Source organism: Bradyrhizobium sp. Gha, from assembly GCF_900113735.1.
GTDB lineage: Bacteria > Pseudomonadota > Alphaproteobacteria > Rhizobiales > Xanthobacteraceae > Bradyrhizobium.
Genome location: NZ_FOQM01000006.1, coordinates 1 through 53861 on the forward strand (window position 1 = coordinate 1; position 53861 = coordinate 53861).

60 protein-coding genes, 1 pseudogene and 1 riboswitch (1 of these 62 running past the window's edge) are annotated in these 53861 nt (G+C 64.7%); of the genes and pseudogenes, 25 read left to right on the plus strand and 36 right to left on the minus strand.

All coding sequences use genetic code 11. The annotated features are described in order from the left end of the window. Both BM222_RS10575 and sseA read left to right on the plus strand, forming a co-directional pair. The coding region (locus BM222_RS10575; RefSeq protein WP_502690884.1) for a transposase at window positions 1-303 on the plus strand (303 nt) is incomplete at its 5' end. Window positions 304-422: 119 nt separating this feature from the next. Further along, complete coding sequence (gene sseA / locus BM222_RS10580) at window positions 423-1277, plus strand: 3-mercaptopyruvate sulfurtransferase (protein WP_092228218.1); 855 nt, start codon at window positions 423-425, stop codon at window positions 1275-1277. A 2-nt stretch (window positions 1278-1279) separates the two neighbouring features. Here the strand turns inward: sseA and BM222_RS10585 are convergent, their stop codons facing one another. Next, entirely contained in the window at window positions 1280-2068 is a 789-nt protein-coding gene (locus BM222_RS10585) for a hypothetical protein (RefSeq protein WP_092228219.1), read from the minus strand. Window positions 2069-2437: 369 nt separating this feature from the next. Here BM222_RS10585 and BM222_RS10590 point away from each other — a divergent pair, with 369 nt between their 5' ends. Then, a complete protein-coding gene (locus BM222_RS10590; protein ID WP_177243159.1) occupies window positions 2438-3613 on the plus strand; it encodes a L,D-transpeptidase family protein in 1176 nt (391 codons plus the stop codon). 156 nt (window positions 3614-3769) lie between these two features. Further along, window positions 3770-4738 carry an NAD-dependent epimerase/dehydratase family protein gene (locus BM222_RS10595; RefSeq protein WP_092228221.1) on the plus strand — a complete coding sequence of 323 codons (969 nt, stop codon included), beginning with the start codon at window positions 3770-3772 and terminating at the stop codon, window positions 4736-4738. 47 nt (window positions 4739-4785) lie between these two features. Here BM222_RS10595 and BM222_RS10600 read toward each other — a convergent pair whose 3' ends face one another. Continuing rightward, window positions 4786-5748: a D-2-hydroxyacid dehydrogenase family protein gene (locus BM222_RS10600; protein ID WP_092228418.1), complete on the minus strand. Its 963-nt coding sequence runs from the start codon at window positions 5746-5748 to the stop codon at window positions 4786-4788. Window positions 5749-5879: 131 nt separating this feature from the next. After that, a complete protein-coding gene (locus tag BM222_RS10605; protein ID WP_092228222.1) occupies window positions 5880-6095 on the minus strand; it encodes a hypothetical protein in 216 nt (71 codons plus the stop codon). A 233-nt stretch (window positions 6096-6328) separates the two neighbouring features. Here BM222_RS10605 and ettA point away from each other — a divergent pair, with 233 nt between their 5' ends. Together ettA and BM222_RS10615 are read left to right on the plus strand one after the other, a co-directional pair. Further along, entirely contained in the window at window positions 6329-7978 is a 1650-nt protein-coding gene (gene ettA / locus BM222_RS10610; RefSeq protein WP_092228223.1) for an energy-dependent translational throttle protein EttA, read from the plus strand. A gap of 4 nt (window positions 7979-7982) precedes the next feature. After that, a complete protein-coding gene (locus BM222_RS10615) occupies window positions 7983-9209 on the plus strand; it encodes a lytic murein transglycosylase (protein ID WP_092228224.1) in 1227 nt (408 codons plus the stop codon). A gap of 95 nt (window positions 9210-9304) precedes the next feature. Here the strand turns inward: BM222_RS10615 and BM222_RS10620 are convergent, their stop codons facing one another. Both BM222_RS10620 and BM222_RS10625 read right to left on the minus strand, forming a co-directional pair. Further along, window positions 9305-9589, minus strand: a complete 285-nt coding sequence (locus tag BM222_RS10620) for a hypothetical protein (RefSeq protein WP_092228225.1) — start codon at window positions 9587-9589, stop codon at window positions 9305-9307. Window positions 9590-9823: 234 nt separating this feature from the next. Beyond that, window positions 9824-10147, minus strand: coding sequence for a hypothetical protein (locus BM222_RS10625; protein ID WP_502690885.1), 324 nt, complete (start codon window positions 10145-10147; stop codon window positions 9824-9826). Between the two features lie 140 nt (window positions 10148-10287). Here BM222_RS10625 and BM222_RS10630 point away from each other — a divergent pair, with 140 nt between their 5' ends. The 3 genes from BM222_RS10630 (at window position 10288) to bfr (ending at window position 11651) form a co-directional block, all read left to right on the plus strand. Then, window positions 10288-10590 (plus strand): hypothetical protein, encoded by a 303-nt coding sequence (locus BM222_RS10630; RefSeq protein WP_092228419.1) that lies wholly within the window; start codon window positions 10288-10290, stop codon window positions 10588-10590. Between the two features lie 165 nt (window positions 10591-10755). After that, complete coding sequence (locus BM222_RS10635) at window positions 10756-11028, plus strand: (2Fe-2S)-binding protein (RefSeq protein WP_092228227.1); 273 nt, start codon at window positions 10756-10758, stop codon at window positions 11026-11028. A gap of 134 nt (window positions 11029-11162) precedes the next feature. Then, window positions 11163-11651 (plus strand): bacterioferritin, encoded by a 489-nt coding sequence (bfr, locus tag BM222_RS10640; protein ID WP_011089420.1) that lies wholly within the window; start codon window positions 11163-11165, stop codon window positions 11649-11651. 75 nt (window positions 11652-11726) lie between these two features. Here the strand turns inward: bfr and BM222_RS10645 are convergent, their stop codons facing one another. After that, complete coding sequence (locus BM222_RS10645; RefSeq protein WP_092228228.1) at window positions 11727-12329, minus strand: MSMEG_1061 family FMN-dependent PPOX-type flavoprotein; 603 nt, start codon at window positions 12327-12329, stop codon at window positions 11727-11729. Window positions 12330-12457: 128 nt separating this feature from the next. Beyond that, window positions 12458-13519: an alpha/beta fold hydrolase gene (locus tag BM222_RS10650; RefSeq protein WP_092228229.1), complete on the minus strand. Its 1062-nt coding sequence runs from the start codon at window positions 13517-13519 to the stop codon at window positions 12458-12460. Between the two features lie 134 nt (window positions 13520-13653). Here BM222_RS10650 and BM222_RS10655 point away from each other — a divergent pair, with 134 nt between their 5' ends. After that, window positions 13654-13920: a DUF2277 domain-containing protein gene (locus tag BM222_RS10655; protein ID WP_092228230.1), complete on the plus strand. Its 267-nt coding sequence runs from the start codon at window positions 13654-13656 to the stop codon at window positions 13918-13920. 84 nt (window positions 13921-14004) lie between these two features. Continuing rightward, the gene (locus BM222_RS10660; protein ID WP_092228420.1) at window positions 14005-14220 is read left to right on the plus strand and encodes a hypothetical protein; all 216 of its coding nucleotides are present in this window, start codon (window positions 14005-14007) and stop codon (window positions 14218-14220) included. A gap of 8 nt (window positions 14221-14228) precedes the next feature. Here BM222_RS10660 and BM222_RS10665 read toward each other — a convergent pair whose 3' ends face one another. From BM222_RS10665 to BM222_RS10675, 3 genes are all read right to left on the minus strand, one after another. Further along, the gene (locus BM222_RS10665) at window positions 14229-14738 is read right to left on the minus strand and encodes a collagen-like domain-containing protein (RefSeq protein ID WP_092228231.1); all 510 of its coding nucleotides are present in this window, start codon (window positions 14736-14738) and stop codon (window positions 14229-14231) included. A gap of 119 nt (window positions 14739-14857) precedes the next feature. Then, window positions 14858-15106: a helix-turn-helix domain-containing protein gene (locus tag BM222_RS10670; protein ID WP_092228232.1), complete on the minus strand. Its 249-nt coding sequence runs from the start codon at window positions 15104-15106 to the stop codon at window positions 14858-14860. A 197-nt stretch (window positions 15107-15303) separates the two neighbouring features. After that, window positions 15304-16071 (minus strand): SDR family NAD(P)-dependent oxidoreductase, encoded by a 768-nt coding sequence (locus tag BM222_RS10675; RefSeq protein ID WP_092228233.1) that lies wholly within the window; start codon window positions 16069-16071, stop codon window positions 15304-15306. 111 nt (window positions 16072-16182) lie between these two features. On the opposite strand from BM222_RS10675, the gene BM222_RS10680 reads away from it, so the two are divergent. Further along, window positions 16183-16668, plus strand: a complete 486-nt coding sequence (locus tag BM222_RS10680; protein ID WP_092228234.1) for a molecular chaperone DnaJ — start codon at window positions 16183-16185, stop codon at window positions 16666-16668. Window positions 16669-16796: 128 nt separating this feature from the next. On the opposite strand, the gene BM222_RS40975 is transcribed toward BM222_RS10680, so the two are convergent. After that, complete coding sequence (locus BM222_RS40975) at window positions 16797-17057, minus strand: hypothetical protein (RefSeq protein ID WP_177243138.1); 261 nt, start codon at window positions 17055-17057, stop codon at window positions 16797-16799. A gap of 534 nt (window positions 17058-17591) precedes the next feature. On the opposite strand from BM222_RS40975, the gene BM222_RS10690 reads away from it, so the two are divergent. Next, window positions 17592-18026: a hypothetical protein gene (locus BM222_RS10690; protein WP_092228235.1), complete on the plus strand. Its 435-nt coding sequence runs from the start codon at window positions 17592-17594 to the stop codon at window positions 18024-18026. Window positions 18027-18189: 163 nt separating this feature from the next. Here the strand turns inward: BM222_RS10690 and BM222_RS10695 are convergent, their stop codons facing one another. Together BM222_RS10695 and BM222_RS10700 are read right to left on the minus strand one after the other, a co-directional pair. Continuing rightward, window positions 18190-18882, minus strand: a complete 693-nt coding sequence (locus BM222_RS10695) for a glutathione S-transferase family protein (RefSeq protein ID WP_092228236.1) — start codon at window positions 18880-18882, stop codon at window positions 18190-18192. 115 nt (window positions 18883-18997) lie between these two features. Beyond that, on the minus strand, window positions 18998-19390 hold the full coding sequence (locus tag BM222_RS10700; RefSeq protein ID WP_092228421.1) for a hypothetical protein: 393 nt from the start codon (window positions 19388-19390) through the stop codon (window positions 18998-19000). Between the two features lie 211 nt (window positions 19391-19601). Here BM222_RS10700 and BM222_RS10705 point away from each other — a divergent pair, with 211 nt between their 5' ends. Beyond that, the gene (locus BM222_RS10705) at window positions 19602-20330 is read left to right on the plus strand and encodes an SDR family oxidoreductase (RefSeq protein WP_092228237.1); all 729 of its coding nucleotides are present in this window, start codon (window positions 19602-19604) and stop codon (window positions 20328-20330) included. A gap of 155 nt (window positions 20331-20485) precedes the next feature. Here BM222_RS10705 and BM222_RS10710 read toward each other — a convergent pair whose 3' ends face one another. After that, window positions 20486-21004, minus strand: coding sequence for a mismatch-specific DNA-glycosylase (locus BM222_RS10710; RefSeq protein WP_177243139.1), 519 nt, complete (start codon window positions 21002-21004; stop codon window positions 20486-20488). Window positions 21005-21567: 563 nt separating this feature from the next. Here BM222_RS10710 and BM222_RS10715 point away from each other — a divergent pair. Further along, window positions 21568-21867, plus strand: coding sequence for a hypothetical protein (locus BM222_RS10715; protein WP_092228239.1), 300 nt, complete (start codon window positions 21568-21570; stop codon window positions 21865-21867). Window positions 21868-22235: 368 nt separating this feature from the next. On the opposite strand, the gene thiC is transcribed toward BM222_RS10715, so the two are convergent. The 6 genes from thiC to BM222_RS10745 all read right to left on the minus strand — a co-directional run bounded on the left by thiC (window position 22236) and on the right by BM222_RS10745 (window position 27831). Beyond that, a complete protein-coding gene (thiC, locus tag BM222_RS10720) occupies window positions 22236-24134 on the minus strand; it encodes a phosphomethylpyrimidine synthase ThiC (protein WP_092228240.1) in 1899 nt (632 codons plus the stop codon). A 179-nt stretch (window positions 24135-24313) separates the two neighbouring features. Next, the gene (locus BM222_RS10725; RefSeq protein WP_092228241.1) at window positions 24314-24958 is read right to left on the minus strand and encodes a thiamine phosphate synthase; all 645 of its coding nucleotides are present in this window, start codon (window positions 24956-24958) and stop codon (window positions 24314-24316) included. Continuing rightward, window positions 24945-25727 (minus strand): thiazole synthase, encoded by a 783-nt coding sequence (locus tag BM222_RS10730; protein ID WP_092228242.1) that lies wholly within the window; start codon window positions 25725-25727, stop codon window positions 24945-24947. Before BM222_RS10730 ends, BM222_RS10725 begins: the two co-directional genes overlap by 14 nt. Window positions 25728-25881: 154 nt before the next feature. Then, window positions 25882-26079: a sulfur carrier protein ThiS gene (gene thiS, locus BM222_RS10735; RefSeq protein WP_092228243.1), complete on the minus strand. Its 198-nt coding sequence runs from the start codon at window positions 26077-26079 to the stop codon at window positions 25882-25884. Continuing rightward, a complete protein-coding gene (locus tag BM222_RS10740) occupies window positions 26070-27095 on the minus strand; it encodes an FAD-dependent oxidoreductase (RefSeq protein ID WP_092228244.1) in 1026 nt (341 codons plus the stop codon). Before BM222_RS10740 ends, thiS begins: the two co-directional genes overlap by 10 nt. Beyond that, window positions 27083-27227: riboswitch (TPP riboswitch) on the minus strand. Its footprint overlaps the gene before it by 13 nt. A gap of 58 nt (window positions 27228-27285) precedes the next feature. Next, window positions 27286-27831: a lytic transglycosylase domain-containing protein gene (locus tag BM222_RS10745; RefSeq protein ID WP_092228245.1), complete on the minus strand. Its 546-nt coding sequence runs from the start codon at window positions 27829-27831 to the stop codon at window positions 27286-27288. Between the two features lie 224 nt (window positions 27832-28055). Here BM222_RS10745 and BM222_RS10750 point away from each other — a divergent pair, with 224 nt between their 5' ends. Then, window positions 28056-28256, plus strand: coding sequence for a hypothetical protein (locus BM222_RS10750; RefSeq protein WP_092228246.1), 201 nt, complete (start codon window positions 28056-28058; stop codon window positions 28254-28256). A gap of 61 nt (window positions 28257-28317) precedes the next feature. On the opposite strand, the gene BM222_RS43280 is transcribed toward BM222_RS10750, so the two are convergent. Beyond that, entirely contained in the window at window positions 28318-28458 is a 141-nt protein-coding gene (locus BM222_RS43280) for a histidine kinase dimerization/phospho-acceptor domain-containing protein (RefSeq protein WP_177243136.1), read from the minus strand. A 323-nt stretch (window positions 28459-28781) separates the two neighbouring features. Then, window positions 28782-28961: pseudogene (locus BM222_RS42000) on the minus strand (winged helix-turn-helix domain-containing protein); the annotation flags it as partial. 303 nt (window positions 28962-29264) lie between these two features. Between BM222_RS42000 and BM222_RS10760 the strand changes: the two are divergent. Then, window positions 29265-29792 (plus strand): PRC-barrel domain-containing protein, encoded by a 528-nt coding sequence (locus BM222_RS10760; protein WP_092228247.1) that lies wholly within the window; start codon window positions 29265-29267, stop codon window positions 29790-29792. Between the two features lie 190 nt (window positions 29793-29982). On the opposite strand, the gene BM222_RS10765 is transcribed toward BM222_RS10760, so the two are convergent. The 10 genes from BM222_RS10765 to BM222_RS10810 all read right to left on the minus strand — a co-directional run bounded on the left by BM222_RS10765 (window position 29983) and on the right by BM222_RS10810 (window position 41682). Next, a complete protein-coding gene (locus BM222_RS10765) occupies window positions 29983-31191 on the minus strand; it encodes an ABC transporter substrate-binding protein (protein WP_092228248.1) in 1209 nt (402 codons plus the stop codon). A gap of 181 nt (window positions 31192-31372) precedes the next feature. Continuing rightward, window positions 31373-32005, minus strand: coding sequence for a cupin domain-containing protein (locus tag BM222_RS10770; RefSeq protein WP_244547086.1), 633 nt, complete (start codon window positions 32003-32005; stop codon window positions 31373-31375). Between the two features lie 707 nt (window positions 32006-32712). Further along, a complete protein-coding gene (locus tag BM222_RS10775; RefSeq protein ID WP_177243140.1) occupies window positions 32713-33543 on the minus strand; it encodes an ABC transporter permease in 831 nt (276 codons plus the stop codon). Then, window positions 33540-34802 (minus strand): ABC transporter permease, encoded by a 1263-nt coding sequence (locus tag BM222_RS10780; RefSeq protein WP_092228250.1) that lies wholly within the window; start codon window positions 34800-34802, stop codon window positions 33540-33542. The genes BM222_RS10775 and BM222_RS10780 overlap by 4 nt, the downstream gene beginning before the upstream one ends. Window positions 34803-34872: 70 nt before the next feature. Continuing rightward, window positions 34873-35931: an ABC transporter substrate-binding protein gene (locus BM222_RS10785; RefSeq protein WP_092228251.1), complete on the minus strand. Its 1059-nt coding sequence runs from the start codon at window positions 35929-35931 to the stop codon at window positions 34873-34875. 48 nt (window positions 35932-35979) lie between these two features. Then, window positions 35980-37089 (minus strand): ABC transporter ATP-binding protein, encoded by a 1110-nt coding sequence (locus BM222_RS10790; RefSeq protein WP_092228252.1) that lies wholly within the window; start codon window positions 37087-37089, stop codon window positions 35980-35982. Window positions 37090-37216: 127 nt separating this feature from the next. Then, window positions 37217-38785 (minus strand): DUF4403 family protein, encoded by a 1569-nt coding sequence (locus BM222_RS10795; RefSeq protein WP_092228253.1) that lies wholly within the window; start codon window positions 38783-38785, stop codon window positions 37217-37219. 111 nt (window positions 38786-38896) lie between these two features. Then, complete coding sequence (locus BM222_RS10800) at window positions 38897-39748, minus strand: SMP-30/gluconolactonase/LRE family protein (RefSeq protein WP_092228254.1); 852 nt, start codon at window positions 39746-39748, stop codon at window positions 38897-38899. 45 nt (window positions 39749-39793) lie between these two features. Continuing rightward, on the minus strand, window positions 39794-40432 hold the full coding sequence (locus BM222_RS10805) for a Vgb family protein (RefSeq protein WP_092228255.1): 639 nt from the start codon (window positions 40430-40432) through the stop codon (window positions 39794-39796). 29 nt (window positions 40433-40461) lie between these two features. Then, window positions 40462-41682 (minus strand): helix-turn-helix domain-containing protein, encoded by a 1221-nt coding sequence (locus BM222_RS10810; RefSeq protein WP_092228256.1) that lies wholly within the window; start codon window positions 41680-41682, stop codon window positions 40462-40464. 99 nt (window positions 41683-41781) lie between these two features. On the opposite strand from BM222_RS10810, the gene BM222_RS10815 reads away from it, so the two are divergent. Both BM222_RS10815 and BM222_RS10820 read left to right on the plus strand, forming a co-directional pair. Continuing rightward, window positions 41782-42567, plus strand: coding sequence for a DUF899 domain-containing protein (locus tag BM222_RS10815; protein ID WP_092228257.1), 786 nt, complete (start codon window positions 41782-41784; stop codon window positions 42565-42567). Continuing rightward, window positions 42564-42821, plus strand: a complete 258-nt coding sequence (locus tag BM222_RS10820; protein WP_092228258.1) for a hypothetical protein — start codon at window positions 42564-42566, stop codon at window positions 42819-42821. The genes BM222_RS10815 and BM222_RS10820 overlap by 4 nt, the downstream gene beginning before the upstream one ends. A gap of 80 nt (window positions 42822-42901) precedes the next feature. Here the strand turns inward: BM222_RS10820 and BM222_RS10825 are convergent, their stop codons facing one another. Then, window positions 42902-43579 (minus strand): L,D-transpeptidase, encoded by a 678-nt coding sequence (locus tag BM222_RS10825; RefSeq protein WP_092228259.1) that lies wholly within the window; start codon window positions 43577-43579, stop codon window positions 42902-42904. A gap of 274 nt (window positions 43580-43853) precedes the next feature. Here BM222_RS10825 and BM222_RS10830 point away from each other — a divergent pair, with 274 nt between their 5' ends. From BM222_RS10830 to BM222_RS10840, 3 genes are all read left to right on the plus strand, one after another. Further along, window positions 43854-44906, plus strand: a complete 1053-nt coding sequence (locus tag BM222_RS10830; protein ID WP_092228260.1) for a glycosyltransferase family 4 protein — start codon at window positions 43854-43856, stop codon at window positions 44904-44906. A gap of 33 nt (window positions 44907-44939) precedes the next feature. Further along, window positions 44940-45629, plus strand: coding sequence for a class I SAM-dependent methyltransferase (locus BM222_RS10835; RefSeq protein WP_092228261.1), 690 nt, complete (start codon window positions 44940-44942; stop codon window positions 45627-45629). A gap of 154 nt (window positions 45630-45783) precedes the next feature. Beyond that, complete coding sequence (locus BM222_RS10840; RefSeq protein ID WP_092228262.1) at window positions 45784-46443, plus strand: hypothetical protein; 660 nt, start codon at window positions 45784-45786, stop codon at window positions 46441-46443. A gap of 344 nt (window positions 46444-46787) precedes the next feature. Here the strand turns inward: BM222_RS10840 and BM222_RS10845 are convergent, their stop codons facing one another. Continuing rightward, complete coding sequence (locus tag BM222_RS10845; RefSeq protein WP_092228263.1) at window positions 46788-48452, minus strand: aminotransferase class III-fold pyridoxal phosphate-dependent enzyme; 1665 nt, start codon at window positions 48450-48452, stop codon at window positions 46788-46790. A 35-nt stretch (window positions 48453-48487) separates the two neighbouring features. Here BM222_RS10845 and asd point away from each other — a divergent pair, with 35 nt between their 5' ends. Further along, a complete protein-coding gene (gene asd, locus BM222_RS10850) occupies window positions 48488-49351 on the plus strand; it encodes an archaetidylserine decarboxylase (RefSeq protein ID WP_092228264.1) in 864 nt (287 codons plus the stop codon). 66 nt (window positions 49352-49417) lie between these two features. After that, window positions 49418-49990, plus strand: a complete 573-nt coding sequence (locus BM222_RS10855) for an NUDIX hydrolase (RefSeq protein WP_092228265.1) — start codon at window positions 49418-49420, stop codon at window positions 49988-49990. Between the two features lie 139 nt (window positions 49991-50129). Here BM222_RS10855 and BM222_RS10860 read toward each other — a convergent pair whose 3' ends face one another. Together BM222_RS10860 and BM222_RS10865 are read right to left on the minus strand one after the other, a co-directional pair. Beyond that, window positions 50130-51575: a FecR family protein gene (locus BM222_RS10860; protein WP_177243160.1), complete on the minus strand. Its 1446-nt coding sequence runs from the start codon at window positions 51573-51575 to the stop codon at window positions 50130-50132. A gap of 257 nt (window positions 51576-51832) precedes the next feature. Then, window positions 51833-52621 carry a DUF2147 domain-containing protein gene (locus tag BM222_RS10865; protein ID WP_092228266.1) on the minus strand — a complete coding sequence of 263 codons (789 nt, stop codon included), beginning with the start codon at window positions 52619-52621 and terminating at the stop codon, window positions 51833-51835. A 307-nt stretch (window positions 52622-52928) separates the two neighbouring features. On the opposite strand from BM222_RS10865, the gene BM222_RS10870 reads away from it, so the two are divergent. Beyond that, a protein-coding gene (locus BM222_RS10870) for an extensin-like domain-containing protein (protein ID WP_092228267.1) crosses the window boundary here: on the plus strand, window positions 52929-53861 show its 5' portion. Its footprint extends 261 nt past the window's final position; only the first 933 of its 1194 coding nucleotides appear in the window; it begins with the start codon at window positions 52929-52931; its stop codon lies beyond the right edge, outside the window.

Below are 53861 nucleotides of genomic sequence, written 5' to 3' on the forward strand. Positions count from 1 at the left end.
ATTGCCGGGCTCTATCGCCGGCGATGGGCCATCGAGTTGTTCTTTCGCTGGGTCAAGCAGACCCTCAAGATCACCCGCTTCGTGGGCACCTCCGAGAATGCCGTGCGAATCCAGATCTCCGTCGCCCTGATCGCCTTTCTGCTGCTGCGCCTGGCCCAGGCCGCCCAAAAAGCCGTTCAGAGCCCGCTCGTCTTCGCCAGGCTCGTCCGCACCAATCTCATGCACCGCAGATCGATCCAAAATCTGGACGCGCCCGAGCCAGTCCTTCAAGATCACAGACAGATGAGCCTCAGTCTATGCTAAGCGCTCAACCGGACAGCCGTGGGCTTGTCCCGGCCATCCACGTCTTCGCCGCAACAAAGAACGTGGATGGCCGGGACAAGCCCGGCCGTGACGACTGAGACAATTGCCGGAGCACGCCAATGACCGCCATGGATCCTCTCGTCTCCACCGAATGGCTCGCCGCCCACATCAACGATTCCAACGTCAGGGTGCTCGACGCCAGCTTCAAGCTGCCGGGCGTGCTGCCGCTGCCGAAGGATGACTATCTGGCCGCGCATCTGCCGGGTGCTGTGTTCTTCGACGTCGATGCGGTGTCGGATCATTCCAACCCGCTGCCGCACATGTATCCGAACGCCGAGCAGTTCGGTCGCGATGTCGGCAATCTCGGCATCTCCAATGCCGACACCGTCGTCATCTACGATGCCGGCGGCTGGGTTGCCGCGCCGCGCGCGTGGTGGATGTTCCTGACCTTCGGCCACGGCAATGTGCGCATCCTCAACGGCGGCCTGAAGAAGTGGCGCGCCGAGGGGCGCGCCGTGGAGAGCGGCGAAGTCAAGCCGAAGCCGGCGTCGTTCAAGGCGAGCTACGATCCGAAGCGCGTGCGCAGCATGGAGCAGCTGATCGCGAACGTCGAAAGCAGCAAGGAGCAGGTGATCGACGCACGCGCCGCCGATCGCTTCGAAGGCCGCGCGCCCGAGCCGCGTGCCGGCATCCGCTCTGGCCACATTCCCGGCGCGCGCAACGTTCCCTATGGCCAGCTGTTCGACGCGGCGACCGGCACGATGAAGCCGCTCGACGATCTCCGCGCCGCCTTCACCGGCGCCGGCGTCAAGCTGGACAAGCCGATCGTGACAAGCTGCGGCTCCGGGGTTTCGGCCGGCGTGCTGACGCTCGCGCTCTATCGCCTGGGAGTAACCGACACCGCGCTCTATGACGGCTCATGGTCGGAATGGGGCCAGGAAAAAGGCCCGCCGATCGCGACCGGGCCTGCGTAACGTCAGCGCGTTCGGGCGGCCGTGGTGGCCAGCGTCTGCTGTTGCTGGCCGAACGGATCGAGCGCCTGCTGGAGTTGCTGAGGCGGCGGGCGCCGCACGATTCGATGACGCTTCTTCGGCTTGTGCGCCCGCGGCTTGCTCGATTGCGTCGCGCCGTCGGCCTTGGACTTCGCCGGCGACTTCTTGGCGGAAGTGGGCGCAAGCTCGTTCAGCGCGGCCAGCCGGGCGGCCGCGATGTCGCTCACGCGCGAGGCCAGCGCCGGTGTCGCGGTTCGCGGCACGTCGGTGGCAGACATCGTCGGGGCCGGTGCAATGGCGGCGATGGAAGCCGTCGTGTCGGCCGGAGTGAGTGTGTCGGTGGGCGAGGGTGCGGCTGCCTCGCTCTTCGCCGGCTCGGGGGCTGGTGCTTCGGTGGGGACCGGAGCCGCCTCGATATCGGGAGCGACAGCGGTGACCTGAGGCTCAGGCTGCGCTGCGAGCGTCACAGCCGCCATCTGCTCGGGTCCGGTCTCGACCGCCGGCAGGGCGATGGTCGGGACCTGATCCGGCACCACGGACGTCGCCTCAATGGCGACCGGAGCGGCGGGCTCGACGCGCAGGGTCGCGAGCACCGGCTCGGCCGGCTCGGGGCCTTGCGCGAACACCTGCTCCTGCGGGCCGTTCCGCCAGGACGGATTGCTGACATATTGCTCATGGGTCGCCCGCAGCAGCGAGGTGGCCCCTAAGCCGAAGACCAGGATGGAGGTAGACAGCAGGATCGCGGCAAGCAGGAAGCGAAAGCCGGGAAGCATGGATAGGTTACGAATTTCCGCCCCGGCGGTGTGTGGCCAGGGCCCATGAGCCATCCGAACGCGGTGACGGTACTGAGTGCCGCGTTCGCCAGGCGGTAATTCGAACTCAAAGCGGTGGCGAATCGGGCTGATTCGACCATATCGCAACACCTCAGTGCCGTTCCCTAAAAAACGCGGCCGATAACTCCGGCAATCAACGCCGTGATGCGATTTCCACCCCGTGATGCAACGGGGCAACTGTGTGCGATCGCATCACAAATCGCTACATGCGGCACAAATCGGCCTGTTATGTCTTGAATGTGCCGCTATCTTCGGTCATCTGGCGCGTCAGTGGTCCGGACGGGGCCCGGGGTCTATACAAGAGCGATGATGATCAAACATTTTCTGACGATATGCGCTGCCGCAACAGTCGCTGCGGCGGGAACCTCGCTTGCACACGCCCAGAGCTATCCGGTTCAGCAGGCGCCGGGCTACGGCGCCCCGGCCGAATATCGGCCTGGCGACCGCACCCCGAATTTCGACTCGCTGGATGACGACGAGGATGCGGCGCCGCGGGCTTCGTTGCCGCCGCCCGGTCCGGCTGAGGATCCGCGCTACGCCCGCCCGGCTGGCGTTCCCCCCGTCTACTCCGCCGCTCCGCCGCAGGGCCCGGTGATGTCGCCGGATGATCCGCGTTACGGCCGTCCGGCTGGCGCTCCGCCTGTTTATTCTGCCGCCCCGCCGCAAGGGCCGGTGATGTCGCCCGACGATCCCCGCTACGGTCGCCCCGCCGCTCCGCCCGCGGTGATCTATGCCGACCGCCCGGGCCAGGCGCCCGCCAACGACGGCATGCGTCCGCCGGAAGCCGTTGGTGGCCCGGCCGCGACCGGCGCCGTCCCGCAGCAATCCGGCGCGGATGGCCGGCCCATGTCGGTCGCCTCGCTGCCGCCCGAGGAGCAGCCGGACGCGGCCCCGGCGCAGCTCGCGCCGAACCTGCGCCGCCAGGAAGTTGCGTTCCAGACCAAGGAGCCGGCAGGCACCATCGTCGTCGATACGCCGAACACCTACCTCTATTACGTCCTCGGCAACGGCCGGGCGATCCGCTACGGCGTCCGCGTCGGCCGCGACGGCTTCACCTGGACCGGTGTGCAGAAGATCACCCGCAAGGCCGAGTGGCCGGATTGGCATCCGCCGGCGGAAATGATCGAGCGTCAGCCCTATCTGCCGCGCTTCATGGCCGGCGGTGAAGGTAACCCGCTGGGCGCCCGTGCCATGTATCTCGGCTCGACCGTGTACCGGATCCACGGCACCAACCAGCCTTCGACGATCGGCAAGTTCGTCTCCTCGGGCTGTATCGGCATGCTGAATGAGGACGTCTCGGACCTGTTTGATCGCGTCAAGGTCGGCACCCGCGTGGTGGTAATGCCGGGCAATCCGCCGCAGGCAACCGCATCGGCCGCGCCTGTGCCCGGTGCACCGGCTCCGATGGCCGCCCAGGCGGGCCCGGTCCCCGGCACGCAGCCGACCGTCGTGCCGCCGCTGCCCGCGCCGGTCACGGTACGCTAGCTAGACCTGCTCGCAAAGCTCGATCAACTGCGGCGCGTGTGCTTCGGCCACGCGCCGCAATCATTTGACGCATGCGCATTCGCGCCTCCGCTCGCTTGAATCCATGCCCGGCTCGACTACGTCCCGGCTGATTGCAACGAATGCGAGGAGCACAGGATGCGAATCTTTGTTGCGGGCGCCACGGGTGCCCTGGGCCGCCAACTCGTCCCCCTCCTTGTCGCGGCCGGCCACTCGGTCGTCGCTTCGACGCGAAACGCGGCAAAAGTAGCCGGTCTCAGGGAATTAGGCGCCGAACCCGTCATTGCCGACGGCCTCGACGCGTCGGACATCCGCGCTGCCGTGATCTCGACGGGACCCGATGTGGTCATCCATCAGATGACTGACCTCGCCGCCGCCACGGATCTGCGGCATTTCGACCGCGCATTCGCGAGAACGAATGAGCTGCGCACGCGCGGAACCGACAATCTACTCGCCGCCGCGCGCGAGGCCGGCGCCAACCGTTTCATTGCACAGAGCTTCTGCGGATGGACCTTCAGCCGCGACGGCGGAGCGATCAAGACTGAAGCGGATGCACTTGATCCGAACCCGCCGGAGGAACTGCGTCGTACGCTCGAGGCGATCCGGTATCTGGAGCGGACGGTCACGACGTCGTCGGTGCCCGAAGGGATCGTGCTGCGCTACGGATTCTTCTATGGCCCCGAAACCGGCACGTTGTCGCCGGCCATGAGAGATCAGCTTCGCCAGCGGCGCGTGCCGGTCATCGGGGGCGGCGGCGGCCATTGGTCGTTCATTCACACCGAAGACGCGGCATCTGCGACCCTGGCTGCGGTCGAACGCGGACGTTCCGGCAACATCTACAACATCGTCGACGACCATCCGGCGCAGGTCAGGGATTGGCTGCCGGCACTCGCCGAATTCCTCGGCGCCAAACCGCCACTTCACGTTCCGGCCTGGCTCGGACGGCTGCTCGCGGGCGAACACATGGTTGCGATGATGACCGAGGTGCGCGGGGCCTCCAACGCCAAGGCCAAACGCGAGCTCGGTTGGCTGCCGGCGCATTCCTCCTGGCGTGACGGCTTCGCCGATGCCGCGAGGCATGCCGTGGGCCGGCGCACGGCGGCTTGAGCTCCTACATCATACCGCGATGACTGATCATTCTGATCTGATCGCGTTCAGACGAGCCTGCGCGGCAGCTCGCGGCCCCCGGTGAAGGCGTCGATCGCCTCGACCATCTGGCCGTAATGGATGCGCAAGCCGTCCTCGGTCGCGTAGCCGAGATGCGGTGTCAGCACCAGATTGTCGAGCCTGCGGAAGGGATGATCGACCGGCAGCGGCTCGACCGAGAACACGTCGATGCCCGCGCCTGCGATCTTGCGCTGCTGCAAGGCCTCGAGCAGCGCCTGCTCGTCCACGATCGGCCCGCGAGCGGTGTTGACGAGGAAGGCGGTCGGCTTCATTCGCGCAAGATCTGCGCGGCTGACAAGGCCGCGTGAGCGATCGCTCAGCACGACATGAATGGTGACGATATCGGCCTTGGCGAACAGCTCCTCCTTGGTGGCGTAGCCGACGCCCGCCGCGGCGCACTTCTCCGGCGTCAGGTTCGGGCTCCAGGCGATCACGTTCATGCCGAACGCCTTGGCGATCCCGGCCATCTTGGTGCCGAGCTTGCCGAGGCCGACGACGCCGAGGGTGAGGCCCTCGATCTCCACGCCAGCGAACGTCTGCCAAGGCTCGCCCGCATGCATGCGCGCATTCTCGCGGCCGATGCCGCGGGTCAGCTCCAGGATCAGGCCCATGGTCAGCGGTGCGGTCGGGTCGCGCGAATATTGCGTGCCGGCCACGGCTACGCCGCCTCCCTTGGCGGCCTCCATGTCGATCGCGGCGTTGCGCATGCCTGACGTCAGCAGCAGCTTCAGCTTGGGCAGCTTGTCGAACAGGCTCCTGGGGAACGCCGTACGCTCGCGCATCGCGCAGATGATGTCGAAATCGGCGAGCGCGCTGGCCGCGGCCTGCTCGGAGACAAAGGGATGGCTGAACACCGCGGTGTCGATCCGATCGGACAGTTTCGACCAGTCGGCGACGTCGAGGGCGAGGTTGAAATAGTCGTCGAGGATTGCACAGCGCAGCCGCGTCATCAGCGTCCATCCATGGCGAGAGGAGACGGCACCGGGCAGGGGCGCCACCGTCGGAGCCGGGGTATGGTTGCGCGCAATCAGCCTCGCGCGCAAGCAGTCTGGGTCTTCAAAAGTCCGATAGGAAGCGCGGCTTAGCGATCGCGTGGCTTCAGCCGGATCGGCGCATCCATGCCGTGCTTGGCGCGCCAGGCGGGGCCGGGGCCGCGCATGTAGTGCAGTTCGGGCCGGTAGGGGTTGAAGGCCGTTGCGAAGAAACCCTTCCAGAAGCCCTTGACCTCGGACACGAGCGCGGAGGCGCGACCGGTTCCTGCCGGAACGGGAAGATGATGGGTCTCGATCAGAGCCATGGTGGGCCTCGCTGTGCTCCCCGTTCGTTCTGAGCGGGTGGCGCTGTTGCCGCGCGAAACCGAGCTTTGGCCTGATTTATTAAAAGATAGTTTCAATTGTCCGGATCTGGTCCGGATGGTGTGCGCCCAGTATTCATCCGTGGTGAACGGAGGGAAAACATTGCCCTTTGGAGGCAGGATCGTTACATCGCTGGCTAAGCAAATCTCCTCAAATTGAAGGTTTCACGGGACCGATGGCGCGCCAGTTCGTCTACTTCATGGAAGGCCTGACCAAGAGCTACCCGACCCGCAAGGTCCTCGACAACATTCGCCTGAGCTTTTACCCGGACGCCAAGATCGGCGTTCTCGGCGTCAACGGCTCCGGTAAGTCGACCCTTCTCAAGATCATGGCGGGTCTCGACAAGGAATATACCGGCGAGGCCTGGGTCGCCGAGGGTGCCCGTGTCGGCTATCTCGAACAGGAGCCGCAGCTGGACCCTACGCTTTCCGTACGTGAGAACGTCATGCAGGGCGTCGCCAAGCAGAAGGCGATCCTCGACCGCTATAACGAGCTCGCCGTCAACTATTCGGACGAGACTGCCGACGAGATGACCAAGCTCCAGGACGAGATCGAGGCCCAAGGCCTCTGGGATCTCGACAGCAAGGTCGATCAGGCCATGGACGCGCTGCGTTGCCCGCCTGATGATGCCGACGTGACCAAGCTCTCCGGCGGTGAGCGCCGCCGCGTCGCGCTGTGCCGTCTTTTGCTCGACCAGCCCGAACTTCTTCTGCTGGACGAACCGACCAACCATCTCGACGCCGAGTCGGTGTCATGGCTGGAAGGCCATTTGCGCAACTATCCCGGCGCCATCCTGATCGTCACCCATGATCGCTACTTCCTCGACAACGTCACCGGCTGGATCCTCGAGCTCGATCGCGGCAAGGGCATTCCTTACGAGGGCAATTACTCGTCCTGGCTGATCCAGAAGCAGAAGCGGCTCGAGCAGGAAGGCCGCGAAGACGCCGCGCATCAGAAGACGATTGCGCGCGAGCAGGAGTGGGTCGCTTCCTCGCCGAAGGCCCGTCAGGCCAAGTCGAAGGCGCGCTACCAGCGCTATGAGGAGCTGCTCAAGCAGGCGAGCGAGAAGCAGACCCAGACCGCGCAGATCATCATCCCGGTCGCCGAACGCCTCGGCGCCAATGTGGTCGATTTCGAAGGGCTCAGCAAAGGCTATGGCGATCGCCTCCTGATCGATGATCTCACCTTCAAGCTGCCGCCCGGCGGCATCGTCGGCGTGATCGGCGCGAACGGCGCCGGCAAGACCACGCTGTTCAAGATGATCACGGGGCAGGAGAAGCCGGACAAGGGGACGATCACGGTCGGCGAGACGGTGCATCTCGGATACGTCGATCAGTCGCGCGATGCGCTCGACGGCAAGAAGACTGTGTGGGAGGAAATCTCCGGCGGCAACGAGCTGATCCTGCTCGGCAAGAAGGAAGTGAACTCACGCGGCTATTGCTCGTCATTCAACTTCAAGGGCGCCGACCAGCAGAAGAAGGTCGGCGCGCTCTCCGGCGGTGAGCGCAACCGCGTGCATCTCGCCAAGATGTTGAAATCAGGCGCCAACGTGCTGCTGCTCGACGAGCCGACCAACGACCTCGACGTCGACACGCTGCGCGCGCTCGAAGAGGCGCTGGAGGATTTCGCCGGCTGCGCCGTCATCATCAGCCACGATCGCTGGTTCCTCGACCGCATCGCGACCCACATCCTGGCCTTCGAAGGCGACAGCCATGTCGAATGGTTCGAAGGCAACTTCCAGGATTACGAGAAGGATAAGATGCGCCGGCTCGGCCAGGACAGCATCATCCCGCACCGCGTGAAGTACAAGAAGCTGACGCGGTGATGGCGTGATGCGGCGGGCGCTCATCGCAGCGGTGGTGGTTCTCGCCTGCGGATGGTCGTCCGCCCGCGCCGCCGACGCTGCCTTCACGCAGTTCGTCGCCTCGCTCTGGCCGGAAGCGCAGGCTGCGGGCGTTTCGCGCGCGACGTTCGAGCGAGAGACCCGCGCGCTCGAGCCGGACTACAAGCTGCCCGATCTGATCCTGCCGGGGCGGCCCGCGACCGGCGCGCCGTCCCAGGCCGAATTCGTGCAGGTGCCGGCGGACTATGTCAGAGAAGCCTCGATCGCCAATCTCGCAAGCGAGGGGCAGCGGCTGCTGCGAAAATACAACGCCGCGCTGACGAAAATCGAGAAGAGCTCCGGCGTGCCTGCAACCGTCATGCTGGCGATTTGGGGACGCGAGACCGACTACGGCCGCTACACGCTGCCCTACGATCTCGTTCGCGTGCTGGCGACGCAGGCCTATGTCGGCCGCCGCAAGGACACCTATCGCAACGAGTTCATCCTCGCGTTGAAGATCCTTGGCGAGGGCGTGGTGACGCGCAAGGACATGCGCTCCTCGTGGGCGGGCGCCACCGGGCTCACGCAGTTCCTGCCATCCGAATATTACAAGCATGGCGTCGATTTCGACGGCGATGGCCGCATCGACATCTGGCACTCGGTGCCGGATGCGCTGGCCTCGGCCGCGCAGCAACTCGTCAACAAGGGCTGGCAGAGCGGCGTGCGCTGGGCCTATGAGGTGCGGGCGCCGGCGAACGTCGATTGCACGGTCGGCGTGCCCGAGGTGACGAAACCTATCGGCCAGTGGCTGCGCGAGGGCTTTGTGCCGGTCCGCGACGAGAAGCTCAGCGCCGCCGAGCAAGCGCAGCCGGCATCACTGCTCCAGCCCGAGGGTATCTACGGTCCGGCGTTCCTGACGACGAAGAACTACTTCGTCATCAAGGAATACAATTTCTCCGACCTCTACGTGCTGTTCGTCGGCCATCTCAGCGACCGCATGACGAGCCCGCTGCCGTTTGCGACGCCGTGGTCGGCGTCGAAGCAGTTGCGTACCAGGGATGTCGAGGCGATGCAGCGCGGGCTGACGCGCGTCGGGCTCTACAAGGACAAGATCGACGGCAAGGCCGGGATGCAGACTCGTGCCGCGCTCGGCGCCTATCAGAAGTCGGCCGGACTCAAGGTCGATTGCTGGCCCAGCGAAGAGGTGCTGCGATCGATCCAGGCAGCGCGCTGAACGCGCTTCGCAAAAGAAAAAAGCCCGGCCGATGGTCTCGGCCGGGCTTCGATACGGCGCTCAAGAGCGTCTCACGATCGGATCTTGCGATCAGATCAGTAGCAAACGCGCACCGGGCGGATGACCCAGCCGTAGCCGTCCCAATAGCGCTGACGCTGCCAATAGCAGGGCGGCGGGGGCGGAGCGGGCTCGGCAACGTAAACCGGGCCACCATAGGCCGGACGGCTCGATGCGATGGCGCCGCCGATGATTGCGCCGCCGAGCAGGCCGGCAGCGATGCCGGCCCCAACACCGTCGTGGGCCTGGGCGGACGGCGTGGCGGTCACCAGCGAACCGGCGATCGTCGCGACCGTGAGGGCGGCAACAATAGTCTTCTTCATGCTCTTGGCTCTCCTGGGAGAAGGACGTCCCTTGTTAGGAGCGTCCGGGGTTCAAAGGTTCACGCACACTCTGATGGAATTGGCCTTGCAGCAAGGAAGCGCGCAAATGGTCAATCCACGGTAAACGCGCACGGAGCTGTGACGAGAAAAAGCGGTCTTTTTCGGGCCCGGAGATGAACGGCGCATCCGTAGTGAACCGGCCCGGCTGAATGGGGTCAGGCGGTCTAACGCGCCTCAGCCACAGACTCGGACGCGGCGGACGCGCCAGGCGTAGCCATCCCAGAAGCGCTGCTTCTGCCAGACACAACCGTCGCCATAATAATCGTCGGCGACATAGCCGGGACCCGGCGCGTAGTAGCGGGGTGGATAGTAGCCAGGATCGTACCCCGGACCATAGGCGTAGCCAGGGCCGGGTCCGTAATAATACGGAGAAGCCAGGGCGCCGCCGACAATGGCCCCACCGATAATCCCGGCAGCGACCCCAGCAGCGACTCCGCGCTGAGCATGGGCCGGCGTTCCCGCGGCCAGGACCAGGGTGGCGGCGGCAGCGACTGCCATAAACGTCTTCATTGGCTAACCCTTTCACAGCGAACGCTGAACTCTCGCGGCTAAAGTTCCATATTTCGCTTGAACGATCAATGAACGGTCTGTGGACCACGTGCGACCAATTGGACGAGATCCAAGCGCGGGAGACGAGGATGAGCGCCCTGACCAATGCCCTGATCGCGCTCGGCGCCGTCGGCGTGGTTGGTTATGCCCTGATCACCCATTTGCAGAACCGCGTGCCACGTCCGCGCGCCCGAACGGGTGGCGACGGCAGCGGAAGCGGCGACAGCTATTCGGGTACGTCGAGTGACATCTTTTCATTGGGAAGCTGGTTCTCCAGCGACAGTTCCGGAAGTTCGACCGACAGCGGCAGTTGCTCCGCCGGCGATAGCGGTAGCAGCGGCGGAGATTGCGGGGGCGGTGGCGATGGCGGGAGCGGCGGGGTCAGCGATTAAGCCGGTCGGGGATTATCTTGATCCGGCGCAACGTCCTGCTTTAGAGCCGTTCTAGACTGCCTGCGGGCCAGTTTGGAATAGCTTGAAATACCGATTTTTCCTTTTGCATCCGGGCGGCCCCTTAAATATCGATGATGACGCATCACCGAAGGGCCGCCCGCTTCCATGATCGTTTGTTCCTGTAACGTGCTGAGCGACGACGACATCCGCGCCGCCGTCGCCGAGTCCGACGATGCTGTGCGTCATGCCAAGCAGGTCTATGGATGCCTCGGCTGCAGCGCCGAGTGCGGCCGGTGCGCCCGCACCATCAAGGCGATCATCGACGAAGCGCTCGGCCCTTGCGCCGCTTCGTGCTGTTCCGGCTGCCCGCACAGCCACACCGTGGCCGCCAATGATGAGACGGCCGATCCCGTCCAGTTCGCTCTCGCGGCCTGCTGAAAGAGCTTCCGCAACTTCGGCTCGGCTTTTCCACGGCTGCGTCCTGTCGCTAATTGCTCTCATGTCTGATCTCATTTAGAAGCGTTCTAAAATCGGGTAGGTCCGATTTTGGACTGCAAGAGCTGGAGTGAACCATGCAGGGCGACGCAAAAGTCATCGACTATCTCAACAAGGCGCTGCGTCACGAGCTGACTGCGATCAATCAGTACTGGCTGCACTACCGGTTCCTCGACAATTGGGGCCTCCTCGACATGGCCAAGGTCTGGCGCAAGGAATCCATCGAGGAGATGGAGCACGCCGACAAGCTCACTGCGCGCATCCTGTTCTTCGACGGCTTCCCGAACATGCAGGTGCTCGATCCCCTGCGCATTGGCCAGAATGTCAAGGAAATCATCGAATGCGATCTCGCCGCTGAAATGAGCGCGCGCGCGCTCTACCAGGAAGCGGCGACCTACTGCCACGGCGTCAAGGACTACGTCACGCGCGACCTGTTCGAGAAGCTGATGAGCGACGAGGAGCACCACATCGACTTCCTAGAAACCCAGCTTGATTTGATCGGCCGCATTGGCCTCGAACTCTACACACAGAAGCATGTTGGCGGGCTCGAGGGCGAGGGACACTAGCCTCGGCGTCCATGTCAGCAGCACACTTCAATGTCGTCCCGGCCTTCCGGGGCGACATTTTAGTTTGGGCGCTCGTTACAATTGCGTCTTGTAACGCTCTTCAACGATCTCCTGGCTTTCCGGCTCGCCGAGACCGGTCTGGTCGTGGATGACCTGGCTGATGCTCGGAATTACCGAGCGCTGCACCTTCTCCGGTGACCACAGCTTTGAGCGCATCAACGCCTTGCCGCAATGGAAATAGACCTCGCTGACGGCGACATTCAAGACCGCGCGTGGGGGCTTTCCGAACTCAACCATCGAGGCGAGCAGATCCGGATCGGCCGAAAGCGTACCGCGCCCGCCGACGCGCAGCGTCTCATCGATGCCGGGTACGAAGAACAACATATGGACGAAGCCCGAGCCCTCGACGACGTTGCGAAAACTGTCGATGCGGTTGTTGCCGGCACGGTCCGGCATCAGCAATTGATTCGGGCCAGCGACATGGACAAAGCCAACGCAGCCACCACGCGGTGAGGCATCGACGCTGCCATCGAGGCCTGATGTCGCGAGCACGCAGAACGGCGACATTTCGATGAATTTCCTCGCATGCAGGTCGATCGCAGGACGCGCTTTCGCGATCACGCGCGGCGTCGGTTTCGCATAGATGGTGGCGAGGTCTTCGGCGCAAAGATCGGTCAACGGCGTGCCTCCGCATCGGTTCGCAGCCAAACTACCCGATCGGCTGTTCCCAGCCAACGGAATCCCAGCCGCCTCCGCGGGTACGAGCGACTGATAATGATGGCGCTGCCGCGAGTTCCGACGAAAGCCTACATCGTGCGCTGCGGCGCGTTTTGCAGCAATTGCCGGAGTTGCTCGCTGTAGAATTTTGCGTTGGCGGTGGTGCCGTGGCCGCGCGTCTCGGTGCTTGCGGGGATGAGATACAGCTTGCCGTTCTTGACCCGTTTCATCGCGGCGTCCGTGATGCCGGTCTCGGGAGGGTTGCGCTCGTCATCGGCAGAATTGATCAGCAGCAGCGAAGCCTCGATTGCCTCCAGCTTCTCGGCGGCATTGTAGTCGTGCGAGGAGTCCCACTGGTAGACGTAGTCGTTGGCATCCGCCGTGATCGGCGTCGCAAGGCGCTCCGTGACGATCTCATCGGCCTTGGCCGCGGTCGGCGCCTGTTGCTGATAGGCCAGCGTGCCGCCGCTGCTGGCGATGCCGTAGGCGGTGATGGCGTATTTCATCATGCGGGGCTGGCTGGTGTAGTTGCCGCCATTGTAATCCGGGTCGTTCCTGATGGTGTCGAGCATGATCCGCCTCAGCATCCAGTTCCGCGACGCCATCTCGGTCGGCTGCGAAGCCATCGGCACCAGCGCGTCCATGTCCTTCGGATATTTCTCGCCCCACATCCAGGTCTGCATGCCGCCCATCGAATTGCCGATCACGAGCCGCAAGTGCTTGACGCCGAGGCCTTCGGTCACGAGGCGATGCTGCGCCTCGACCATGTCGTCGTAATCGTATTTCGGAAAGCTCGTTTTCATGCCGTCGGATGGCTTTGACGATCGGCCGTGACCGATCGCGTCTGGAATGATGATGTAATATCTGGATGCATCGAGCGGCTGTCCGGCCCCGAACAACTCGCCGGCGAAGGCCGGTGTCAGCATGCTCGCGCCCGAGCCACCGGTGCCGTGCAGCACCAGCACAGGTTGTCCGGTCGGCTCGCCAACGGTGGTGTAATGCAGCTTTAGTTCCGGCATGACCTCGCCGGTGTGGAACTTGAAATCCTTGGCGATCCAGTCGCCCTGCTTGGGTGCCGGATAATCGGATGCCACTGCCGACGTTGAGATCGACAGCAGAACGGCCGCCAGCGCCGCGCAAGAAGCTTTCATGTTCCTCTCCCTTGCGGCTCACACCCGGGCGGCCGCGTCGGCATGGACCTTAGCAGAATGGGCCGGAAGGATGTAGGATTTCGGCTCCGCCGATCGTCTTAAGAAGAAGCCGCCGGAGAGACTGGAGAGACTGCATGTGCCGCAACATCAAGACGCTGTTCAATTTCGAGCCCCCGGCGACGGAGCATGAGATCCATGCCAGCGCGATCCAGTTCGTGCGCAAGCTGTCAGGCTTCAACAAGCCTTCGCAGGCGAATGAACCGGCCTTCGATCGTGCGGTTGCGGAGGTCGCGGAAGCCGCGCGAAAACTTCTGACCTCGCTGCACACCCATGCACCGGCCCGCGACCGCGAGGTCGAGGCGGAGAAAGCGAAGGAGCGCTCGCGGCTGCGTTTCGGCTAGGTGCTACCGTGATCTGGCTCACGGAAGTGGCGACCGTCATGCGCAATGATGTCTGCCGGGGTTTTGACAACCCGGAGCACGATCATGAGCCGCCTTCTTCTTCCCCTGAAAGCAGGTGCCATCGTTTTCACGCTGTTGTGGACCGCGTGGATGATGTGGTGGAGCGGCTCGTTCTCGAGCGAGTACGTGGTGATCTTCGCCGTCTGTGGCGCTGCGGTCGGCTATCTCTGGTACCGCGCCATGCGCTGGCAGTTCGAGCGCATGGGCATGGTGCCGCACCGTGAGGACCAGGCGAAGTAGCCGCGCCGTTAGCCCTTGTGACCGCGCTTCTTCTTTTTCTTCTTTTTCCTGGGCTCGTCGCCTTCGGCTTCGTCGCTGGCGGCGTCGTCGTCGCTGACCCCGGCGTCTTCAGCCTCGTGGACCGCGGCTTCGAGGGCGGCGCGCTCGGCGGCCTCCTGCTCGCGCCGGCGGCGGCGTTCGTCCCAGGCGTCGAACAGCTGCTCCAGCCACGGCAGAATCTGCTCGATCGACGGCAATTGGCCGGCCGGACCGGCCTCGCCGCGCGGACCCTGAGGACCGGCGGGGCCTTGCGGGCCGGCGGCTCCGCGCGGACCGGGTTCGCCTGGTTTGCCCGGCAGACCGGCCTTGCCTTGTGGACCGGCCTTTCCGGCTGGTCCCGGCTTGCCCTGCGGGCCGGGTTTGCCGCGTGCGCCGTCAGAGCCGCGCTTGCCCGGATGACCCTGCGGTCCCGGCCGTCCCGGCTCGCCCTGCCGCCCGCGCGGACCCGGAGGTCCCTGCCGTCCCTGATCGTCTGCCACGCCACCGCTCCTTCTGCGCACGCAAGCTACTTAGCGGCGTTTGACGACAGCAGCAATTCCGCCCACGCATCATGCCGGGCTGGACAACATCGATCGGCGGACGGCGCGGCCCTCACGCGTCAATCGTGATAGGTCGGGACCTCGATGCCGGACGCCGCGTAGGTCCTGATCTTGTTGCGCAGCGTGCGCACAGACAGGCCGAGCACGCGCGAGGCACGCGTGCGATTGCCGTCGCAGCGTGCAAGCGTCTGGAGCACGAGCTCGCGCTCGACCTCGCCGACGGTCGCACCGATCAGCAGCGGAACGATCTCGTTGGGCGCTAGGAAATTTGCGCCCTGCTCGGACGCGGCGACATAAACATTGGTCATCAATGAACTCCCCGATCAACGCCCGCTTTCATCGTTGGAAGCGGATCGAGAACAAACGACCCCCAAGCCGTAGATCTACGGTGGGCGAGTTTGGTTAACGCAAGGTTAACCGCGAGACATCGCACGAATTGACCTTGGGAATGCCGCCGCGCCGCCGCGATTGGCGCAAAATGCATAGCAAGGTGGCCCGATCTCGCTCACACGTTCAGATATCCGCCGTCCACCATCACGATCGTTCCCGTGACATAGGCCGACAGGTCCGACGCAAGGAAGAGCGCGGGACCGACGATGTCCTCGGGCTTGCCGGCGCGTGCGAGCGGGGTGTGGTCGACGAAGGCCTGTACCAGCGCCGGATTGGTGGCGCGCACATTGGCGTTGAGGTTGGTCTCGATGAAGCCCGGGCCGATCGCGTTGACGCGCACGCCTTCCTTGCCGAGCTCGACTGCGAGTGCCTTGGTGAAGCCCAGCACACCGTGCTTCGAGGTCGTGTACGCCGCCGAGCTTGGTGTCCGCAGATGCATGAATGACTGGATCGAGCCGATATTGACGATGCGGCCCTTGCTGGCGCGCAGGGGAGCGAGGAAGGCCTGCGTCATGTTGAAGACGCCGTTGAGGTTGAGCGAGATGATGTCGTTCCAGTCCTTCGCCACCGCTTCGGTCTCGGCGGTGAAGGCGTTGCGGCGGGTGATGCCGGCATTGTTGACGAGGATCGAGACCTGCCCGACTTTCTCGGCGACCTGCTTCGCCAGCGCAAAGCAATCGTCGCGCCGGGTCACGTCGAGCGCAAAGCTTTCGGCCTTGCCGCCGGCCTTGCGGATCTCCTCGGCGGCCTCGGCGACCGTGTCGGCGTTGACGTCGAGCAGCACGACTTGCGCGCCCTCGCGGGCGTAGCCGGCGGCGATCGCCCGGCCGATGCCGGAGCCTGCACCCGTGACGACGGCGATGTGGTTTGCGAGCAATGCCATGGCGATTTCCTTCCGGATTCGTTTCTAAGTTTCATGAAAGGCTAACTCGAAATTAAGGGGTCGGAAACGGCGGCCTTGGCATACTGATTTCCGTTGCTAAACGTTGCGCGCATGATGGAACGGCTGGAATCCTGGAAACTCGCTCTCGAGCGGCTGCGGTCGGCGGACGGCGCCGATTGGGCCGAGGGCGCCCGGCTGGTGGCCGAGATCATCAGGATGAGCACCGATGTGATGTTGCGGCAGGCCGCCGAGCAGGCGCTGCCTGTGCTGCGCCAGGCCGCGGACAATGACGACCACGGCGTCGCGCTGGCGGCACGGCGCCGCGTCGGGGTGATTCTCGACGTCGTCCACGATCTGACGGCGCCACGCTTCGGCCGGCGCAACGCGGCACCGAAGAAACTGTCGAGCGAGGATCGTGCGCGCAAGATGCTCGGCCTGCCGCTCGCGGTGCAGCTCACCTGCGACGACATCAACCAGGCCTATCGCCGTGCCGCCAAGGGCATGCATCCCGACCAGGGCGGCAGCGCTCAGGCCTTCATCGACCTCTCCGCCGCGCGCGATGTTCTGATCCATCCCGGCGCGCACAAGGACGCGTGACGACGCTCGGCTCGCCTGCGAGGTAGAAAAACGCCCGGGCAAGGATGCTGGCATCGCATCCTTGCCCGGCCCTTGTCGTCCGCCGATCGAATCCTACCAGCTGCAGTGGCCGGCCTTCAACGACCCGCTCAGAGCGTGCAGCGGCGCTCGGCGCGCATCTTGATCTGGAGGTCCGAGGCCTCCGTGAAAGTGGGGAGCGGCTTGCTGACGACCTTGTAGGTCGAGACGCCCCACTGGAGCGGCTTGTAACGGAGGTCCTCGTTCCAGACCTGGCAGATGCCGGTGTTGTCCCAGCGGATCACGTAATAGCCGGTCTTTGCGGACGCGGGCACGGCGAAGACGGAGCTGGCGATGCCGGCGACGGCACAAAGGGCGAAAACGCGATGCATGAAAAAAAATCTCCTGATGGGAACGTGACGAGGAAACTGGTGCGGCAAAACCGCGCCTCTGGCAAGCCGCCGCACGGCCGTTCACGGATATGTCAGGAGCGGGCCGCGTGCTCCGATGCGAAAGCGCGAAACAACCCCATGCACAGTAACAATCGATGGTCAGCCGTAATTTTGGTAAACCGAAATTATTTCTTGACCCGTCGGGCAAAACACCGGCAGGATGGCATGGTGGGATGATGCGGCCCGTGCTGAACCGCGGCTTGCTTCGCCTCTCTCTCGTGCCGCCCGTTTGCGGGAGGTGAGAATCCATCCACCCCGTCATTGCGAGCGCAGCGAAGCAATCCAGACTGCCTCTGCGGAAGAATTCTGGATTTGCTTCGCTGCGCTCGCAATGACGGAGGATGGGGACTTTTCGGGCATCCAGCTGCCAGCTCACTTGCGGACGCTCCCCCCTTCATGTTGCCGCCGCGATCGATCGGGTAAATTGCGGTTTCTGATTCGCAATCCCCGTAAACAAGCCTCCGGAGACGCCCCATGAAGTTTGCTTCCACCTTGCGCGCCGCGCTCGTCGCCATGGCCGCGCTGGCCGGCCTCACGACCTCGGCGATGGCCGATGGCGGCACCGTGGTGCTGACGATCTACAAGGCGGGCTGGATCATCGGCGGTTCGGGCGGCTCGGGCGTGCTGAACTTCCACGGCCGCTCCTATGCGCTCTCGACCGGCGGGCTCGATTACGGCCTCGTCTTCGGTGGCTCCAAGACCGTGCTGCGCGGCCGTGTCTCGAACATCATCAGGCCCTCCGATGTCGCCGGCGTTTACGGTGCGGCCGGTGCCGGCCTCGCCGTCGGCCGCGGCGCCCGCGCCATCGTGCTGACCAACCAGAAGGGCGCGGTGCTGGAGCTGTCGGGCTATCAGACCGGGCTGATGGCGAATGCGGATCTGAGCGGGCTTGCGATCACGATGCGGTAAGCGGTGCCGTAGGGTGGGTTAGCGTCGCGACTGCGCGAAGCGCGGTCGTGATGCGTAACCCACCTCTTTGGTTTCCGCGGTGACAGAAGTGGTGGGCTACGCCGAGCGGTTTGCGCTTCGCGCAATCCGCAGGGCTACTAACCCACCCGACGAGACCGGCGCCCTACGCGCTCACCATGGCATGAACCCGCTCGCAATGCGTGACGAGGTTCTCGTGCGCATCGACGAACGCCTTCAGCGGCGTCGGGATCGGAAAATAATGGATGTTCGCGATGAAGCCGTAGATCCCGGCATCACAGCTGGTCGGCCGCTCGCCATCGACGAAACCGTTCGCCGGAACGATCTCGGCGAGTACCTGTAAATCGGCAAGCCCTCGCGCGTAGGCCTGCTCCGGCGTGTAGCGGCCGATGCCCTGATAGCGATAGCGCTCGGCATTGTAAGCCTTCGCCTTCTCGAATCCATCTGCGTCGATCTGCGGATGCTCCGCCATGAAGCCGTCGCGAAACGCCGGATAATAGCGCTCGTCCTTCCAGCGCGAATAGGACATCACCCAGTAGAGATCGTCCAGCATGCGGGTGACGAAATGATGGGTGCGGCGCTGCGCCGGCGACAGCGCGGCGTCGATGGTGAGGTGATATCTAGCGATCGCATGCGCAATGATCGTCTCGCTGTCGCCGATGCTCTCGCCGTCGTCGACGATATAAGGCAGCTGCCCGCGCGGTGCCGCGGAGGCATCGAACACGTGCTCATGCACGAACGGAACGCCCGACAGTTTCAGGAAGGCGTAGACCTTGAGCCCATAGCCGTTGTTGTCGGCGACACCGAACAATTGCGGGTAGGAATAGAGGGTCAGCATGATGGCACCTCTTTGCACACGTCAATCGAGCCGGTCGCCCCTTGATCACCTCTCCCTCCGGGAGAGGTGATCCAAGTCCGCGGCTCACATCGGTACAATCAATCTCATCTCGCTCTCAGCGCGCCGACAGCTTGGCCTTGTCGTCGGTGGTGGCAGCCTGTGCGCGCTTGCTGGAGCGGATCATCAGGAACGAGCCCGACGTGCCGGGCAGCCGCCAGCGCCCGTCGATCTCGGTCGCCTCGCCATTCATGATGCCGTCGTACTGGACGATGTCGAAGCCGTAACCCGGTGGCTCGTAGCGCTTGACGAACGACACGGCGTGGCCCGAGCGATGGCCAGTAATCGAGGCGTTATGGGTGCGCAGCGGGCAGCGCGGGTTCGAGCACGGCTCGGTGACGCCGCCGCTTAGCGCGCCGCCGGCCTCGACCAGCGTCGCCGTGAAGGTGACCATGCCCGTGCCGGGCTGGATGTAAGTGCCGTCCCAGACACCGGAGAGATCGTCGCTCATTTGCGGCGGCTTCCTCGACATGATGCCCGCCGGGTGAGGCCCGGCCGTTCCACTCTGTGCTTCCACTCAAAGTCGTATCGCTGCCATCAAGCGCTTGCAAGTGTCTGCGCGCGGCGTCGATCGATCGGAGGAGGCCTAACAAGCCGGTGATCCGCGTCGCCAACTCGTTTGGGATCGCTATACTGTCTGACGTCAGCAGGATGGTGATCTCATGGCAAGGCAATTGGAAGGCAAGGTTGCGACCGTCACCGGAGCTGCGTCGGGCATCGGGCTCGCGAGTGCCGAGGCGATGCTGGCCGCCGGCGCGCGCGTGGTGATGGTCGACCGCGACGAGGCGGCGCTCAACGCGCTCTGCGACAAGCATGGCGACGCCGTGATCCCGCTGGTTATCGACCTGCTCGATCCCAGGGATTGCGCAACGCTGCTCCCGCGCGTCCTGGAAACGGCAGGGCAGCTCGACATCCTGCACGCGAATGCAGGCAGCTATGTCGGGGGCGATCTGGTCGATGCTGACACTATCGCGATCGACCGGATGCTGAACCTGAACGTCAACGTCGTGATGAAGAACGTGCACGACGTGCTGCCGCACATGATCGCGCGCCGGACCGGCGACATCATCGTCACCAGCTCGCTGGCGGCGCATTTTCCGACGCCGTGGGAGCCGGTCTATGCGTCGTCCAAATGGGCCATCAACTGCTTCGTGCAGACCGTGCGGCGCCAGGTCTTCAAGCACGGCATCCGTGTCGGCTCGATCTCGCCCGGCCCCGTCGTCACCGCGCTGCTCGCGGACTGGCCGGCCGAGAAGCTGAAGGACGCCAGGGACTCAGGCAGCCTGCTGGAGGCCAGCGAAGTCGCCGACGTGGTGATGTTCATGCTGACCCGTCCGCGCGGCATGACCATCCGCGACGTGGTGATGATGCCGACGAATTTCGATCTGTAGGCGCGGGCTCGTAGGGTGGGTTAGCCGCCCGCAAGCGCGGTCGTGAACCAAGCGAAAATGCAAGGCGTAACCCACCACTTACGTTTCCGCGGCGACAGAAGCGGTGCGTTACGCCGCGCGGTCCGCGCTTCGCGCAGCCGCGCAGCTAACCCACCCTACGAATCAGACCCAATCCACTTCGCCAACTCCCGCCAGGGCGCCGACGTCCAATGCCCCGACGCCGCACCCGATGGCGACGGCAGCACGAAAATTTCCGGCAGGCTGGCATCCCGCATCTGCCGCCCCAGCGAAATCTCGTTCGACGGCCTGCCGTAAAACAAGCTCGCCGCCTTCTTGCTCGTGAACGCAATCGTCTTCGGCCGGTAGCTGTCGATCTTGGCCCTGAAGCTTGATACGTCAATCGTGTCAGGTGCGATCTGGTGATCCATTCCCGCACCCGATTTGGAGAGATCGGTGAAGCCGATCCCGAGATCGATCAGCGCGGCGAACTCGCTCGGCTGATAGCGCCGCGGCGTGATCCCGGACTCATGGAGCGCGCGCCAGAAGCGGTTGCCGGGATGGGCGTAGTAGTGCCCAAGCTCGGCCGAACGCGTCGAGGCGGCGGTGCCGACGAAGACGAGGCGGAGGTTGGGGCGGAGTTGATCGGGGAGGCGGTAGAGGGCGGCTACGGGCACGTCGATTGTCCGTCGGATTTCGTAGGGTGGGTTAGCCGCCCACAAGCGTGATCGTTCAACACGCGACGGCGCAAGGCGTAACCCACCACGTCTGGAGTGGCTTCGGATGACAAGTGGTGGGTTGGCCGCCCACAAGTTTGGGCGTTCAACATGCGACGGCGCAAGGCGTAACCCACCATGTCTAGAGAGGCTTTGAATGCAAGATGGTGGGTTACGCTACGCTAACCCACCCTACGGCTGCGCTGGCCTGCCGAAGGATGAGACTCGAGAGTCTGCAGCGGGTCAACCGCGTCGGTCTAGCCCCGTTTAAGTGAGGTCGGTCTACCTCTGGCAGCCGACATATCCTCGACCGTCGGATGCGGCAGCGAAGGGCCTGGGCGGACTCGTGCGCCGCAACAAAGCAGCACCGTTAGTCGAGATGCGGCAGTGTCGCTGTCGCTTGCGAAGCTTGAACCAAACTCAATCGACGAAGACAAATCTTCATCGAGATTGCATTGAGGCTCGCTCCTCAAAGTAGCTCGTACATGCCTCTTGGACATTTCACACAATGATGGAGGTAGCCAATGCCGATCGTTCAATTCACTCGCTTCAAGACCGAGAAGCCCGAGGAAATGACCCGGGTCGTCAGGCAGGCGAAGAAAATCTTCGAGAAACACGGTGCGGAATTTCTTCGGCTGTCCCGCTTCCACACCGGCCCGTGGGCTGGAGAGTTGCTGGTGACGACGCGCTACGCCAATTGGGAAGTTTACGGTAAAGTGCAGGAGGCCGTGTCAAAGGACGCGGAGTTCGCGCAGGTGTATGCGGATGGACTGAAGCTTGCGGAACTAACGGGCCGTAATATCGCTGTCAGCATCGATCTGTAGTCGGAGCGCCGCTCGGCGAACCACGTCAAGCGAGGAGGCCGCCGGACACATTGCCGGCGGCCTTCTTTCTAGTCCGATGGATTGCACTGCATTACGGCCTCGCCAACCAAGACTCAGGGTCATTCGCGTCGGTCGGGACGCATGCCAGCCCCTTCCGGTGGACAGGGAGCACCGTTCATTCACATCGGAGACATTCCCCGGAGTGCATCGCTGCTCCAGGTTTATGTTGGTGTTCTGTGGCAAGGAGAGGTGCTTGCTGGTCCGCTGGAGAGGTACGCGTAGAGCTTTTTCCCGAAAACGGGCGCCTTGGCGCCCGTTTCAACACTAACGAAATTGTTGCAGGAGAAGAGCGGGCTTAGCCATCCCCCTCACAGCACCTTGTTGCTCTCCTTCACCTTCTCCGCATCCAGATAAACGCTGCTCCCCATCTCCTTGAACTTCGCGCTCATCTTGGCCATGCCGTCTTCGGCGGTGCCGGCCATCGACATGCCCACGCTGTTCGGATCGTTCAGCGTCGCCGCGTAATCCCGCACGTCCTGGGTGATCTTCATCGAGCAGAACTTCGGTCCGCACATCGAGCAGAAATGCGCGACCTTGTGGGCTTCCTTCGGCAGGGTCTCGTCGTGGAAGTTTTTCGCGGTATCAGGATCGAGGCCGAGGTTGAACTGGTCGGTCCAGCGGAATTCGAAGCGGGCGCGGGAGAGGGCGTCGTCGCGCAGTTGGGCTGCGGGGTGGCCCTTGGCGAGATCGCTGGCGTGGGCCGCGATCTTGTAGGTGATGACGCCGGTCTTGACGTCGTTGCGATCGGGGAGGCCGAGATGCTCCTTCGGCGTGACGTAGCAGAGCATGGCGCAGCCGAACCAGCCGATCATGGCCGCACCGATGCCTGAGGTGATGTGGTCATAGCCCGGTGCGATGTCGGTGGTCAGCGGTCCAAGCGTGTAGAACGGCGCTTCGCCGCACTCCTTGAGCTGCTTGTCCATGTTGATCTTGATCTTGTGCATCGGCACGTGGCCGGGGCCTTCGATCATGACCTGGCAGCCCTTGTCCCACGCGATTTTTGTCAATTCGCCGAGCGTTTCGAGCTCGGCAAACTGCGCACGATCGTTGGCATCGGCGATCGAGCCGGGGCGCAGGCCGTCGCCGAGCGAGAACGAGACGTCGTACTTGCGCATGAGGTCGCAGATCTCGTCGAAATGCGTGTAGAGGAAGCTCTCCTTGTGATGCGCCAGGCACCACTTCGCCATGATCGAGCCGCCGCGGCTGACGATGCCGGTGACGCGGCTGGCGGTGAGGTGGATGTATTGCAGGCGGACGCCGGCGTGGATGGTGAAATAGTCGACGCCCTGCTCGCACTGCTCGATCAGCGTGTCCTTGTAGAGCTCCCAGGTCAGCTTCACTGGATCGCCGTTGCACTTCTCCAGCGCCTGATAGATCGGCACCGTGCCGATCGGCACCGGCGCGTTGCGCAAAATCCATTCGCGGGTGGTGTGGATGTTGCGCCCCGTCGAGAGGTCCATCACGGTGTCGGCACCCCAGCGGATCGCCCACACCATCTTCTCGACCTCTTCCTCGACCGACGAGGTCACCGCCGAGTTGCCGATATTGGCGTTGATCTTGGTCAGGAAGTTGCGGCCGATGATCATCGGCTCGAGTTCGCTGTGATTGATGTTGGAGGGGATGATGGCGCGGCCGCGCGCGATCTCTGAGCGCACGAACTCCGGCGTGATGAAGGCGGGCACCGAGGCGCCGAAGCTTTCGCCATCGGCCAGCGCTGCTTCCGCGCGCTCGAGCTGCTGCTTGCGGCCGAGGTTTTCGCGCGCGGCGACGTAGATCATCTCCTTGGTGATAATGCCGGCGCGGGCGAATTCGAGCTGGGTGATCTTGTGGCCGTCGAGGCCGCGCAAGGGCCTGTGATAGGCGCTGAACGCGCGTGCGGCATTGTCGGTGGAGACGCTGCCATTGTCCTCCGGCTTGATCTGCCGTCCGTCATATTCCTCGACGCCGCCGCGCTCCAGCACCCACTGCTTGCGGTTGCGGGGCAGGCCGGCGTTGACGTCGATGGTCACGGATGGATCGGTGTAGGGGCCCGAGGTGTCGTACACCGGCAGGTTCGGCTCGCCGGCACCTTCCGACAGGATGATCTCGCGCAGCGGCACGCGCAGATCGGGTGCGGCGTCGGGCGAGGCGAAGATTTTTCGCGAGGAGGGAAGCGGGCCGGTGGTGACGGCGGGGATGGTCTTGTCGGGATTGGAGCGGATGTTCATGGGATCCTCCTTTTAGTTCGTTGGTATCGCTGAGCGAGCGACAAATACCGCCGTCATCCCCGCGAAAGCGGGGATCCAGTATTCCAGAGGCGGTGATGAGATGCGGATAGGCTGCGGCGTACTGGATCGCCCGGTCAAGCCGGGCGATGACAGTTGAAGGGGTGGAGAGGGCGTGACCATTACGCGGCCTCCTTTGACGCGCCGAGCCATTGCCGCACCCGTGCATCTGGGTCGGGGTTCTGGGTGACATCGGAAACCACCGCGATGGAATCCGCGCCCGCGGCAAAGATCTCCGCGGCGTGCTCGAACTTGATGCCGCCGATCGCGACCAGCGGAATGTTGCCGATGCGCTTCTTCCATGCCGTGATCTTCGGAACGCCCTGCGGCGCGAAGCGCATCGATTTGAGCGTGGTGAAGAAGATCGGGCCGAGCGCGACGTAATCGGGCTTGGCCTTCAGCGCGGTCGCGAGCTCTTCGTCGTCATGGGTGGAGATGCCGAGCGACAGGCCGGCGTCGCGAATCGCCTCGAGGTCGGCGTCGACGAGATCCTCCTGGCCGAGATGCAGATATTTTGCGCCGGCGACGATCGCCGCGCGCCAATAGTCGTTCACGACCAGCTTGGCTTGCGTGCCCCTGGTGATCGCCAGCGCATCGGTGACGATCTGCAACGCGTCGGCATCGTCGAGCGCTTTCGCGCGCAGCTGAATGGTGCCGACGCCGAGCTTGGTCAGCCGCTCGACCCAGGCCAGGCTGTCGACGACAGGGTAAAAACGATCAGGATACGCGTTGCGATCAGGATACGCGTTGCGATCAGGATACGGCATGCCAGAACGGGGTCCCAACGACAGGGGTGGAGGGGGAGGCGAAGTCGCGGGCGTTCATCAGCCCAGCCTCAAAGGCGGTGCGGCCGGCCTCGCAGCCGAGGCGGAAAGCCTTGGCCATGGCGACGGGATCGGCGGCCTTTGCAATGGCCGTGTTGAGCAGCACGGCGTCGTAGCCGAGCTCGAGTGCTTCGGCCGCGTGGCTCGGCGCGCCCAGGCCGGCGTCCACCACCAGCGTGATGTCGGGCTGCCGCTCGCGCAGCAGCTTCAGCGCATCGCGGTTGATGATGCCCTTGGCGCTGCCGATGGGCGCGGCCCACGGCATGACGACTTTGCAGCCGGCATCGACCAGCCGGTTCGCGACCGAGAGGTCTTCCGTGCAATAGGGGAACACTTCAAAGCCGTCCTTGATCAGGATGGTGGCGGCTTCGACGAGGCCGACGACGTCAGGCTGGAGCGTGTCGTTGTCGGCGATGACTTCGAGCTTGATCCAGCTCGTGCCGAACAATTCGCGCGCGAGCTTGGCCGTGGTCACGGCCTCGCGGACGCTGCGGCAGCCGGCCGTGTTCGGCAGCACTGATACGTCGAGCTCGCGGATCAGCTTCCAGAACGCGTCGCCGGTTTTGCCGCCGGCGGATTCGCGCCGCAGCGACACCGTGACGATGTTCGAGCCGGAGGCGCGGATCGCATCCTGCATGATCGCAGGGGAGGGATAGAGCGCGCTGCCGATCAGCAGGCGGGAGGCGAATTGCTTGCCGTAGAAGGTCACCATGAGGGTGTCTCCTCAATCGACCCTGTCTTCCCCGCGAAAGCGGGGATCCAGTATTCCAGAGGCCGTGCCGTGATACGGAGGAGCCGCGGCGTACCGGATCGCCCGATCAAGTCGGGCGATGACAGCGGAGTGTGTGGCGGGTACTTCATTTCGGTCACCCTCCCTGCCGCGGCGTGATGATTTCGATCTCGTCGCCGGCCTTGAGGTGGGTCTCGGCCCAGCGGCTTTTCGGCACGACGTCGTAATTCAGCGCGATGGCGAAATGGGTGCCCTCGTAGTCGAGCTCCGAGAGCAGCGCGTCGACGCTGGCCGAGTTTATCTCCCGCTGCTCACCATTCACGATCACGCGCATTGCATCACCTCATTGTCGATCTGGCCGCGCTCGACATAGGCGAGCGTCAACTCGGCGAGCGCGGGGGCAAGCAGGAAGCCGTGGCGGTAGAGCCCGTTGACGCTGATCTTGCCGCCGCCCACGCCGATGCGTGGCAGATTGTCTGGGAAAGCCGGGCGAAGGCCCGAGCCGAATTCGACGATGCGCGCCTCGCCAAAGGCGGGATGCACGGCATAGGCGGCACCGAGCAGCTCCAGCGCGGAGCGGACGCTGACGCCGGTGTCCCCGGTCTCGATCGAGGTCGCGCCCAGCATGAACAGATTGTCCTCGCGCGGGATCACGTAAAGCGGCCAGCGCGGATGGATCAGGCGGACCGGGCGCGCCAGCTGCACCTCGCTGGTCTCGATCAGGATCATCTCGCCCTTGACGCCGCGCAGCTCGCTTTGCTCGTCGCGCGCGGACATGCCGCGGCAGTCGATCACCAGAGCTTCAGGATCAAGCCTGCCGAGATCTTTGGCAGTGACATCGCTGCCGAACCTGATGGTGCCGCCGGCGGCGACGATGCGCGCGTGCAGTTTCGGCAGCACGCGGCGCGGCTCGACATGCCCCTCGGTCGGGAAGAACAGCGCATCGCGGAAGCGGCCCTCCAGCGACGGCTCGAGCGCGGCAAGGCCTGCGGCATCAAGCCGGCGGTGCCCCTCGGTCATCCGGGCAAAGCGCTCGAAGTCGTTGCGCTCGCGCGGATGGGCGACGACGAGCGAGCCGTTGAAGGGCGTATCCGGCAGCTCGCGCCGCCAGAGATCGAGCGAGCGCAGGCCGAGCCTGGAAATGACGGGTTCGGCGACCTCCGCCTCGCAATAGGGCGCCAGCATGCCGCCGGCCCAATGGCTGGTGGAACAGGTCATGGCCGCGTCACCGCGCTCGTGGAGCGTCACGGCATGGCCGGCCTGCGCGAACAACAGCGCCTGCCAGGCGCCCGCAATGCCTGCGCCGATGATGGATACCGGTGAATCCGCTAGCTTGGTCGTCTGCAACATCCCTGTCCCTTCGCCGGCATGACCCGGATCAGGTTCAAAGGGTCACCGCGGTCCTGGGCAGGCTTGCCGAAGTGCAGGCTTGCCCATTTAGCGGTATCTCAGCTCCTCCTCGGAGCACCCCTCGGAACGGCTCTAATGTAGGCTTGTGGGGGCCTGTGTCAACGCAGAAGGCTGCGCCCCGGAACGACGGTCAGTCGTGCGGCGCCTGCGCCCGCGCGTTGCGGAGATGCTGGCCGAGCTTCCGGTGCGGCACGGTGCCGAACATCGGCTGCGGATTGCCATTGGGCTCGAGCCAGGCCTGATTGCTGGTCTCGAAGCTCGCCTGTTGCACCATCTCCTGCCGCTGACGCTTTGCAGCGTAGTAATAGCCGCCCGCGAAATAACGCACGGCGCGGTCGTGGTCGCCATTGGCGGCGTGGTAAGCGCCCGCGAGATATTTCACCGCATAGGTGAGATTGGTGTTGGGGTCGCGCAGGCCGGCGGCATCGCCGGTGTAGCCGAGGCCGCGGGCGGTCGCGAGCTTGATCTGCATCAGCCCGATGGTGCCGCCATGGCCGACCAGGCCCGGCTGATAGCGGCTCTCGCGCATGATGACGCGATGCACCAGCGCCTCCGGCACGCCGTTGGCGTGCGCATGCATCGCGACCATCTCGGCGTATTCGGCCTGGCCGGCGAATGCGGCTTGCGGCGACACCAGTGCAGCCGCAGCGAGAACGGCAATACGCAAGATTTTCATTTAAATGTTCCTCGGCCGAACGGACCTGCACCCATGCGCGTTAGGCCGTGGGAACACGGCGATGATGTGGCGAAACGCCGCCAGCGGTGATTTTCGCCGGGCCGTCGTTTTTACGACTCAAACCTGGGTTAGGTTCAGCGCTGGCGGAGTGCACTACGCGACAGCAGGTCTGTCCATTCGTGCATTCGCCCAAAAATCCTCAAGCAGCATTCGGGAGGACGTCCATGACCCGAGCAGATATCGGCGACATCCCCACGCAGAACCCGTGCGCACAATGCGGCACACCGATCCCGTTCCCGGACTGGATCGAGCCGGGCGAGGGGCGCATCTCCTATCTCTGGAAATGTCAGGATTGCGGTTACCGCTTCGAGGCAGTCGCGGTCTACGAAGAGCCGGTCGTCGAATATCCGCCGCTTGCAGCTTGAGTTGCCCTAGGACGGCATGATCTTTTCGGAAAACCGCTTCACACTTTTCCGGAGTCATGCCCTACGCAGCCAGCCGCGGCTGCTGCCGAACCGGCAATTGCATCCGCATGCGCTTGCGGTTGCTCGCGTCCTCGATGAACTCGGCGCGCAGGCGCAGGCGCGTGATCGGCGTGCGCAGATCGTGGCTGATCGCGGCCAGCATCCTGGTGCGATCCGACATCAGCCGTGCGATCCGCTCATGCATGCGGTTGAGCGCGCGGGCGACTGAACGGATCTCCTCCGGGCCGCGCTGCCGGGCGCGTGCGTCTCCAAATCGAGCTTCGGGAAGGCACGCGCGAGATCCGCGATCAGGCGCGGCCGGTCGTCCGGCGTGGCCGAGCCGAGCAGCAGCGCTGCATCGGTCAGCTGATGCGCGCCGTCGGGCGGCGTGTCCGCATGGTCGGGCCGGCTCATCAGGAACGCGGTGGTGACGACGAGATGCAGCGTGACGGTCGAAGCCAGCACCAGCGCGGCAATCTGGCCGCTGGGCGTAAACAGATAACCGCCGGAGCGCACCGTCTTGATCATGGTGGGGTCGGCCGGATTGGGCTCGATCTTGCGGCGGATGCGGCTGACCAGCACGTCGATGGAGCGCTCGAACGCGCCGGTGCTGCGGCCTTGTGTCGGGTCGAGCAGGCTGTCGCGCGACAGCACGCGGCCGGGACGCTACGGTGCCAATGGCAGCGCGACGGGCTCGTCGAACAGTTCGGTCTGCGCTGCTGATCGACTACGAGAGCTGACCTGAGCGACGCAGGTCGGCGCGTTCCCCGCCGCGAACATGCTTCGTTCCAGTGCGCATGATCGTCGGCGGGGAACCGTCATCCCGCACGTTCCTGAGCGGGAACTCTCTTCGCGCCGCACCGCCGCGAGGTGCAGCGGATGGGGCAACGAAATTGCCGCACGCGAGGAACTGCGCGTGGCCGTGGCTGTTCTCTCCGCACAAGTTTTCTGCTGAAGGAGAGGACAACAATGTTGATCAAATCAATCGCCGCCGGCCTTGCCGGCACCGCTTTGCTTGCGACCGTTGCGTTTGCGCAAAATCCCTCCACCACCGACAAGGCGCCCACCGCTTCGACCGCGACCACCACGGCGACGAGCGCGGCCGGTGAATGGCGTACTTCGAAGATGGACGGCATCAAGGTCTATAACGAGGCCAACGAGAACATCGGCTCGATCAACGATCTCCTGATGGACAAGAGCGGCAACGTCAAGATCGCCGTGATCGGCGTCGGTGGCTTCCTCGGCATGGGCGAGCATCTCGTCGCCGTGCCCTATGAGAAGCTGAAATTCGTCAATGAGGCCGTTGCCTCAACCACCACCACGACGAACCCGAACGCCAAGCCGGCTGCGACCACGACCACCGGCGCTGCGACCGGCACCGAAAAGACGGCGACGACCACGAGCAGCTCATCGTCGAAGTGGTATCCCGATCACGCCGTGTTCAACGCGACCAAGGACCAGCTGAAGAACATGCCCGAGTTCAAGTACTCGGAGTAAGCAGGATCACGTGAGCGCCTAAAGCGAAGCGCGCCCGGTTTTCACCGGGCGCGCTGTCGTGTCTTTCGCTTGCTGTCTTTCGCTTCCTGTCATTGCGAGGAGCGAAGCGACGAAGCAATCCAGAGCCATCTGTGCAGATGCATGTCTGGATTGCTTCGCTTCGCTCGAATGACGGAGGATAGATCGTGCTCTACTTCACCAGCGGGCAGCCGCCCTTGTCGAGCGGGCGGAAGGCTTCGTCGCCGGGGACGGTGGCGATCAGCTTGTAGAGATCCCACTCGCCCTTGGACTCCTCCGGCTTCTTCACCTCGAACAGATACATGTCGTGGACCATGCGGCCGTCGATGCGGATCTTGCCGTTCTTGGCGAAGAAGTCGTTGACCGGCGTCTTGCGCATCTGCTCCATCACCTTCGGCGCTTCATCGGTCTTGATGGCTTCGATCGCCTTCAGGTAGTGCATGGTCGCCGAATAGAGGCCGGCCTGGATCATGGTCGGCATGTGGCCGACCTTGTCGTTGAAGCGCTTCGAGAAGGCGCGCGTCTCGTCATCCCTGTCCCAGTAGAACGCGTCCGTGACGATCAGGCCCTGGGTTGCCTTGATGCCCAGGGAGTGGACGTCGGTGATTTCCAGCAGCAGCGCGATCATCTTCTGTCCGCCTTGCGTGAGGCCGAACTCGGCCGCCTGCTTCAGCGCGTTGGTGGTGTCGCCGCCGGCATCCGCCAGCGCGACCACCTTGGCCTTGGAGGCCTGGGCCTGGAGCAGGAAGGAGGAGAAGTCCGAGGAATTGAGCGGATGCCGGACGTCGCCGAGCACCTTGCCGCCGCTCTCCTTGACGACGTTGGCGGCGTCGCGCTCGAGCGCCATTCCGAAGGCGTAGTCGGCGGTGACGAAGAACCAGGTATCCTCGCCGCGCTTCACCATCGCCCTGCCGGCGACGTTCGACAACGCATAGGTGTCGTAGGTCCAGTGCACCGTGTTGGGCGAGCAGGCCGCGCCGGTGATGTCGGAGGAGCCGCCGCCGGAATTGATGTTGATCTTGTTCTTCTCGCGCGTCAGCGCCGAGATCGGCAGCGCCACCGAGGACGTCGGCACGTCCATGACCGCGTCCACCTTGTCGTTGTCGTACCAGTTGCGGGCAATGTTGACGCCGACATCGGGCTTGTTCTGGTGATCGGCGGATACGACCTCGATCGGTACGCCTGCGACCTTGCCGCCGTAATCGGCCACCGCCATCTCGACAGCGGCGAGCGAGCCCTTGCCGGTCGCGTCGGCATAAAGGCTCGACATGTCGGTGAGCACGCCGAGCTTGACGACGTTGTCGGAAATCTGCGCCTGTGCCGTGCCGCAGGTGGCGGCGATGGCGAAGCCGGCCGCGACCGCGGCGATGAGTTTCTGCATGTTTTCTCCCTCAGCTTTGTTGTTTGGGCTTTTGTTGCGGGGACCGTTCTAGCCGCAAACGGTCGCGCGGGCAAAGCCGGGGAGGCGTACAGAATTGAGAATAAGTTGGGGATGTCGAAAGGCCCCGCCGTGCAACCGCTCGGGGCCTCTCGTATCGAGGCTCAACGCTTCAGCGCATCGGCTATTTCGCTGCCTGTTTGCTCGGATCGTCGGCCGGGTTGACGTAGTTGATAGCGAACGGACCGGGACCCGCGATCTGCACCACGGTCTCTTCCGTGGTCCAGGCATAGTGGTTCATGCGTGCTGGCATTTCGCTAAAACCTCCGGCCTTGAGGGACAGGCCCTTGTCCATATCGAGCTTGTCGCCGAGGCCAACACGGAAGTCACCGGAGATCACCGTGACGAACTCGTCGGTCGGATGGTTATGGGCGGGAACTTTGAAATTGGGCGGCATCTTCAACCGGATCGTAAACAGCCCCTCCTTGCCGGGATCACCAGCCACCACGGCGAGTTGCGCGCCGGGCGGGATGGTCGGCGGAGCGGGACCCCACTTGATGTCTTCAACATTGACCGGAGGCGTCATTTGCATCTCGGCGGCCTGCGATCCCTCCTTCGGCAGGATTTGGGCTGCTGCCAGTACAGCAAATCCGGAAGCAACAGCGAATGGTATGATTGCTCGCTTCATTTCACTTCCCTCCTTTGGCTTACTTCTCTCTTCACTCACCACAAGCTGTTCACACAAAGAAGAAGGTCGCCGCCATGCAATCGTGAAGGCGCGACGCCTGTCAGCGTGATCGTGCAGGCACGAACGCATCGTCGATGGTCGTGTATGAAGAACTTGCCATGTCGAACCTCTCGATTGAGACCAGACATTGCAGCAGGAGTTACAACAGTCCTGCGATTGACCCTTCTAGAGAAGAAGGTCGTGCGGGCACGGCCAGATCGTGCTCGGCAAAAACGGAATAAGGCTGCCCATGAACTTTCGGTGTGCCCGACGCAGCTCAGGCTAAAACCCCTAGGGGGCAGCTCTCAGAGACCACCTCAAGCATACGCTGACCGGTAGGCAGCGCAAGTGATACGCACGACGCGGCCCGGCCGCCGCCGGAAAGTCGAAGGCTGGACAGGTCGGGGGACTCACGAGCTGATGGGGCTGCCGGGGCCAATGGGACATCTTCGGAACACTGGTTGGCACTTCGATACCTCTTGGCAGCCCTGTAGCCGCTGCCGAACCGCAAAACTGCAGGCCGTATCCGCCCGGACCTTTCCGCTTTCAGCGCAGGGCGAAAGGGTGTCTCGCGACGAGGCCCGTGGGACGGGTTTCCACAAAGCCAAAAGAGACCCGGCGTTCGAGGATTACGTCCACACCTGCATGCACCCTCACTAGACCAATCTGGGTGCCAGCAGCCGTGGGTGCTAATCGTGGGGCTAATCGCGGCCCCTCAACAGCAGGAATTGCGAATTGGTCTAGAGCATGATCCGAAAACGTGTGAAGCGGTTTTCCGAAAGATGATGCTCAAATAACTAGAGGGCGCCGCCCCTGAGCCGTTCATTGCGCCGGCGCAGGCCTTCCAATGTGGCAAGCAGGATGACCGAGACCGTCGTCAAAATCACCGCTGCGGCCGTGATGGTCGGGCTGATGTTCTCGCGGATGCCGCTGAACATTTCGCGTGGCAAAGTGCGCTGCTCCGGTCCCGCCATGAACAGCACGATCACCACCTCGTCGAAGCTGGTGGCGAAGGCGAACAGCGCGCCTGAGGCGAGGCCCGGCAGGATCAGCGGCAGGATCACGCGGCGGAACGCTTCGAGGGGCGAGGCGCCGAGCGAGGCGGCGGCACGCGCCAGGTTGGTGTCGAAGCTTTGCAACGTGGCGCCGACGGTGATCACCACAAAGGGCGTGGCGAGCGCGGTGTGAGCCAGGATCAGGCCGAGATAGCTGCCGGTCAGTCCGATCGGCGCGAAGAAGAAATAGAGACCGACCGCGGTGATGACGCCGGGCACGACGACCGGTGACAGCACGAAAGCCAGCACCAGCGGTTTGAACCGGCTCTTCCACTGCGCGAGCCCAAGGGCCGCGAGCGTGCCGAGCACCATCGACAGCGCGGTCGAGGCAACGCCGATGATCATGCTGTTCTTCAGCGAATTCATCCAGCGCGGCGAGCTGATGAAGTCGTCGTACCAGCGCAAGGAGAGGCCCGGCAGCGGATAGGTGAGGTACGAGCCGGAGCTGAAGGACAGCGGCATGATCGCGAGGATCGGCGTGATCAGGAAAATGAACACCAGCGTGGAGATCAAGATGGTCGCGGTCCAGGCGATGCGCTGGCTGGGCGTGCGGAGGGCAGCATTGTCGCTCAATTCTTCATCCCTCCCGTGACCTGCTGGCCCTGCACCAGCTTGCCGTAGACGAGCGCGAGCAGAACTGTGGCGAGCAGCAGCACCGCGCCCAACGCCGAGGCAAGGCCCCAATTGGCTGTTTCGGTGGTGTAGAGCGCGATGAAGTAGCTGATCATCTGGTCGGCTGCGCCGCCGACGAGGGCCGGTGTGATGTAGTAGCCGAGCGCCAGGATGAACACGAGCAGGCTCCCCGCGCCGATGCCGGGCAGCGTCTGCGGCAGATAGATCCGCAGGAAGGCGGTGAGGGGTGGTGCACCGAGCGAAGCTGCGGCGCGCATATAGGCCGGCGAGATCGCCTTCATGCTGCTGTAGAGCGGCAGGATCATGAATGGCAGCAGAACGTGGGTCATGGCCACGCAGACGCCGAAGCGGTTGTAGATCAGGCGCAGCGGCTCGTCGATGATGCCGAGCCAGTGCAGGCTGTCGTTGACGACGCCCTTGCTTTGCAACAGCACGATCCAGGCGCAGGTCCGGACCAGAAGCGAGGTCCAGAAAGGCAGCAGCACGAAGATCATCAACAGGTTTGACCGCCCCGGCGGCAGCGTCGCCAGCAGATAGGCGACCGGAAAGCCGAGGATCAGGCACAGCACCGTGACACCGAGGCTGATGAGGAACGTGCGGGCGAAAACCTCGCGGTAGATCGCCTGATCCGGCGGGGCCGCCACGATCGCGCCGTCGACGTTCCTGACAAGGTCGAGCGCCGCCAGCAGATAGAAGCCGGTCACCGGGCCACTGGCGCCCTTGATCGTCGTCCAGGTGCCGCGGTCGCGCCAGGCTGCGTTGATCTTGCCCAGCGTCTCCTTGGCCGTGCCCGGCTCCGGCACCGTCTTCAGATTGCGCGCCGTGCTGGTGAGGATGGTGCGAAAACCGTTTTGGGCGTAGTTGAGCCGCTTGGCCGCGATCGCAACGGTGCCGGCGGCGCGGGCGGACTGGATGTCGCTTGCCAGGGCCGCATAGGTCTTTTCGTCCGGCAGATCCTTGCCGTCCCAGCGGGCGAGAGCCGCGACGGTTTGCGGCAGAACCTGCCGCACCTCGCGGTCATCGACCGCGTGCCACAGCATGCCGGCAATGGGTCCGGCGAAGGTGAACAGCAGAAACAGCAGCAGCGGCACGACCAGTGCGAGGGCCTTGACCTGGCGCGCGCGCTCCGCCCGCTTCAGGCGGCGCTTGAGCGGCACGCTAGTCCCGGCATCGGCGGCGGTCAGAGACGCTACTGTCATGCGGTGATCATTTCAGGCAAGAGGCTCCAGGCGAAGAAGCGCGCTTCTTCGCCTGAGCCACGCGGCCGCGCTACTTCGCGGCCCATTTGTTGAAGCGCTCGGTCAGCTTGTCGATGTTCTCGAGCCAGAAGGCCACGTTGATCTCGACTGCGTTCTTGATGTTGTCAGGCGCGGTCGGCAGGTCCTTCAGAACGGCGGGCGGCAACAGGCCGGCTGCGTCCTTGTTCGACGTGCCATAGGCGATGTTCTCCGACAATTTCGACTGGTTCTCAGCTTTGCCTGCGAAATCCAGGAACTTGTAAGCCGCGTCCTTGTTCGGGCTGCCCTTCAGGATCACCCAGCTGTCGAGGGTGAAGAGGGCGCCATCCCACACCATGCCGAAATTCTTCTTCTCGTTCTTGTTCGCGGTGTCGATGCGGCCATTGTAGACCGAGGTCATCGCCACCTCGCCGGAGGCGAGCAGTTGCGGCGGCTGGGCGCCTGCCTTCCACCAGACGATGTCGCCCTTGATGGTGTCGAGCTTCTTGAACGCGCGGTCGACGCCCTCGTCGGTGGCCAGCACCTTGTAGACGTCCTTCGGTGCGACGCCGTCGGCCATCAAGGCGATCTCGAGTGTCGTCTTCGGGCCCTGACGCAGGCCGCGCTTGCCCGGGACTTTCTTGGTGTCGAAGAAGTCCGCCCAGCCCTTCGGTGCGTCCTTCAGCTTGTCCTTGTCGTAGCCGAGCACAAAGTCATAGAGGATGGCGCCGACACCGCAGGGATTGACCGCCGGCGGGATGTAGGCGGCCTCGCCCCCGATCTTGGAATAATCCAGCTTCTCGTACAGGCCTTCCTCGCAGCCGACCGCAAGCTCGTCGCTCTCGACCTGGACGAGATCCCAGGTGGCGGCGCCGCCCTGCACCTTGGCGCGCAACACGCCGACGCCGCCATCCCAGGACTCGTCGTTCATCGGAATGCCCGATGCCTTCTTGAACGGCTCGAAATACACCTTCTTCTGGGCGTCCTGATACGCGCCGCCCCACGACACGACGGTGAGGTCGCGGGCCTGCGCGATCGGAGCCAGCGCAGCGCTGGCGCTGAACGCGGCGGCGAAACCCAGAGCAATCTTGCCAATCTTGCGCTTCAGCATGGTCGTTATTCCTTCTTCATATGCGTTGCGTTGAGGTTGATCGATGGATCAGACGGGATCGAGGGCCAGGCAGTCCTCGGGACGGAAATCGATGAATATGGTCTCGCCGGGCCTCAGGCTGTCATGCGCGCCCGGCTGAACCTTGACCATGAACTCGGCATTCCCTGCGACGTCGAGCACGGCGAGGGCGTGGTCGCCGAGATAGATGGTGTTCTGCACCTTGGCCGGCAGCCGGTTCGTTCCATCGCTGGAGGTGCCGTCAGGGACGATGTTGATCCGCTCCGGCCGCACCGACAGGGAGGTCGATGCGCCCGCGCCCGAGACATTGACCGCCCGCGCGGTCACGGCGCCGCCGCCAGCCAGCGCGACGCGGCAATATTGCTTGTCGACGGTCTCGACGGTGCCTTTCAGCACGTTGTTCTCGCCGATGAAGTGAGCGACGAAGCTGTTCACCGGATGCTCGTAGAGCGCGTCGGGCCTGTCGATCTGCTGGACGATCCCGTCGTTGAACACGGCGATGCGGTCCGACATGGTGAGCGCTTCGCTCTGGTCGTGGGTGACATAGACGATCGTGATGCCCATCGTCTCGTGCAGCTGCTTGATCTCGAGCTGCATCTGCTCGCGCAGGCGCTTGTCGAGCGCGCCGAGCGGCTCGTCCATCAGCACCAGCTGCGGATTGAAAACCAGCGCGCGGGCGAGTGCCACGCGCTGCTGCTGGCCGCCGGAGAGCTGCCCGGGCCGACGCTGCGCCAGGGTTTCCATCTTGATCATGCGCAATGCCGCGCTGACGCGGTGCTGCGTTTCGGCCTTGCTCGTGCTGCGGACGGAGAGCGGGAAGGCGATATTCTCCGCGATCGTCAGATGCGGAAACAGCGCATAGTTCTGGAATACCATGCCGATGTCGCGCTTGTGGGGCGGCACGTTCTTGATCGGCCGGTCCGCGAGATAGATCTCGCCCCGGGTGGGGACCTCGAAGCCCGCCAGCATCATCAGCGTCGTCGTCTTGCCCGAGCCCGACGGGCCGAGCAGGGTGATGAACTCGCCCTTCCTGATGTCGAGATCGAGGCTCTTCACCACGAGGTGCTCGCCATCGTAGGTCTTCTGAATACCGGAAAAGCGCACCAATGCCGGCGCAGATGTGAGGATGCCGGCTTCCATGCTCGCAGTGTCCCCTAAAAGCTGTCAGCACCTCGTTCGAGGTTAGACGATCAGCTTAGCATCCTCCAACGAGAATGCCAGCGGCGCAAGGGATAACAGGCTGCGCGGATTCCGTGCATGAAAGTGACTACATCCCCGGCAGCTTCGTCACGGCCACATTCAGCGTGCCGCCGGCTTCCGCGACCACGCGCAGCGTCTTGGAATCGAAGGCGATGTCGGCCAGCGTGAGACTGCTGATGACGGCTTCGACCTTGACGCCGTCCTCGCTCTTCTGGAAGTCGGCGATGACGGCCGCGATCTTCTCGCGCGCGTTGGCGGCGATCGGCTTCAGATCGAGCGTCGCCTTCTGCACCAGCGCCTGCTGCATCTGCGGCACCACCGCGCGGGCGGCGGCCCCCAACAGGCCGAAAGCCGCTTCGGATTCCACCGCGAGCTGGATGTCGGCGAGCCGCAGCGTCTGCTGCGCCTGGTCGAGCATCGGCCGGCCCCAGATGTGCACGGTCGCCTCGGCGCCGAGCCCGAGCCAGCTCTTCTTCTCCTTCGCGCGCACCAGCAGCGAGATCAAGAGCCGGTCGCCTGACGGCACGACGTTGACGTTCTTCACGGTGACCTCGACCGGACCGGAGCCGTCCTCGGGATAGGTGTGGCCGACCATTTGCGCCGCGATCAGCTTGTTGATCTCGGTGAAGGGCACGTCGATGGGAACGCCGATGTTCACGCCGGTGCCGGTCGGCGGCACGATCGAGATCTTGTCGGGAAACGGGCAGTCCGGCTTGGTCTGGGTCGAAGTCACGCGCGTCTCGGCCTCGAGGCCCAGCAGCAACGTCACGTTCTGCGCGTCGACGCGCGGCTGCGCCGCGATCGCGCGGGTGGGCTTCATCTCCAGCCAGAGCGGCGGCAGCCCCGCCGAGGAGCCGCTGCCTTGCAGCGGGATCGAGCGGCAGGCCTTGGCCCATTGCACTTTCGCGTTCTCGCGCAGGCTGGGGTCGCTGCGGATGCGCTCGGCAACGACATTGAGCTGATCGTTGACCGTTTTGTCGATCAGCGGCTTCACTTGGGCAGGCACGTTGACCTTGGCACCCGCGACCGAGAGATTGCTGTCGCCGAGATTGACCTGCGCCCCGAGATTGGGCTCGAGATGCCAGGCGGCCGCGAGTTTCGGGCGCGAGGTGACGACGACGTTACCCTTGATCTCGGCGCTGGCGTTCAAATTCTTGATGTTGATCGCGCCGATCCGTTTCGCCGCGTCGCCGCCGAGCACGCTGCCAAGCGCGTCACCCAGCGCGCCGGTGGCTTTCCCCGACAACGATCCTGTCGCGTTCAGCTTGCCGGTGATCGGGGTCGACAGCGTCAGCACGTCCTTGTCGCCCGTCACCGACATCGGTCCCCGCGCGGCGGTCCAGGCGATATCGGCGTCTTGCAGGATCTGCGAGATCGGGTTCTCGGCCTTTCCGGCGAAATTGCGCGGCGAGGCCTTCTCGGCCTGCTCGCGGATCGCCGAGAGCGCGATTGCGACCGGCGCCACCACGATCGAGCTTTTCGATGCCGGCGGCAACGGCGGCAGCTCTGCGACCGGTGGCGCGGAATTGGTCGCGCGCGGCGAGAGCCAGTCCATCGCCTTCAGGCTGATGAGAAACGAGGCCGCGAGCACGCCAATTGCGATCAGCACAGTCTTCAAGTTCAGTGTCGGACGCATCAATCCCCCAAGCCGCCGCGATGAGGATTTTACAGGGCAGGCGAGCAGGGCGCTAGAGCGCACGGATGGGGTGGAATTGCGGCAGATGGGTCAATGGCGGCGGCCTGTCTCTCAGGGGTAGCCTGCGCCGGGTACTTCGGCCGCGATGGCGTCGATCCGCGCCGACGACTTGCCGCGCCCCAGATCCTCGTGCGACGTCGCTGCGCTGAGGCAGAATAAGGTGCGCCGCTCGTCTCCCCCGAGTGCGCACGCAATCGCGCGGCGGCCGGGCACGCGGACGCGTCGCACTTCCATTCCCTTGTCGTCGATCCGAATGAAGGCATCCTCGGCATAGGCTGCAACCCAGACCGCGCCCGCGCTGTCGAGACAGATACCGTCCGGCTCGCGGCCGCATGGCAGCCTGCGGAGGAATTTGAGGTCGCCATCGGGCGCGATCTCATAGTCGGCGACGCATTCGCCGTCCATCTCTGCAACGACGAGGCGGCGATGGTCGGCCGAGATCGCGATGCCGTTGGGAAAGCGCAGCCCTTCGGCGACGATACGCGCCGTTCCGTCCGGCATCACCAGGATGATGCGCCCGTCGGCGCCACGCCTACTTGGCGGCGGAAGTTTGAAGCCGAGATCGCCGACATAGGCGCGCCCGAGCCCATCGACGATCATGTCGTCGATCACGCCGGTCGCGGCGCCTGACAGATCAGCGTACGGCACGAGCTTGCTCCGCTCGAAAACGAACAGGCGCTTGCGGAACATGGTCAGGATCACCAGCCTGCCATCCGGCAGGACGCCGGTGCCGCATGGCGTATCGTCTTCAAAGGTCGCATGCGTGCGGCATTCGCCTGTCAGGTCGATACTCAGCAGCGTCCGCGCCAGGCAATCGACGAACCAGAGCCGCCCGTCATGCCAGCGCGGGGCTTCGTAATATTTGCCGCCATCGAGCAACGTGGTCAGCCCGGTTTCGGTCATTTGGTTCTCCCGGCGAGGAACGACATCGTCAACAGCTTATCAAGGCTAGCTGCGCCTGGGGCGGCGGACCGCGCGCACCTTGCCGCTGGCGCCGCCGCCGCAGAAGAGCCGATCACCGCCGTCCGATTCCAGCCCTGAGACCATCGTCCCCTCCGGCAGGTCGAGCTGCTGGAGCACCTTGCCGGTATCAGGATCGATCCGCCTGATGTCGCTGTCCTCGCCCTCCCATGTGCCATGCCAGAGCTCGCCGTCGACCCAGGTCACCCCGGTCACGAAGCGCCTGCTTTCGATGGTGCGGAGAATCCTGCCGCTGTCGGGGTCGATCTGGTGGATCTTGCGCTCGCGATATTGCCCGACCCAGAGCGAGCCCTCGGCCCAGGCCAATCCTGAATCGCCGCCGCCACCGGGCGCCGGGATCGTGCTGACGATCGCGCCGCTCGCCGCGTCGATCTTCTGGATGCGGTCCTCGGCGATCTGGAACAGATGACGGCCGTCGAACGCCGTTCCCGCATGCGCGGCGACATCGAGCGAGCGGGTGATCCTGCCGTTGTCAGGATCGACCGCACTCAGCCTGTCGCCGGACGCGAACCAGACCTGGCTGCCGTCATAGCTGACGCCATGCACGGCCTCGACGCCGTCGAACGGCCCGTACTCGCGGATGATCTCGGCGGCTGATCGCTTCATGGCATGGTCCTTGTGCGGCGGTTCACATCTTATGTCTTGAGCAGCGGTCCGGGGAGTAACAAGCCTGTCGGGAAACCCGGAACTGGCGGCGTCATCCAGCGCCGCGCCCGGCCGCGTCCGAACGACTGCACCTTGTTCGACCGGGCAAGCTCCTCGAGTGCCCGCTGCACCGTGCGCGCGCTCATGCCAAGCGCGAGCGCCAGCGCCGAACTCGCCCATGGCTCGCCGTCGGCGAGAAAGGCGAGCACTGCGGCGTGCTTCTCCTCGACGGGGCGCGCCAGCACGATCACGTCGCGGGTCCTGCGCGGCGCCAGTTCGAACCCCTGCTTGGTCGCGCTGATGTCGGCCAGCGGCTTGAGCTCGGTCCGGAGCCGTCCGATCTCGACGCGCAGGCGCGCACGGTGCGATTCATCGACGTGCCTGGCCTGGAACGCGCCTGATATCAGCGCCTCACGCGAGACGTCCGCGGGCCAGGCTTGCGCCAGGAGCCGGGCGAGCGCGAACAGCACCGGCCGCGTTCCCAGTGACACGGCCGTGCCTTGCCTGCGCACGACATGATGAAAGGTGTCGACGACGAGCGCGCTCGAGGTTGCCAGCCTCTCGACCTCGCCGAGCAACAACGGGTGTTCGCTGCCGCGCGCGATCAGCCGTGCGGCCGGCGTGTCGAGGACGAGCTTCGCGCTGTCGACCTCGGCGGCCAGCGCCGGGATGCCGGCCTGCCGCGCGGCGCGAGCCGCCAGGTCGAGCGCCGCGCGCGCATCTTTCGATTTCAACCGCCTGATGGCGATGCCGGCGACCACGAGCTCGCGAACGACCCGGGATGCGGGCGGGAGCGCGGCGGCGCCGAGTTCGCCCAGGATGCGCTCGGCCTCGTCGATCCTCCCGAGCAGGACGAGACGGCGAGCCTCGATATGACCGGCGTGAGCGGCATTGGCGAGATCGCCATGGCTTGCGAGCGTCGCCCGCGCCGCGGTGAGCGTCTTCGCCGGCCAATTCAGGTCGCGCGAGACCAGCGCGATCTCGGCTTCGGCCACCACGCACCGCGCGCGCGCGACCGCCTCACGCGGACCGAAGGCGCGCGCGGCGCTGCGCAGCAGCGTTTTGGCTTTCGCGAGATCGCCGAGCTGGGCCATCGCGATGCCGCGCAGCGCCAGCGACGGCGCATCGTTGCGCAACGCCACGCGGTTCAGGGCGCCGAGCGGATCGCCGGCCTCCAACGCCCGCGCGGCGGCCGTGATCAGCGACTCCATGAAAATCCCGCCACACTTGTTACTCCCACCGTGCCGCCATCAGGTGCGAGAACTCTCCCACGGCCGACGATGTGCGGCGAGGATGAGATTTGGAGAGCCATGATGACATCAGCAGACAAGGCAGCGACGAACGGACAGCCCGCCATGCTAACACCGCCCGTGGTGTCGCCGGAGGAGTGGGAGGCTGCCCGGCAGCTGCTGCTCGTGAAGGAAAAGGCGCATACCCGTGCCCGCGACGCACTCGCCGCCGAACGCCGGCGCATGCCGTGGATGGAAGTGACCAAAACCTACGCATTCGAGGTGCCCCAGGGCAAGGCCAGTCTGCTCGATCTGTTTCAGGGCCGGCGCCAGCTGATCCTGTACCGGGCCTTCTTCGAGCCGGGCGTGTTCGGCTGGCCCGACCATGCCTGCCGCGGCTGCTCCATGGTGGCCGACCAGGTCGCCCATGTCTCGCATTTGAATGCCCGCGACACCACGCTGGTGTTTGCCTCGCGCGCGCCGCAAGCCGACATCGCCAGGCTGAAGGCGCGGATGGGCTGGAACATTCCCTGGGTCACCATCACCGACAGCTTCGATGCCGATTTCGGCGTCGGCGAGTGGCACGGCACCAACGTGTTCTTCCGCGACGGGACCCGCATCTTCCGCACCTATCTGATCAAGAGCCGCGGCGACGAGCAGATGGGCGGCACCTGGAACTATCTCGACATCACCCCGCTCGGGCGCCAGGAGGTCTGGGAGGATTCGCCGGCAGGCTATCCGCAGACGCCGACCTACAAATGGTGGAACTGGAACGACAATTACGAAGCCGGTAGCGCGCCGGACAAGAAGTGGGTCGAGGTTTCGGACGCCGGCGAGATCGCGCTTCGCGCCAAGGGCGCGCAGTGAGCACCGTCCATTCCGCCGGCGCCGGCCGCGATCGCCGCGAGGCCACATTCCAGCTCGCCCGATGGCTGGGGCTTGCGGCCACCCCAACGTTCGCGATCATGGCCGTGCTGACCGCCGCCTTCGGTGGCGGCCCGGCGGACATGCTCTGCTCCGCCGGACACGGTCTGTCGCTGGGCGGGATGGTGCCGATGTATCTCCTGATGAGCGCGTTTCATTCCGCGGCATGGCTGCGGCTGCTCTCGGGGCGGAAGTGAAGGTTGGACAGCCACGACACCAAACGGAACGGCCCCGGTGTTGCCGGGGCCGCTGGCATCTCAAGCTCGTTGGCGGCGCGTCACCGAAGCTCGGCGCGGCGCTCGGTCATAGGCAGCACGACCACCTTGGTGCCGACGCTGACGCGGGAGTAGAGGTCGGAGACGTCGTCATTGGTCAGGCGGATGCAGCCGGAGGAGACGTGCTTGCCGATCGTGTCGGGGGCGTTGGTGCCGTGGATGCGGTAGACGGTGCCGCCGAGATACATGGCGCGGGCGCCGAGCGGGTTGCCGGGGCCGCCGGCCATGTGGCGCGGCAGATAGGGCTGGCGCTGGATCATTTCCGGCGGCGGGGTCCAATCCGGCCACTCGGCCTTCTTGGTCACCGACTGCGTGCCCGACCAGGTGAAGCCGTCGCGGCCGACGCCGATGCCGTAGCGGATGGCCTGCCCGTTGCCCAGCACGTAATAAAGATAGGTGTTGGGCGTATCGATGATGATGGTGCCCGGCGCCTCGCGCGTCGCATAGGAAACGGTCTGGCGGCGGAAGCGCGCCGGCATCTCCACGGCATCCTGATCTTCGGACGGTGCGGCCTGGTACGCCGGTGCCTGATAGGGCGCGTAAGGCTGAAGCGGCTGGAAGAACGGAAACAGCTGCACGGGCGCGGCTTTGGCCGGGCCGGCAAACGCGATTGCGGTCACGGCCACTGCACTGACGGCAACGGCGCGCGAATAGCTCTTGAACGTATCCAGATTGAACATTGGTCGCCCCTGTTTGCTCGGTGTCGAGAGATCACCGCGGCACCGTTTCGGTGCTCCGTTGGCTAAATCACTAATGGTAAGAAGTTTCGGGACGTTTGCGCGGAAAACCGAAAACGGTTTCGTCGTGGCAAGGATTGTTTCATGACAGTTTCGTGGCCCGGCCGGGCTGTTGATGAACAAAACAGCGGGCCGACACTTCTGTGACGTCACACGCCTGAAATATCCGTGGTTGATGGTCGATGCCTGAGAATCATCAAACTCTCGGGATTTTCCCATGCGGGTATTAATCGCGACTGATGCCTGGCATCCGCAGGTCAACGGTGTGGTCCGGACGCTGACCTCGCTCGCTGCCGCCGCCAAGGCCCTCGATGTCGAGATCGACTTCCTGACGCCTGATGGCTTCAGGTCCCTGCCGCTGCCGACCTATCCGGGCCTGCGCATTGCGCTGCCGGGCGGTCAGGAAATCGCGCGGCGCATCGAGAGGTCCGCGCCGGAAGCCCTGCACATCGCGACCGAAGGCCCGATCGGCTGGGCCGCGCGTGCCTATTGCCGCCGCAACCACCTCGCGTTCACGACGTCCTACACCACGCGCTTTCCGGAATACGTTTCGGTCCGGACCGGCATTCCGGCGAGCGTCGGCTATGCCGTGCTGCGTCACTTCCACGACGCCGCCGCCATGACCATGGTGGCGACGCCGTCGCTGCGGCAGGAGCTCGCAGGCCGCGGCTTCAAGCGGCTCGGCTTCTGGGGGCGCGGCGTCAACACCGAGCTGTTCCACCCCGATGCTCCGGCCAGGCTCGACCTGCCGCGTCCGATCTTCATGACCATGGGCCGCGTCGCGGTGGAGAAGAATCTCGAAGCGTTTCTTTCGCTCGATCTGCCCGGCACCAAGGTCGTGGTCGGCGATGGTCCGCAGAAGCCGGCGCTGGAGAAGAAATATCCTGAAGCCGTTTTCCTCGGCGAGAAGAAGGGGGCCGATCTGACGGCGCATCTCGCCGCCGCCGATGTTTTCGTGTTCCCGAGCCTCACCGATACGTTCGGCGTGGTGCAGCTCGAAGCGCTCGCCTGCGGCACGCCCGTTGCCGCATTTCCGGTGACGGGCCCGAAAGACGTCATCGCCGATCACCCGATCGGTGCGATCGACAACGATCTGCGCGCCGCGTGCCTGCGCGCGCTCACCATGTCGCGGGAGACCTGCCGCAATTTCGCGCTGGAGCGCTCCTGGGAGAACAGCGCGCGCCAGTTCGTCGGCAATCTCACCTCACTCCAGCCCAGCCGTGTCTTGCGTGCTTCGCCGCGGATGGCGCGGCGGCCGGTGCGCGGCTGATCCACATTTTGACCCACAGCGAGAACCTCATCGATGGCTAAGATCATGAACCTTGACGGCGCCCAGCAGCTCGACCTCACCCGTGGCTCGGTCGAGCAGGCCTATGACCGCTGGGCGCCCGTCTACGATCTCGTGTTCGGCGGTGTGTTTGCCAAGGGCCGCCAGGCCGCCATCGCAGCCACCAACAAGATCGGTGGCCGTGTGCTCGAGGTCGGCGTCGGCACCGGCATTTCGCTGCCACTGTACGCTCCGCATCTGCGCATCTTCGGCACCGACATTTCGGATGCGATGCTGGACAAGGCCCGCCGCCGCGTTCGCGAAGGCAACCTCAAGAACGTCGAGGGCCTCGCGGTGATGGACGCCGAGAAGCTCGAATTCCCGGATAATTCCTTCGACGTCGTGATGGCGCAGTACGTCGTCACCGCCGTGCCGAACCCGGAGAAGGCGCTCGACGAATTCGCCCGCGTGCTGCGTCCGGGCGGCGAGCTGATCATCCTCACCCGCGTCAGCGCCGACACCGGCATGCGCCGTTTCATCGAGCAGAAGCTGCAGCCGGTGGTGCGTCCGCTCGGCTTCCGCACCGCCGAGTTCGCCTGGTCGCGCTATGCCAAATGGCTGGCCGGGGCCACGGGCATGGAGCTCGCGGAGCGCCGCCTGATTCCGCCGCTCGGCCATTTCTCGCTGGTGCGCTTCCGCAAGGTCGACATCGCCAAGGCGGCCTGAGCAGGCCGCTGGGAGCGGCGGCTTTGTCCGCCGCTCACGCGTTCGCGTGCGTCACCCGCGTCGCTGCACATGGTCACATGACAGAATGATGATGTCACATGACCTACATCGAATCCCTGTAAATCCAGAACCCGAAAGCATTTTGGGGGAGAGCATGATCAAGAACTACCTCGAGCAGCTGCGGATCCAGCGCTGGGACGACCATCGCTACTATCATCACAGCCGCATCAATCAGAGCCTGCACTTCGTCAGCGCGCTGAGCTTCCTCTTTGCCTATCTCTGGCTGTTCGTCGATCCCATGATCTCTGCGCTGGTCGGCTGGCTGGTCTCGATGACCTCGCGCCAGGCCGGTCACTTCTTCTTCGAGCCGCATGACTACGACCACATCAACCAGGCGACGCACGAGTACAAGGAAGACATCAAGGTCGGCTACAACCTTCAGCGCAAGGTGGTGCTGATGGCGATCTGGGCGGCGTCCCCGCTGGTGCTGTTCGTCGATCCCACGCTGTTCGGCCTGTTCACGCCCTGGGCGAGTGCTGCCGACTTCATGCGCCAGGTGGCCAAGATCTGGCTCGTGATCGGCGGCGGCGGTCTTCTGTTCCGCACCGTGCACCTGTTCTTCATCCGCGATGTCGAGACCGGCCTGGTCTGGATGACCAAGATCCTGACCGATCCGTTCCACGATCTGATGCTCTATCGCAACGCACCGCTCGCTTTGATGCGCGGCGAGCTGATGGATCCCGGTTTGCATCTCAAGCCCGAGCACACGCTGGGTCTGATCGGCGAGCCCGACCTCGAAGAGCAGCACGCCTGACACGGCATCTGCCCAGAACGCAAATGTGCATCATCTACGTCATGCCCGGGCTTGTCCCGGGCATCCACGTCTTCGGAGCTTCTTCGCCTCTCTCCGCGTGCGGTAGCGCAATCGGATATGGTGCACACAACGCAGCCGCATCGGCGGTAAGCTCCCTCTCCCGCTTGCGGGAGAGGGGTGGGGAGAGGGTGTCTCCGCGTCGGGACTGCCACGGATTGCACAGGATGTCCCTGTGGGGTGAGAACCCTCACCCGCCGCGCACGGGACGATGCTTTCGCATCGCCCGGGGCGCGTCGTCCTCTCCCGCAAGCGGGAGAGGCGAAGCAAGCCCGCGCGGCGCAGCCTCAGCGCCCAAAACGCTTGGCCAGCATCTCTTTCAGGATTTGCCGCTTGATGGTCTTGTTGGTGAGCACGCCGTCGTGCCACCAGAAGCGGTCGGCCTTCATCTTTTCGGCGGCGCGGACGAAGCGGTCGGCGACTTCGCCGAAGTCCGCGTCGGTGTAGTTGAGGCTGAAGATCAGCCGGCCGGTGCCGACCCAGCTCAGCGCCAGGCCTTCGGCGCGCAGATAGTACTGCAGCATCCAGTTGTAGCGGGATGGTGTGGTATATTTGACCGTCCAGATCGACGAGAAGTTGGCGAACTGCACCGGCAGCTTGGCATCACGCATCATCCGGTTGAGCCTCTCGACGCGGCCGTTCCAGGTCGCGTCCAGGCCGTCATAGATGGCGCGGAAGTTCGGGCTGGCGAGCCGGCTCAGGAACTCGTCCATCGCCGTCATGACATAGGGATGCGAGTTGAAGGTGCCGCGGGCGAAGCAGATGTCGGCGGGACGATCGTCGCGGAAGCGGCGCATCAGATCCTTCCTGCCGCAGACCACGCCGACCGGCAGGCCGCCGGCGAGGCTCTTGCCGTAGGTCACCATGTCGGCCCTGACAGCGAAATATTCCTGGGCGCCGCCGGCGGCGAGACGGAAGCCGACGAAGACCTCGTCGAAGATCAAGACGATGCCGCGCTCCGTGCAGACCTCGCGGAGCTTCTTCAGCCACTCGGTATAGGCCGCGCGGTCGAAATTGCCGCCGCGGGAGGAATCGACCAGCGAGGAATCGCCCGGCGCGTTGCCGTTCGGATGCAGCCCCTGCAGCGGATTGACCAGCACGCAGGCGATGTCCTTGCGTGTGCGCAGCACGTGCAGCGTCTTCTCCGACATTTCGGAGAGGGTGTAGGTCTCGTGCGCGGCAATCGGATTGCCGACGCCGGGCTGCACGTCGCCCCACCAGCCGTGATAGGCGCCGGCGAAGCGAACCAGATGCGTGCGCTTGGTGTGATAGCGCGCCAGCCGCACCGCCTGCATCACGGCTTCGGTGCCGGACATGTGGAAGGAGACTTCGTCGAGGCCGGAGATCTGGCAGAGCCGCTGCACGTTCTCGAGGATGACGGGGTGGTAGGGGCCGAGCACGGGACCGAGCGCATGCGCCCGCTTCTCGGAGCCCTCGATGCACTCCTTGTAGAAGTCATTGCCGAAGATGTTGACGCCGTAGGACCCCGTGAGATCGTAGGACACGTTGCCGTCGACGTCAGTGACGGTGACGCCGCTCGAGGATTCCATGAAGGTCGAAGTGCCCAGGTGCTCGCGGACGAGACGCGAGAACTGGAACGGCACGCGGTAGCTTTCGGTGAAGTTGAGGTCGGAGATCGTCTCGGCTGCTTCCTTCGTCATCGCGCGACCCCTGGGGTAGCGCTCGGCGTAGAGGCTTGCGAGACGGAAGAAGCCGTCCTTGCGCTGCTTCACCACGACGTCAGGCGCGCCGTCGCAGCCGAAATAACGATCGCCCTCGAACTCGTAGAACGGCAGCAGCTTTGCCACCCGGCGCGACATCTTGGAGTGCCCGGCGAGCGAGCGATGCTTGGCGCGGGACAATTCGACCCGCGCCTTGATCTTCGGGAGGACGGCGGCAGCGGACGCTGCGGCGGCCACGGACATCGAGAGAATCGGGAGTGTCGTTTCCATGACAACAAGCGCTAATACTGTGAGCTGACAGATTCATGACAGTCAAAGCCCTCATCGCCTCTTTCACCCAGCAGGAAGACCTCAACTTCCTGTTGACCAACCGCATCCCGCGCGCGGCGCTGACCCGCTTCATGGGCTGGTTCTCCAAGATCAGGAATCCGCTGGTGCGGGACGGCTCCATCGCGCTGTGGAAGCTGTTCTCCGACCTCGATCTGTCGGAGGCGCGCAAGAGCCATTTCACGAGCTTGCACGACTGCTTTACGCGTGAGCTGAAGCCTGGCCTGCGTCCGTTCGATCCGGATGTCTCAGTCGTCGCGAGCCCCTCTGACGGCATCGTTGGCGCTCATGGCCGGATCGCCGATACCGAGCTGTTCCAGGTCAAGGGCGCGCCCTATGCGCTGCTCGATTTGCTTGGCGATCCCGCGCTGGTCGATCAGCACCGCAACGGAAGCTTCGTGACGTTGCGGCTGACCTCGAGCATGTATCATCGCTTCCACGCGCCTTACGATGCGCATATCGAGCGCGTCACGTTGATCCACGGCGACGTCTGGAACGTGAACCCGATCGCGCTGAAGCGGGTGGAGCGCCTGTTCTGCAAGAACGAGCGCGCGGTGATCCGGACGCATTTGTCGACCGGCGAGGCGGTCACGCTGGTGCCGGTGGCCGCGATCCTGGTCGCCAGCATCCGGTTGCACTTCCTCGACATGGTGCTGAACGCGCAGACCAAGGGCCCGGTCAACTTCTCCTGCGACGTCAACGTGACCAAGGGCGAGGAGCTCGGCTGGTTCGAGCACGGCTCGACCATCATCATCCTCGCGCCGGGCGACTTTTCATTCTGCGACGGCATTGCCGAAGGGACGCGCATCCGAGCCGGTCAAGCGCTGCTGAGAAGAAACTAGCCTTCAATCCGCCGTCCCCGCCGCCTATATCGTCGCCGGGGACGCTTCGACGGTACGGATTTGGTGATGGCACGAGCGCCGGTGATGGCGGCGGGTGGTATTGTGCTGCTGCGGCGTGGCGACACGCCACTGATCGCCATCGTGCGCCAGCGCAAGCGCAATGAGTGGGTTCTGCCCAAGGGCAAGCTCGACGACGGAGAGACGCCGAAACAAGCCGCGCACCGCGAGGTGCTGGAGGAGACCGGCCACGAGGTTGCCATCCACGAATTTCTGGGCACGCTCGGCTACCAGTCGGGTGGCCGATCCAAGGTCGTGCATTTCTGGCGGATGGAGGCCGTGGGCGGCCAGGTCCGCAAGCTCATGAACGACATCAAGGCGGTCGACTGGGTGACGCTGGACGACGCGCTCGCGCGCCTGTCGCGCGAATATGAGCGCGCCTTTCTCACCGAAGTCGGCCCGATCGCGATCGCGGCGGCCGGCCTCGCACAGTCATCCGCGGCGAAGCCAACGACGACGTTGCCGGCTGAGGACATCGATGCGGCCGTGCAGAGCCTGACGCCGGCTGAGGCTGCTTCGGTCGATGAGCTGCGGCAGGGCCTGTTGCAAAAGGTGAAGGCCTGGCTGCGCGGCGAGGCGTGAGCGTTTCCGCTCGTCTCTCTCCACGTCGTCATTGCGAGGAGCCCTTGCGACGAAGCAATCCAGAGTCTTTCCGCGGAGGGACCCTGGATTGCTTCGCTACGCTCGCAATGACGGAAGAGGCATCGGTGCTTTCTCCAATCTACCGCTTCTTCTTTTCCTTCGGCGCTGGAGCCGGCGCAGGCTTGCGCGGCGCGGCGGGGCGTTGAGCGCCGGGGAGGCGCTGCTGGAAGTCGGGCTGGCGCGGCGCGGCACCCTGTTGCGGCTGGACGGCGGGCCGTGGGCCGGGCTGCAATCCGGTGCGCGGCGGTTGCGGCGTGGTGCCATTCGGCTGCGCCGGCGTGACCGCTCCAGGCTGCTGCGGAGATTGTCCGCTGCGCTTTGGCTGCGTCGCGCCGCCGGGTTGCGTGCCCTGTCCGGTGCGCGGCTGGGCGGGCGGTTGCGCAGTGGCTGGCTTCTGGCCGGGTTGCTGCTGACCTCGTTGTGTGCCTTGTCGTGTGCCTTGTGGTGTGCCTTGGCCCGTGCCCGGCGTGCCCGGCTGTGCGGCGCCACCTTGCCGTTGCGGCGTCTGCTGAGCCGGCGGCTGCTGGCCCGGACGGTTGTTTTGACCAGGCTGACCGTTCGGCCGCTGCGGCTGCTGCTGGTTCGGCGCCGTGTTCGGACGCAATGGCTGTTGCTGCGGCGGCTGCGCCGGCCGCGGAATCCGGCTGACCGCGCTCGGGTTGGCGCGGCGGAAGTCGCGTTGCTCGGTGACGATCTGGCGGCCGGTGGTCTGCGCCGCGTGGACCTGGCTGACGATGCCGCGGTCGCGCGCGATCTGCTGCGGCGGGATGGTGATCGGAACCGCCGCAAAGCGCATGCCGCCCGGGCCGGCAGCACCGGGCCGGATTGCAAAGCCGCTCGACCCTTGCGTCAGCGAGCCGAGCCGCGTGCCGCTGGCGCGGTCGTTGACGTCGATGTGGCCGACCCGGCCGTCAGCGTCGGGGTAGAGCTTGATGTTGACATTGTTGGCGCTGGTCGCGGCCGCGTTCTCGGGCACGTCGACGACACCGGTGGTGCCGCGGATACCGAGCGTCGCGGTCGGAGTCGCGATCTTCATGTCGCCGGTCTTGGCCACTGCAGCCGCGACGAAGGCGACCGTGCCCTTGCCGATGTCGAAGATCGCCGAGTTCTGCTTGCCGCCATCCTCGTAGACGTAGGTGTCGATGGTGATCTTGGCGCTGGCGGACAGGTTGAACGTGGTGGCGTCGTTGAAGGTGATGCCGAGCGACGAATTCGAGGACGTCTGCACGATGTCGTTGAGATAGATGTCGTCGCGCACTTTCAGCGGATAGGAGTTCTTGTCTCGGACCACGGTCGCAATGCCCGTCACGGTCGCGACGTTGCCGATCGGCTCCGCGGCGGCGGACTGCGCATCAGTCGCCGGCGTCGGCGCTGCCGAAGGTGTTGGGGAGGTGGCGGGCGTCGGTTGGGCCTGCGTCTGCGCCTGTGCGAGCTGGACGGCGTCGGACCCGTACGCGACGTTCGCACCAGCCAGCGGCAGCGCCAGCAGCGGCAAAGCAAACATGACGCGGCGCCAAGCCACCATCAAAGCCACGAATGAGGTCCCCATGAGAAGGCGAGGCAAGACCAGCCGATATCAGCCGGAGATTGCTGAATGGCGGATGAACGTGTCTCGCATGGGAGGGGCGAACGGTGAAGCGACCGCGACGGGCGCGCGGGGCGAAATATCTCCACGTCGTCATGCCGGGCTTGTCCCGGCCATCCACGCCTTAATGCGGAGTAAGAAGAACGTGGATGCCCGGGACAAGCCCGGGCATGGCGGAGATTTGTGTGTCGTGCGCCTCAGCCGACCCGCTTCCAGGTCTGGCCGCCGCAGAACAGGCCGCCGAAAGCACAGCCTTGTACGCGCAACGCGTTCGGACCCTTCATGGCGATCGTCGAGTCGTAGTTGCGGCCGGAGTCGGGATCGTGGATGCGGCCGCTCCACTTGGCGCCGTCGGGCTTCATGTTGATCAGGATGCGCTCATTGCTCTTCTCGGCATAGCCGCAGAGATTGGTACCGCATTGTTCGACGCGGACATTGCCCTTGTTCTCTTCGGTCGCCCACACGCCGATCGGCGTGGTCGAAGCCTGCACCGGTGCTGCGGCAGCCGGAGCAGGCGTCGGTGCATAAGCGGGAGCCGCGGCAATCGGCGCGGGCGCGACGACGGGGGCGGGGGCTGCAACCGGCGCAGGCTGCGGGATCGTGTCGACGGACGGCGCCGCGGCGACATCAGTGGCTGGCGCAGCGGGAGCAACGGTGGGCGCGGCCGGCGCGGTGGCCTGCATCGGCGCCTGCTGCACGGGCGGCTGCGGCGCAGCCGGCGCAGGCTGCGCAGTCGTCGTCGATGGCGTGGTGGCGTCATCGTCCTTGGAGCCGCCGAGGCGGTTGAGGTTGATGTCGTTGAGCCTGATCGGCTTGTTCGACAGGCCCGGTGCCACGATGGTGAGGCAATCGAGCGAGGCACAGTTGCGCGGCGTCTCGATGCGGATGTGCTGGCCTTCGATCTGGAACGAGATCGAATTGCCGGCATGCGCGACGGCCGTCGAGGCGAGGAACAGTGCGGTGGCGGCAATGGTGAGCTTGCTCATGACAATCTCCGAAATAGCGTGGTCCCGGGATGGACTGAAGTCGGCCGTAGACCGGATGTGGTTCGACCCTATGCCTGACACGCCAGGCCTTCTGTGATGGACCTCACAATGCCTGCCCGCGTGGCGGACGACGCATGCAGGGGACGTTGCGCATGAACGTCTCGCCCGCATCGCGGCGCGGCTCGAATTTCCGAGGCCGCTTGCCCATCGTCACGACCGGCCGCTCCTGCGCGCGGCCGGTATGGTTAAGCAAAGCTGAAATCAGCGTGTTGAAGAGTCTTTAAGTAAATTCACCGAACGTGCGTACATGACGCGCGGAGTTCGTTTGTATCTCGTCGGCTCCATCGTCCTCGTATCGCTCGCGGGTTGCGGACGCGGCTTGTTCCAGGCCGAACGTGAACCGTGGCGGGCCGAGGCCGAAGCGGCGTGCCTGAAATCGGGCGCCGTCAAAGAGAGCCCGGACATCGTCCGGATCGATCCGATCTCCGGACCCGGCATGTGCGGCGCTGAATTTCCGCTGAAGGTCGCCGCGATCGGCGAAGCCAGCGGCAGCTACGGTTTTGCCGACGAGGAACTGCGTCCGCCCGGCAATGTCGGCAACCAGCCACGCTGGCCGGTGACGCAGCCGCCATCGAGTTATCCCGCATCCGGCTATTCGCAGCGGTCGAACTATCCCGAAAGCGCGGTGCGCCAGCCCGCCGGCTATGGCGCGTCGTCGGGTCCGGTGTCGCTCAGCGCGCCCGGCGTCGCGCCGCAGGAGGACGAGATCGATCTGCCGCCCGAGGGCACCGATGCCGAAGGCGCGGCGCGCTACATGAATGCGCCGAGCTATCCGGCGCGGCAGCCCGCGCCTTACTCCCAGGCGCCCGCGCAGCAGCCGCTGCCGCGTCTCGGTCCCGCGCAGGGCAATCCCGTCGCCGCCGTCGGTCCGGTCATGGTGAAGCCGACGGCGACGCTGGCCTGTCCGATCGTGTCCGAACTCGACCGCTGGTTTGCCGACAGCGTGCAGCCGTCGGCGATGCGCTGGTTCGGCGCCCGCGTGGTCGAGATCAAGCAGATCTCCGCCTATTCCTGCCGTGGCATGAACGGCAATCCGCACGCCCATATCTCCGAGCACGCCTTCGGCAACGCGCTCGATGTCGCCGCATTCACGCTCGCCGACGGCCGCCGCATCACCGTGAAGGACGGCTGGCACGGCATGCCGGAAGAGCAGGGCTTCCTGCGCGACGTCCAGGCCGGC

Bases quoted from the DNA above. Each gene is read 5' to 3' on its own strand.
- BM222_RS10655 (WP_092228230.1), top strand. From the start codon at position 13,654: ATGTGCCGCAACATCAAGACGCTGTTCAATTTCGAGCCCCCGGCGACG.
- BM222_RS10585 (WP_092228219.1), bottom strand. From the start codon at position 2,068: ATGCTTCCCGGCTTTCGCTTCCTGCTTGCCGCGATCCTGCTGTCTACC.
- BM222_RS10675 (WP_092228233.1), bottom strand. From the start codon at position 16,071: ATGGCATTGCTCGCAAACCACATCGCCGTCGTCACGGGTGCAGGCTCC.
- BM222_RS10725 (WP_092228241.1), bottom strand. From the start codon at position 24,958: ATGCCGTATCCTGATCGCAACGCGTATCCTGATCGCAACGCGTATCCT.
- BM222_RS10855 (WP_092228265.1), top strand. From the start codon at position 49,418: ATGGCACGAGCGCCGGTGATGGCGGCGGGTGGTATTGTGCTGCTGCGG.
- BM222_RS10830 (WP_092228260.1), top strand. From the start codon at position 43,854: ATGCGGGTATTAATCGCGACTGATGCCTGGCATCCGCAGGTCAACGGT.
- BM222_RS10825 (WP_092228259.1), bottom strand. From the start codon at position 43,579: ATGTTCAATCTGGATACGTTCAAGAGCTATTCGCGCGCCGTTGCCGTC.
- ettA (WP_092228223.1), top strand. From the start codon at position 6,329: ATGGCGCGCCAGTTCGTCTACTTCATGGAAGGCCTGACCAAGAGCTAC.
- BM222_RS43280 (WP_177243136.1), bottom strand. From the start codon at position 28,458: ATGCTGGCCGCGATCAGCCACGATCTGCGCACGCCGATCACGCGCCTG.
- BM222_RS10810 (WP_092228256.1), bottom strand. From the start codon at position 41,682: ATGGAGTCGCTGATCACGGCCGCCGCGCGGGCGTTGGAGGCCGGCGAT.
- BM222_RS10630 (WP_092228419.1), top strand. From the start codon at position 10,288: ATGAGCGCCCTGACCAATGCCCTGATCGCGCTCGGCGCCGTCGGCGTG.
- BM222_RS10860 (WP_177243160.1), bottom strand. From the start codon at position 51,575: ATGGTGGCTTGGCGCCGCGTCATGTTTGCTTTGCCGCTGCTGGCGCTG.
- BM222_RS10590 (WP_177243159.1), top strand. From the start codon at position 2,438: ATGATCAAACATTTTCTGACGATATGCGCTGCCGCAACAGTCGCTGCG.
- BM222_RS10620 (WP_092228225.1), bottom strand. From the start codon at position 9,589: ATGAAGAAGACTATTGTTGCCGCCCTCACGGTCGCGACGATCGCCGGT.
- BM222_RS10740 (WP_092228244.1), bottom strand. From the start codon at position 27,095: ATGTTGCAGACGACCAAGCTAGCGGATTCACCGGTATCCATCATCGGC.
- BM222_RS10780 (WP_092228250.1), bottom strand. From the start codon at position 34,802: ATGACAGTAGCGTCTCTGACCGCCGCCGATGCCGGGACTAGCGTGCCG.
- BM222_RS10760 (WP_092228247.1), top strand. From the start codon at position 29,265: ATGTTGATCAAATCAATCGCCGCCGGCCTTGCCGGCACCGCTTTGCTT.
- BM222_RS10650 (WP_092228229.1), bottom strand. From the start codon at position 13,519: ATGAAAGCTTCTTGCGCGGCGCTGGCGGCCGTTCTGCTGTCGATCTCA.
- asd (WP_092228264.1), top strand. From the start codon at position 48,488: ATGACAGTCAAAGCCCTCATCGCCTCTTTCACCCAGCAGGAAGACCTC.
- BM222_RS10660 (WP_092228420.1), top strand. From the start codon at position 14,005: ATGAGCCGCCTTCTTCTTCCCCTGAAAGCAGGTGCCATCGTTTTCACG.
- BM222_RS10625 (WP_502690885.1), bottom strand. From the start codon at position 10,147: ATGGCAGTCGCTGCCGCCGCCACCCTGGTCCTGGCCGCGGGAACGCCG.
- BM222_RS10745 (WP_092228245.1), bottom strand. From the start codon at position 27,831: ATGAAAATCTTGCGTATTGCCGTTCTCGCTGCGGCTGCACTGGTGTCG.
- BM222_RS10695 (WP_092228236.1), bottom strand. From the start codon at position 18,882: ATGCTGACCCTCTATTCCTACCCGCAATTGTTCGGTGTCGCCGACAAC.
- BM222_RS40975 (WP_177243138.1), bottom strand. From the start codon at position 17,057: ATGCATCGCGTTTTCGCCCTTTGTGCCGTCGCCGGCATCGCCAGCTCC.
- BM222_RS10680 (WP_092228234.1), top strand. From the start codon at position 16,183: ATGATGGAACGGCTGGAATCCTGGAAACTCGCTCTCGAGCGGCTGCGG.
- BM222_RS10635 (WP_092228227.1), top strand. From the start codon at position 10,756: ATGATCGTTTGTTCCTGTAACGTGCTGAGCGACGACGACATCCGCGCC.
- BM222_RS10790 (WP_092228252.1), bottom strand. From the start codon at position 37,089: ATGGAAGCCGGCATCCTCACATCTGCGCCGGCATTGGTGCGCTTTTCC.
- BM222_RS10795 (WP_092228253.1), bottom strand. From the start codon at position 38,785: ATGCGTCCGACACTGAACTTGAAGACTGTGCTGATCGCAATTGGCGTG.
- BM222_RS10690 (WP_092228235.1), top strand. From the start codon at position 17,592: ATGAAGTTTGCTTCCACCTTGCGCGCCGCGCTCGTCGCCATGGCCGCG.
- BM222_RS10730 (WP_092228242.1), bottom strand. From the start codon at position 25,727: ATGGTGACCTTCTACGGCAAGCAATTCGCCTCCCGCCTGCTGATCGGC.
- BM222_RS10805 (WP_092228255.1), bottom strand. From the start codon at position 40,432: ATGAAGCGATCAGCCGCCGAGATCATCCGCGAGTACGGGCCGTTCGAC.
- BM222_RS10595 (WP_092228221.1), top strand. From the start codon at position 3,770: ATGCGAATCTTTGTTGCGGGCGCCACGGGTGCCCTGGGCCGCCAACTC.
- bfr (WP_011089420.1), top strand. From the start codon at position 11,163: ATGCAGGGCGACGCAAAAGTCATCGACTATCTCAACAAGGCGCTGCGT.
- BM222_RS10840 (WP_092228262.1), top strand. From the start codon at position 45,784: ATGATCAAGAACTACCTCGAGCAGCTGCGGATCCAGCGCTGGGACGAC.
- thiS (WP_092228243.1), bottom strand. From the start codon at position 26,079: ATGCGCGTGATCGTGAATGGTGAGCAGCGGGAGATAAACTCGGCCAGC.
- BM222_RS10785 (WP_092228251.1), bottom strand. From the start codon at position 35,931: ATGCTGAAGCGCAAGATTGGCAAGATTGCTCTGGGTTTCGCCGCCGCG.
- BM222_RS10750 (WP_092228246.1), top strand. From the start codon at position 28,056: ATGACCCGAGCAGATATCGGCGACATCCCCACGCAGAACCCGTGCGCA.
- BM222_RS10670 (WP_092228232.1), bottom strand. From the start codon at position 15,106: ATGACCAATGTTTATGTCGCCGCGTCCGAGCAGGGCGCAAATTTCCTA.
- BM222_RS10835 (WP_092228261.1), top strand. From the start codon at position 44,940: ATGGCTAAGATCATGAACCTTGACGGCGCCCAGCAGCTCGACCTCACC.
- BM222_RS10605 (WP_092228222.1), bottom strand. From the start codon at position 6,095: ATGGCTCTGATCGAGACCCATCATCTTCCCGTTCCGGCAGGAACCGGT.
- BM222_RS10705 (WP_092228237.1), top strand. From the start codon at position 19,602: ATGGCAAGGCAATTGGAAGGCAAGGTTGCGACCGTCACCGGAGCTGCG.
- BM222_RS10600 (WP_092228418.1), bottom strand. From the start codon at position 5,748: ATGACGCGGCTGCGCTGTGCAATCCTCGACGACTATTTCAACCTCGCC.
- BM222_RS10865 (WP_092228266.1), bottom strand. From the start codon at position 52,621: ATGAGCAAGCTCACCATTGCCGCCACCGCACTGTTCCTCGCCTCGACG.
- BM222_RS10765 (WP_092228248.1), bottom strand. From the start codon at position 31,191: ATGCAGAAACTCATCGCCGCGGTCGCGGCCGGCTTCGCCATCGCCGCC.
- BM222_RS10715 (WP_092228239.1), top strand. From the start codon at position 21,568: ATGCCGATCGTTCAATTCACTCGCTTCAAGACCGAGAAGCCCGAGGAA.
- BM222_RS10770 (WP_244547086.1), bottom strand. From the start codon at position 32,005: ATGCGTTCGTGCCTGCACGATCACGCTGACAGGCGTCGCGCCTTCACG.
- thiC (WP_092228240.1), bottom strand. From the start codon at position 24,134: ATGAACATCCGCTCCAATCCCGACAAGACCATCCCCGCCGTCACCACC.
- BM222_RS10815 (WP_092228257.1), top strand. From the start codon at position 41,782: ATGATGACATCAGCAGACAAGGCAGCGACGAACGGACAGCCCGCCATG.
- BM222_RS10845 (WP_092228263.1), bottom strand. From the start codon at position 48,452: ATGGAAACGACACTCCCGATTCTCTCGATGTCCGTGGCCGCCGCAGCG.
- BM222_RS10700 (WP_092228421.1), bottom strand. From the start codon at position 19,390: ATGAGCGACGATCTCTCCGGTGTCTGGGACGGCACTTACATCCAGCCC.
- sseA (WP_092228218.1), top strand. From the start codon at position 423: ATGACCGCCATGGATCCTCTCGTCTCCACCGAATGGCTCGCCGCCCAC.
- BM222_RS10800 (WP_092228254.1), bottom strand. From the start codon at position 39,748: ATGACCGAAACCGGGCTGACCACGTTGCTCGATGGCGGCAAATATTAC.